The organism is Burkholderia anthina, from assembly GCF_001547525.1.
Taxonomy (GTDB): Bacteria; Pseudomonadota; Gammaproteobacteria; order Burkholderiales; family Burkholderiaceae; genus Burkholderia; species Burkholderia semiarida.
Window position 1 is genome coordinate 1482830 of the sequence record NZ_LNJP01000003.1, and the last position, 57522, is coordinate 1540351.

The 57522-nt window shown below is 65.7% G+C and carries 50 protein-coding genes and 1 pseudogene (2 of these 51 only partly in view); 32 read left to right on the forward strand and 19 right to left on the reverse strand.

What is annotated here, in order from left to right; genetic code table 11:
• The 4 genes from WS64_RS26700 to WS64_RS26715 all read left to right on the forward strand — a co-directional run.
• Positions 1–452: the 3' portion of a BON domain-containing protein gene (locus tag WS64_RS26700; protein WP_060968219.1), read on the forward strand. Its footprint begins 85 nt before the window's first position; only the last 452 of its 537 coding nucleotides appear in the window; its start codon lies beyond the left edge, outside the window; it ends in the stop codon at positions 450–452.
• A gap of 61 nt (positions 453–513) precedes the next feature.
• Complete coding sequence (locus tag WS64_RS26705) at positions 514–786, forward strand: hypothetical protein (RefSeq protein WP_059608900.1); 273 nt, start codon at positions 514–516, stop codon at positions 784–786.
• A gap of 102 nt (positions 787–888) precedes the next feature.
• Positions 889–1191 (forward strand): H-NS histone family protein, encoded by a 303-nt coding sequence (locus WS64_RS26710; RefSeq protein WP_060968220.1) that lies wholly within the window; start codon positions 889–891, stop codon positions 1189–1191.
• A 581-nt stretch (positions 1192–1772) separates the two neighbouring features.
• Positions 1773–4130: a GNAT family N-acetyltransferase gene (locus WS64_RS26715; RefSeq protein ID WP_060968221.1), complete on the forward strand. Its 2358-nt coding sequence runs from the start codon at positions 1773–1775 to the stop codon at positions 4128–4130.
• Positions 4131–4793: 663 nt separating this feature from the next.
• Here WS64_RS26715 and WS64_RS26720 read toward each other — a convergent pair.
• Positions 4794–5345: a hypothetical protein gene (locus WS64_RS26720; protein ID WP_059644337.1), complete on the reverse strand. Its 552-nt coding sequence runs from the start codon at positions 5343–5345 to the stop codon at positions 4794–4796.
• Between the two features lie 176 nt (positions 5346–5521).
• Complete coding sequence (locus WS64_RS26725; RefSeq protein WP_060968222.1) at positions 5522–6343, reverse strand: IclR family transcriptional regulator; 822 nt, start codon at positions 6341–6343, stop codon at positions 5522–5524.
• A gap of 659 nt (positions 6344–7002) precedes the next feature.
• Between WS64_RS26725 and WS64_RS26730 the strand changes: the two genes are divergently transcribed.
• Positions 7003–7851 (forward strand): ureidoglycolate lyase, encoded by an 849-nt coding sequence (locus WS64_RS26730; RefSeq protein ID WP_060968223.1) that lies wholly within the window; start codon positions 7003–7005, stop codon positions 7849–7851.
• A gap of 224 nt (positions 7852–8075) precedes the next feature.
• Here WS64_RS26730 and WS64_RS26735 read toward each other — a convergent pair whose 3' ends face one another.
• Positions 8076–8459, reverse strand: a complete 384-nt coding sequence (locus tag WS64_RS26735) for a VOC family protein (protein WP_060968224.1) — start codon at positions 8457–8459, stop codon at positions 8076–8078.
• A 251-nt stretch (positions 8460–8710) separates the two neighbouring features.
• Here WS64_RS26735 and WS64_RS26740 point away from each other — a divergent pair, with 251 nt between their 5' ends.
• Positions 8711–9364, forward strand: coding sequence for a CGNR zinc finger domain-containing protein (locus tag WS64_RS26740; RefSeq protein ID WP_060968225.1), 654 nt, complete (start codon positions 8711–8713; stop codon positions 9362–9364).
• A 24-nt stretch (positions 9365–9388) separates the two neighbouring features.
• Here the strand turns inward: WS64_RS26740 and prpR are convergent, their stop codons facing one another.
• Positions 9389–11371, reverse strand: a complete 1983-nt coding sequence (gene prpR, locus WS64_RS26745) for a propionate catabolism operon regulatory protein PrpR (protein WP_060968226.1) — start codon at positions 11369–11371, stop codon at positions 9389–9391.
• A 170-nt stretch (positions 11372–11541) separates the two neighbouring features.
• Between prpR and prpB the strand changes: the two genes are divergently transcribed.
• From prpB to WS64_RS33690, 7 genes are all read left to right on the forward strand, one after another.
• Positions 11542–12435, forward strand: coding sequence for a methylisocitrate lyase (gene prpB / locus WS64_RS26750; RefSeq protein WP_059581788.1), 894 nt, complete (start codon positions 11542–11544; stop codon positions 12433–12435).
• A 39-nt stretch (positions 12436–12474) separates the two neighbouring features.
• Positions 12475–13647: a bifunctional 2-methylcitrate synthase/citrate synthase gene (prpC, locus tag WS64_RS26755; RefSeq protein ID WP_059644323.1), complete on the forward strand. Its 1173-nt coding sequence runs from the start codon at positions 12475–12477 to the stop codon at positions 13645–13647.
• Positions 13648–13729: 82 nt separating this feature from the next.
• Positions 13730–16324: a Fe/S-dependent 2-methylisocitrate dehydratase AcnD gene (acnD, locus tag WS64_RS26760; RefSeq protein ID WP_060968227.1), complete on the forward strand. Its 2595-nt coding sequence runs from the start codon at positions 13730–13732 to the stop codon at positions 16322–16324.
• A gap of 22 nt (positions 16325–16346) precedes the next feature.
• The gene (gene prpF / locus WS64_RS26765; RefSeq protein WP_060968228.1) at positions 16347–17537 is read left to right on the forward strand and encodes a 2-methylaconitate cis-trans isomerase PrpF; all 1191 of its coding nucleotides are present in this window, start codon (positions 16347–16349) and stop codon (positions 17535–17537) included.
• A 195-nt stretch (positions 17538–17732) separates the two neighbouring features.
• Positions 17733–18785: a CaiB/BaiF CoA transferase family protein gene (locus WS64_RS26770; RefSeq protein WP_060968601.1), complete on the forward strand. Its 1053-nt coding sequence runs from the start codon at positions 17733–17735 to the stop codon at positions 18783–18785.
• A gap of 128 nt (positions 18786–18913) precedes the next feature.
• The gene (locus WS64_RS26775; RefSeq protein WP_060968229.1) at positions 18914–19162 is read left to right on the forward strand and encodes a type II toxin-antitoxin system Phd/YefM family antitoxin; all 249 of its coding nucleotides are present in this window, start codon (positions 18914–18916) and stop codon (positions 19160–19162) included.
• A gap of 48 nt (positions 19163–19210) precedes the next feature.
• Entirely contained in the window at positions 19211–19429 is a 219-nt protein-coding gene (locus WS64_RS33690) for a type II toxin-antitoxin system RelE family toxin (RefSeq protein ID WP_081103931.1), read from the forward strand.
• Positions 19430–19469: 40 nt separating this feature from the next.
• On the opposite strand, the gene WS64_RS26785 is transcribed toward WS64_RS33690, so the two are convergent.
• Entirely contained in the window at positions 19470–19913 is a 444-nt protein-coding gene (locus WS64_RS26785) for a PaaI family thioesterase (RefSeq protein WP_006480333.1), read from the reverse strand.
• A gap of 282 nt (positions 19914–20195) precedes the next feature.
• Here WS64_RS26785 and WS64_RS26790 point away from each other — a divergent pair, with 282 nt between their 5' ends.
• Positions 20196–21815, forward strand: coding sequence for a methyl-accepting chemotaxis protein (locus tag WS64_RS26790; protein ID WP_060968231.1), 1620 nt, complete (start codon positions 20196–20198; stop codon positions 21813–21815).
• Here WS64_RS26790 and WS64_RS26795 read toward each other — a convergent pair.
• The gene (locus WS64_RS26795; protein WP_060968232.1) at positions 21788–22897 is read right to left on the reverse strand and encodes an AGE family epimerase/isomerase; all 1110 of its coding nucleotides are present in this window, start codon (positions 22895–22897) and stop codon (positions 21788–21790) included. The two genes, WS64_RS26790 and WS64_RS26795, sit on opposite strands and share 28 nt — an antisense overlap.
• 116 nt (positions 22898–23013) lie before the next feature.
• Between WS64_RS26795 and WS64_RS26800 the strand changes: the two genes are divergently transcribed.
• Positions 23014–23712 carry an MgtC/SapB family protein gene (locus WS64_RS26800; RefSeq protein WP_060968233.1) on the forward strand — a complete coding sequence of 233 codons (699 nt, stop codon included), beginning with the start codon at positions 23014–23016 and terminating at the stop codon, positions 23710–23712.
• Between the two features lie 138 nt (positions 23713–23850).
• On the opposite strand, the gene WS64_RS26805 is transcribed toward WS64_RS26800, so the two are convergent.
• Positions 23851–24429: a YbhB/YbcL family Raf kinase inhibitor-like protein gene (locus WS64_RS26805; RefSeq protein WP_060968234.1), complete on the reverse strand. Its 579-nt coding sequence runs from the start codon at positions 24427–24429 to the stop codon at positions 23851–23853.
• Positions 24430–24717: 288 nt separating this feature from the next.
• On the opposite strand from WS64_RS26805, the gene WS64_RS33695 reads away from it, so the two are divergent.
• Together WS64_RS33695 and WS64_RS26815 are read left to right on the forward strand one after the other, a co-directional pair.
• On the forward strand, positions 24718–25626 hold the full coding sequence (locus WS64_RS33695) for a helix-turn-helix domain-containing protein (RefSeq protein ID WP_081103932.1): 909 nt from the start codon (positions 24718–24720) through the stop codon (positions 25624–25626).
• Positions 25627–25714: 88 nt separating this feature from the next.
• A complete protein-coding gene (locus WS64_RS26815) occupies positions 25715–27004 on the forward strand; it encodes an MFS transporter (protein ID WP_060968235.1) in 1290 nt (429 codons plus the stop codon).
• Between the two features lie 109 nt (positions 27005–27113).
• Here WS64_RS26815 and WS64_RS26820 read toward each other — a convergent pair whose 3' ends face one another.
• A complete protein-coding gene (locus tag WS64_RS26820; protein ID WP_081103933.1) occupies positions 27114–27797 on the reverse strand; it encodes a response regulator transcription factor in 684 nt (227 codons plus the stop codon).
• Positions 27798–27922: 125 nt separating this feature from the next.
• The gene (locus WS64_RS33700) at positions 27923–28291 is read right to left on the reverse strand and encodes an H-NS histone family protein (RefSeq protein ID WP_081103934.1); all 369 of its coding nucleotides are present in this window, start codon (positions 28289–28291) and stop codon (positions 27923–27925) included.
• A 611-nt stretch (positions 28292–28902) separates the two neighbouring features.
• Between WS64_RS33700 and WS64_RS35685 the strand changes: the two are divergent.
• Positions 28903–29592: pseudogene (locus WS64_RS35685) on the forward strand (ESPR-type extended signal peptide-containing protein); the annotation flags it as partial.
• Positions 29593–29597: 5 nt separating this feature from the next.
• On the opposite strand, the gene WS64_RS35690 reads toward WS64_RS35685, so the two are convergent.
• From WS64_RS35690 to WS64_RS35700, 3 genes are all read right to left on the reverse strand, one after another.
• The gene (locus tag WS64_RS35690; RefSeq protein ID WP_432206254.1) at positions 29598–29873 is read right to left on the reverse strand and encodes a hypothetical protein; all 276 of its coding nucleotides are present in this window, start codon (positions 29871–29873) and stop codon (positions 29598–29600) included.
• A gap of 81 nt (positions 29874–29954) precedes the next feature.
• Complete coding sequence (locus tag WS64_RS35695) at positions 29955–30335, reverse strand: hypothetical protein (protein WP_432206255.1); 381 nt, start codon at positions 30333–30335, stop codon at positions 29955–29957.
• 387 nt (positions 30336–30722) lie between these two features.
• Positions 30723–31067, reverse strand: coding sequence for a hypothetical protein (locus tag WS64_RS35700; RefSeq protein WP_432206256.1), 345 nt, complete (start codon positions 31065–31067; stop codon positions 30723–30725).
• 2113 nt (positions 31068–33180) lie between these two features.
• On the opposite strand from WS64_RS35700, the gene WS64_RS35705 reads away from it, so the two are divergent.
• The 9 genes from WS64_RS35705 to WS64_RS26875 all read left to right on the forward strand — a co-directional run bounded on the left by WS64_RS35705 (position 33181) and on the right by WS64_RS26875 (position 41840).
• Complete coding sequence (locus tag WS64_RS35705; protein WP_432206259.1) at positions 33181–33993, forward strand: YadA family autotransporter adhesin; 813 nt, start codon at positions 33181–33183, stop codon at positions 33991–33993.
• A gap of 144 nt (positions 33994–34137) precedes the next feature.
• Positions 34138–35289 carry a DUF2827 domain-containing protein gene (locus tag WS64_RS26845; RefSeq protein WP_060968237.1) on the forward strand — a complete coding sequence of 384 codons (1152 nt, stop codon included), beginning with the start codon at positions 34138–34140 and terminating at the stop codon, positions 35287–35289.
• Between the two features lie 204 nt (positions 35290–35493).
• Positions 35494–36609 (forward strand): EAL domain-containing protein, encoded by a 1116-nt coding sequence (locus WS64_RS26850; RefSeq protein WP_167351645.1) that lies wholly within the window; start codon positions 35494–35496, stop codon positions 36607–36609.
• A gap of 65 nt (positions 36610–36674) precedes the next feature.
• The gene (locus WS64_RS26855) at positions 36675–37823 is read left to right on the forward strand and encodes a DUF2827 domain-containing protein (protein WP_060968239.1); all 1149 of its coding nucleotides are present in this window, start codon (positions 36675–36677) and stop codon (positions 37821–37823) included.
• Between the two features lie 25 nt (positions 37824–37848).
• Entirely contained in the window at positions 37849–38316 is a 468-nt protein-coding gene (locus WS64_RS26860; RefSeq protein ID WP_060968240.1) for a DUF4019 domain-containing protein, read from the forward strand.
• 292 nt (positions 38317–38608) lie between these two features.
• Positions 38609–38977, forward strand: coding sequence for a hypothetical protein (locus tag WS64_RS26865; RefSeq protein WP_155720484.1), 369 nt, complete (start codon positions 38609–38611; stop codon positions 38975–38977).
• Positions 38978–39520: 543 nt separating this feature from the next.
• Positions 39521–40879, forward strand: a complete 1359-nt coding sequence (locus WS64_RS26870; RefSeq protein WP_060968242.1) for a hypothetical protein — start codon at positions 39521–39523, stop codon at positions 40877–40879.
• A gap of 174 nt (positions 40880–41053) precedes the next feature.
• A complete protein-coding gene (locus WS64_RS35015) occupies positions 41054–41209 on the forward strand; it encodes a hypothetical protein (RefSeq protein WP_167351646.1) in 156 nt (51 codons plus the stop codon).
• Positions 41210–41360: 151 nt separating this feature from the next.
• Positions 41361–41840 (forward strand): GNAT family N-acetyltransferase, encoded by a 480-nt coding sequence (locus tag WS64_RS26875; protein WP_059641383.1) that lies wholly within the window; start codon positions 41361–41363, stop codon positions 41838–41840.
• Between the two features lie 135 nt (positions 41841–41975).
• Here WS64_RS26875 and WS64_RS26880 read toward each other — a convergent pair whose 3' ends face one another.
• On the reverse strand, positions 41976–44777 hold the full coding sequence (locus WS64_RS26880) for a heavy metal translocating P-type ATPase (protein WP_081103938.1): 2802 nt from the start codon (positions 44775–44777) through the stop codon (positions 41976–41978).
• A gap of 469 nt (positions 44778–45246) precedes the next feature.
• On the opposite strand from WS64_RS26880, the gene WS64_RS26885 reads away from it, so the two are divergent.
• Both WS64_RS26885 and WS64_RS26890 read left to right on the forward strand, forming a co-directional pair.
• On the forward strand, positions 45247–46683 hold the full coding sequence (locus WS64_RS26885; RefSeq protein WP_060968243.1) for a DUF1254 domain-containing protein: 1437 nt from the start codon (positions 45247–45249) through the stop codon (positions 46681–46683).
• A 151-nt stretch (positions 46684–46834) separates the two neighbouring features.
• On the forward strand, positions 46835–50671 hold the full coding sequence (locus WS64_RS26890; RefSeq protein WP_060968244.1) for a DUF748 domain-containing protein: 3837 nt from the start codon (positions 46835–46837) through the stop codon (positions 50669–50671).
• A gap of 61 nt (positions 50672–50732) precedes the next feature.
• Here the strand turns inward: WS64_RS26890 and WS64_RS26895 are convergent, their stop codons facing one another.
• Complete coding sequence (locus WS64_RS26895; protein WP_059641394.1) at positions 50733–50954, reverse strand: hypothetical protein; 222 nt, start codon at positions 50952–50954, stop codon at positions 50733–50735.
• A 311-nt stretch (positions 50955–51265) separates the two neighbouring features.
• Here WS64_RS26895 and WS64_RS26900 point away from each other — a divergent pair, with 311 nt between their 5' ends.
• Positions 51266–51460: a YqaE/Pmp3 family membrane protein gene (locus WS64_RS26900; protein ID WP_059641396.1), complete on the forward strand. Its 195-nt coding sequence runs from the start codon at positions 51266–51268 to the stop codon at positions 51458–51460.
• A gap of 129 nt (positions 51461–51589) precedes the next feature.
• Here WS64_RS26900 and WS64_RS26905 read toward each other — a convergent pair whose 3' ends face one another.
• From WS64_RS26905 to WS64_RS26915, 3 genes are read right to left on the reverse strand one after another with little or no spacing between them, the layout of a single operon-like run.
• A complete protein-coding gene (locus WS64_RS26905; protein WP_050012191.1) occupies positions 51590–51769 on the reverse strand; it encodes a hypothetical protein in 180 nt (59 codons plus the stop codon).
• Positions 51741–52748 carry a cytochrome d ubiquinol oxidase subunit II gene (cydB, locus tag WS64_RS26910; RefSeq protein WP_060317393.1) on the reverse strand — a complete coding sequence of 336 codons (1008 nt, stop codon included), beginning with the start codon at positions 52746–52748 and terminating at the stop codon, positions 51741–51743. Before cydB ends, WS64_RS26905 begins: the two co-directional genes overlap by 29 nt.
• A 29-nt stretch (positions 52749–52777) precedes the next feature.
• Positions 52778–54199 (reverse strand): cytochrome ubiquinol oxidase subunit I, encoded by a 1422-nt coding sequence (locus WS64_RS26915; RefSeq protein WP_060968245.1) that lies wholly within the window; start codon positions 54197–54199, stop codon positions 52778–52780.
• A gap of 387 nt (positions 54200–54586) precedes the next feature.
• Here WS64_RS26915 and ltaE point away from each other — a divergent pair, with 387 nt between their 5' ends.
• A complete protein-coding gene (gene ltaE, locus WS64_RS26920) occupies positions 54587–55600 on the forward strand; it encodes a low-specificity L-threonine aldolase (protein ID WP_060968246.1) in 1014 nt (337 codons plus the stop codon).
• Positions 55601–55704: 104 nt separating this feature from the next.
• Here the strand turns inward: ltaE and WS64_RS26925 are convergent, their stop codons facing one another.
• Together WS64_RS26925 and WS64_RS26930 are read right to left on the reverse strand one after the other, a co-directional pair.
• Complete coding sequence (locus WS64_RS26925; protein WP_059581851.1) at positions 55705–55917, reverse strand: DUF1059 domain-containing protein; 213 nt, start codon at positions 55915–55917, stop codon at positions 55705–55707.
• Between the two features lie 160 nt (positions 55918–56077).
• Complete coding sequence (locus tag WS64_RS26930; protein WP_059641408.1) at positions 56078–56983, reverse strand: HTH-type transcriptional regulator ArgP; 906 nt, start codon at positions 56981–56983, stop codon at positions 56078–56080.
• 289 nt (positions 56984–57272) lie between these two features.
• On the opposite strand from WS64_RS26930, the gene WS64_RS26935 reads away from it, so the two are divergent.
• Positions 57273–57522, forward strand: the start of a protein-coding gene (locus tag WS64_RS26935; RefSeq protein WP_060011231.1) for a rhodanese-like domain-containing protein. It continues 821 nt past the right edge of the window; only the first 250 of its 1071 coding nucleotides appear in the window; it begins with the start codon at positions 57273–57275; its stop codon lies off the right edge, out of view.

Sequence of the window (57522 nt, forward strand, 5' to 3'; positions counted from 1 at the left end):
ACGCGCCCGACGTGCGGCGCAACTGGTACAACGATCCGTTCGTCGCGCTGTCGCGGGACGTGGCCGAATGCCCGTTGCCGCTCGGCCCGTGGATGACGCGCGCGGAGATGACGGACGATGCGCACTACCGCGCCGAACGCGGTACGACGTGCTGGCTCGCCCATCGCTGCACGAAGCCGAACTCGTACATGTATGACGCGTCGATCGCCGATGCGGCGAAGGCGCACTTTGCCGGCTCCGATCGTCTGCGCGGCACGAGCCTGTGGATCACCGTGCAGCGACGTTTCATCTACGTCGAAGGATGCGCGGATACGGCATTCGATCGCCAGGCGCTGCAACGCGAATTCGAGGCGCTTCCGGACGTCGAGCAGGTTTTCATTCGCATCACCGACGATCCGCGCAAGCGCTTGCCGTACAAGGCGCGCGGGCAACCCGACCGCACGCCGGACTGACGGCCGAACGGCTGCCCATGGCATACTCGCGACATTCAAAAAAAGGTTGACGGGAACAACAATGAAACACATGCTTGCGTCGGTCTGTCGGTGGCCTCGGGCGGCCGTGATGCTGGTTCTGGTTGCCGGGCTCGGCGGGTGCGGTGGCGGTGCTCCGCTGTTCACTTCGGACGGGCGTCCGACCACGCAGGTGCAATGCACCGGCAGCGACTGGAGCAATTGCACGGACAATGCCCGGGCCATGTGCAACGGAGATTTCGACGTGATCCAGCAATCGACGGATGACGCCGTGCGAAATCTTCTCTTCGCATGCAAGAAGAAAAGCGGTTATTGATCCCGAAATGACCGGCTGAGGAGACCACGATCGGGTGAAGCGCTTTTCTGTTTGCTTGAGTCACTTGTTTTTCACGAATAACACTCACGGAGTCCCATCCATATGGCGACCTACAGGCAATTGACCGCGCAGCTCGAACGGCTTCAGCAAAAGATCGACAAGGAACGTGAAAAGGCGATCGCCGACGCGATCGCGACGATCCGCGCGAAAATCGACGAATACGACATCACGCCGGAAGAGCTCGGTTTTCGCCCGGCAAGAGCGGCCGCCGCTGCCGCCGCGAAGCCCAAGCGCACCTTGCCGCCCAAGTACCTGAACCCGAAGACGGGCGAAACCTGGAGTGGCCGCGGGCGGGCGCCGGCATGGCTCGGCAAGAATCGCGGACGTTTCCTGATCAAGGACTGACTCCCGAAAATCCTCACCTTTCGCGTGTCGACCGACGGTGCGAATGGCCATGCGGCCTTCGCACCGTTTTGTTTTTGCGCGCGCGTCATGCGATTTTCCCCGACGGATTGAAGTGCGCCGCCGCGCAATTAACGGATACCGTTTTGCGAATTTGCCGCGATCCGACTGCATATCGCGGGGAATTCCCGTAAACAACCGCGTAATGGCGCAGCGCACGCGCATTGGCATTGGCCATTTTCGCGGTGCATGCATGACGCGGATTTTCATCACCGTTCGCGTGGTGGCGCGGTATGTCGTGCGATTCCCGAAGATACTCACCATGGCTCCTGTAAATCCTCACCTTTGAGAAAGCGGCTGCAGCGTCGTGCCGCGTTGCGTGCATCGTGCGAGCGGCGCTGCGATGCCGGGCCGCATGTGGTGCAGGCCCATGGTGCGGGCGTTGACGTCCGTCGAATAGTCGGCCGTTCGGCATATAGGCACTCGCGGGCGCTTCGCCTATGCTTGGAGTTCGCGTCGATCGGCGCATGGCCTGCCCGGCCGCATGCCGATCGTGTCGTCTTTCGTCACCGCAGGGAGCCGATGTGACCGTTCGCCATCTCGATGCGTTGTTCCAGCCCAAGTCCGTTGCGGTCGTCGGCGCGTCATCGCGCGCGGGCAGTATCGGCGCGATGGTGTGGTCGCGCGTGCTCGACGGCGCGTTCCAGGGGCCCGTGTGGCCGGTCAACCCGAAATATCGCGAGCTGGACGGGCATGCGGTCGTCTCCGATGTCGACCGGTTGCCCGCGCCGCCGTCGGTTGCCGTGATCTGCACACCGCCCGCGACCTGGGCCGGCATCGTGCGCAAGCTCGGCGAGCTCGGCACGCGCGTCGCGGTGATCGTCGGCGAGGCGCGCACCGATGCCGATCGCGCCGCGGTCGATCGTACGCTGAAGGCGGCGAAGCCGTTCGTGCTCCGTATCGTCGGGCCCGGCAGCCTGGGCGTGTTGTCGCCCGCGCGGCATGCGCATTTCGGCGCGCCTGCGTATACGGCGCGATCGGGCGGCGTCGCGTGGGTGTCGCAATCGAATGCGTTGACGAACGCGGTGCTTGGCTGGGCCGATGCGCGCGGCCTCGGCTTTTCGCATGTCGTCGCGCTCGGCAGCGAATCCGACGTCGATGCGGGCGACGTACTCGACTATCTGGCAAGCGACCCCGGCACGCGCGCGATCCTGCTCGAACTCGATACCGTGCGCGCGGCGCGCAAGTTCATGTCGGCCGCGCGCGCGGCCGCACGCAACAAGCCGGTGCTCGCGTTGCGCACCGGCCGGGCCGACCCCGGCGACGCGCTGTACACGGCGGCGTTCCAGCGCGCGGGCATGGTGCGTGTCGATGCGCTCGACGATCTGCTCGACGAAATCGAGACGCTCGGCGTTGGCCGTGTTACCGCGCGTGGGGCGGCGACGCTCGTGACGAGCGACGCGGGCGTGGCGAAACTCGCGGTCGATGCGGTGGCCGAGGTGCGTGACGTGCTGACAAACTGGTCGCCTGCGGCAACGTCGGCCGTCGCGGCCGCGCTGCCGCATCTCGCGGCACCCGGCAACCCGCTCACGTTGGGCGACGATGCGCGCCCCGAGCATTTTGCCGAGGCGATCAAGGCGCTCGCCCCGTTTCCGCAGACGGGCACGCTGTTCGTCGTTCATTCGACTTCGCACAGCGCGCCGGCCGATCGGGTCGCGCGCACGCTGATCGACTCGCGGCAATACGCGCATCGCGGCATCCTCGCGTGTTTCTTCGGCGCGGTCGACGCGGCGACGCGCGACGCGCTGCACGCGAACGGCATTCCGGTGCATACGACGCCGCAGCGGCTCGCACGCGCGTATGCGCGTCTCGTCGACTACAACCTCGGGCGCCAACTGCTGATGCAGACGCCGGAGGGCGCGCCGCTGCAGCCGGCCGAGTGCGTGGCATCGGCCCAGGCCGATGCGCGCCGCATGGTCGAAGCCGGTCAGCATGAACTGGCCGGCGAAGCCGCGCTGGCCTGGCTGTCCCGTTTCGGTCTGCAGGGCGAGCAGCCGGACGAACCGGCCGGGAAGAAGATCGTCGATATCACGGTCGACATGTACGACGATTCGAACTTCGGTCCGGTGTTTCGCTATGCCGTGCCGCCCGCGGACGGTGTATCGGCGCCGTTCGTCGTCTACGGCCTGCCGCCGCTGAACACCGTGCTCGCCCGCGCGGTGATGGAGCGTTCGCCGTATGCGCGCAGCACGCCCGTCGAACCGACGCTCGACGCGCTGACGGCCCTGTCGCAGGCCGTTTGCGACGTGCGTGAAGTCGTGGCGATGTCGGTCACGCTGCGCGTGCTGTCCGACCGCGCATGGGTAGTCGCGCCGCGCATCACGCTGGCTTCGGGGCGCAGCCGGCTCGCGATCATGCCGTATCCGCGGCACCTCGAGCAGACGCTCGAGTGGCACGGCGAGACGGTGACGATCCGCCCGATCCGTCCGGAGGACGAAGCCGCGCACAACGAACTGCTCGGTGCGATGACGCCGGAAGATCTGCGGATGCGTTTCTTCGGCGCGGTGCGCAGCTTCGATCATTCGCAGGTGGCGCGCATGACGCAGATCGACTACGACCGCGAGATGGCTTTCATCGTGTCGTTTACCGATGTGTCCGGGCGCGACCACACGCTCGCGGTGGTGCGCGCGGTCGCCGATCCCGACAACGAGACGGCGGAGTTCGCGATCGCGGTGCGGCCCGATCAGAAGGGCAAGGGGCTCGGCCGGCTGATGATGGCCCGCATCATCGACTACGCACGCTCGCGTGGCACCGCCTGGATGGTCGGCGAGGCGCTGCGCGAGAATTCGGCGATGATTTCGCTCGCGAAATCGTGCGGTTTCGAGGTGTCGACGACGGAGGAGCCCGGTGTCGTCGGTTTCAGGATGAAGTTGCAGCCGTAGGCGTCGGTCCGCGCCCCGACGCTGAAGGGTGAGCGCATGGCGTCGAGGCAGCAATGTCTTGCCATGCCGGAATTTCGATCAGGAATGCAAAGAAGTCAAAAAATCATCCCGGATGAAGCGCTTGCCAACGTGTCGAGCCTGTCGATCGCGGCGATATCGCGCGGCACGGATGAGGTCGGGAGATGCGCACCAGCGTGCTGCGATATTCGTCTTGCGCTGCCGTTTCAAGCGATGTGCTCGCAAATATTCGCGGCCATATGCCGACCTCGCGGATTCAAAGCCATCACGAAGGTGAGACAGGTGAGATTTTTCGGGAGCAGTGAGGGAGCTTTTCCGGGACAGCGTGGTGAGCCGATACGGGAGCATTCGGTGAGCTTTCCCGGGAACGGCCGGTGAGCACCTGCGGGAGGTGCCGGTGAGCCTTTCCGGGGCGCTTCGGTGAGCACTTGCGGGAGCAATCGGTGAGGATGTTCGGGAGGTGTCAGTCAGCGTCTCGGGGCGCCTTGGGTGAGGTTTTCCGGGAGGCGGTGGTGAGCGCTTGCGGGATGCCGAGGTGAGCTTTTTCGGGAGCATGCGAATGCACGGCTCCCGCGGGCGCGGCGCCGGCCAATACCGGCGTCATGCGCGGGTGCAGGCACGCAGGAAGCGTGCCCGCGATGACATTCACGCGGTGAGTTTCGACGCCGCGTCGTTCACCTGATCGCGCGAAATCGCGAGTTCCTCGAGGTGCGAATCGGCATAGACGGCGCCGGTTTCGCGCTCGAGGCGGGCGATCGTCAGCGCACAGCGCGCGGTGTCTTTCGGCATCGCGATGAAGCGCTTGACCGATTCGCCGGACGTGAACGCGTCGAAGAGTGCGCCGCGCACGTCGTCGGGAAGCGTCTTGGTCCACTGGTACGGCTTGCCGTTGAACGTGATCGACGGCGGCAGCGTGCGTTCCTTCTTGGTCGCCGTGATGAGCCCGTAGGTGCGGGCCGCGTCGCCGATCTGCTCCGGCGAGAAGAGTTCGTCAGGCGTGATGTCGAACTGCTCGATGTAGTTCTCGATCGCCTGCATCGCGGCGGCGCGATCGTCGCGCTTCTTCTGTGCGCGCGCGACGATATCGCGCAGCTCGTCCGCTTCCTCGGGCGTGATCGTGAAGCTTGCCTGCTTCTGCTGAAGTTCGGAGAAACGCTGGAATTCTTGATCGTTCAGAAGTTTGGCCATGACATCCATCGGACACGACGGCCGCGACAACCGGCCGCCGTAGTTTTTGAGAGGGCCGCTATTCTAGCGTAGCGCCGCGGGCGCCCGATGCGACATCGCGCATCGGCCGCCGCACGGGCGTCGCGCGCAACCGGAGCCGGCGCCGCTTCGCGTTGCCCGGTGCGCGTTGCCGGCTATCCCGCGTGTCAGCAGGTCTCGGTGCGGCACATCGACAGATGGGCGGCCGTGTCGCGCAGTGCGCCGACGACCACGTCGACGGACGGCGCCATATGCGCATCGATCCGGCGCATGTACGGGCAGGTCAGCACCGCGATTGCATGGCCGGCCGGCCCGAGGATCGGCACGGTCAGGTCGGTCACGCCGTACGCCTGGCGGCTGTCCTGGCGCAGATAGCCGGACTGCCGGATCGACTGGCACGCAGTCGCGAGCTCCTGTTCGTTCAGCGGCGCCTCGCCCTTGACCTTGCGGTGCTCGGCCAGCATGTGCGCGCGTTGCTCGGAGCCCTGGAACGCCAGCATCATGCGCCCCGACGCCGTATCGGCGAGCCCGACGCGCGAGCCGAGCCGGACCGACACGCCCCACGGGCCGGGCCCGTCCACCTGGGCGATCACGAGCAGGTTGCCGCGATCGTAGACGGACAGGTGGCACGACTGCTCCGCGGCATCGGCGAAGCGCTGCATCGGCGGCAGCGCCTCGGCGATCAGCCGGTTCATCGGCGGATGCCGGTGTGCAAGCGCGAACAGCTTGAGGCTGAGCGTGTAGCGATCGCCGCCGGTCGAACGCATCACGTAGCGGCGCGCGACGAGGCGTTCGAGCATCCGGTAGATTTCGCTCGCGTTACGGCCGAGTTCCTTCGTGATTTCGGTGCGGGTGAGTCCTTCCTTCTGCTCGGACAGGAGTTCGAGAATGTCGAGGCCCTTGTCGAGCGCGGGGGCGCGATAGCGTTCGATAGCGGCCATCGATTCCCGTGCGTCGCAGCCGGGAAGCGGGTCGTTGGTTGTCTGCATTGTCGGTGTGAGGTTGGGGGATTACTCGATCGATTGGCGACGCACGCTGGCCGGTTCTGCACGTGTAGAGGGCGGCCCCGCGGATGGCGATGAAAGCCATCCGTACGAGCTTAGCAATAAACATACAGTGTGCAATGCAGCGTCTTTTTACTGATCATTACCGGAAAAGAACGGATGGGCAAACGTTTCCGATGACAGGGCACCCCGAATAGCCAGTATTCACGCACCGATGGCCGGCGCCATTGCGAATGGCGGCCGAGCCACCGACGCCGGTGCAGCGCGTGCTGCGTCGCAGCGTCCGCGGGCGCACCAATAGTCAGTATCCGTCGCGCGTCATTTCACGGCGCGCGGCCGATGGTACAAAGGGTTGCGGGCCAGCGACGGCGCGGCCGCGCGTGCAGCCGGCCGCATGGGGCGGCACGCGTCGCGCGTGCCGGGCCGTCGTCGCCGATGCACGGACCGGCGGCTGCCCGTTCGATGCGCGCCGTCCTTGCGTATGGCGCCGCGATCGCTGCGCCCGCGCGACCCCCGCGCGTCGACGGCATGCCGCATGCGGCGCCGACGCGCGCAATCGACGATCGACCATCAGTCCGGTGCGCGGCTGCGGAAGGCCGCGCCGGCCGGTATGCTGTCCCATTCGACAACAGAGGTTAAGCACGATGAAACTGCTTCGCTATGGCCCGTCCGGCCAGGAAAAGCCCGGCATCCTCGACGCGGCCGGCCGGATTCGCGACCTGTCCGCACATGTACCGGATCTTGCCGGCGACGTGCTGTCCGACACCGGTCTCGCGCGGCTGCGGGCGATCGATCCGGCCACGCTGCCGCTCGTGTCCGGCGAGCCGCGCATCGGCGCGTGCGTCGGGCGCGTCGGCAAGTTCATCGGCATCGGCCTGAACTATGCCGATCACGCGGCCGAAGCCGGCATGCCGGTGCCGAAGGAGCCGGTCGTGTTCGGCAAATGGACGAGTTCGATCTGCGGCCCGAACGACGGCATCGATATCCCGAAGGACTCGGTGAAGACCGACTGGGAAGTCGAACTCGGCGTCGTGATCGGCGCGACATGCAAGGACGTCGACGAAGCGCGCGCGCTCGATTACGTCGCGGGTTACTGCGTCGTCAACGACGTGTCCGAGCGCGAATGGCAGATCGAACGCGGCGGCCAGTGGGACAAGGGCAAGGGTTTCGACACCTTCGGCCCGATCGGCCCGTGGCTCGTCACGCGCGACGAAGTGCCCGATCCGCAGCGCCTCGACCTGTGGCTCGACGTCGACGGCCATCGTTATCAGAACGGCAACACGCGCACGATGGTATTCACCGTCGCGCAACTGGTCGCCTATCTGTCGACCTGCATGACGCTGCAGCCGGGCGACGTGATCACGACCGGTACGCCGCCGGGCGTCGGCATGGGCGTCAAGCCGTCGCCGGTGTTCCTGAAGGCCGGCCAGACGGTGCGCCTCGGGATCGAAGGGCTCGGCGAGCAGTTGCAGCGCACACGCAACGCGCAATAAGCGCGTGCGCGGTGGGCGCTGGCCGGAGGGCGCAACCCGCCCGCGCATGCCGGTCACGCGCTTCGACATGTCGGCCCGGCCGCCGTCGGTGGCGGCCGCGAACCGAACGACGATGCAGCCAGCGCAAGCCCGTTATTGGCGTGAACAGGCCCTAAACCAACGGCCCGATTCCGCGCGATGCGGAATCGGGCCGTTGTCGCTCGTCGGCGTCCGCACGAAGCGGATCAAACGACGTTGTCCAGCTCGCAATGCGCTTCGAGCCGATATCCGTCGGGATCGACGACGAACGCCGCGTAATAGCCGGGGCCGTAGTGCTCGCGCTTGCCGGGCCCGCCGTTGTCCTTGCCGCCGTGCTCGAGCGCGGCGCGGTAGAACGAATCGACCTCGGCCGGCGACGCGGCCTTGAACGACAGGTGCATCCCCGACTCGGGATCGGCGGCGACAGGGCGAGCCGCGTGCTGCAACCACAGCTCGGGCTCGGTCGCGCCGTACCCGATGGCGCTGTCGTCGCTATACAGACGCTTGTAGCCGAGTGCGCCGAGCGCGTTGTCGTAGAAGGTGCGGCTGCGGTCGATGTGGGCAACGCCGAATGAAAGGTGATCGATCATCTGTGGCTCCTTGAACGGAAGGGGACGTCAGTGCGGCAAACCTGCTCAAAGGCACCATGCCAGCCGCTTGTACCGAAGCGCGCCGAGCGTGCTGTCGTCGTACGCGCGGCCGGCCGCGGTGTGGATAACGCTGAACGAAAGGCAATCGATCATCTGTGTCTCCTTGAATTGAAGGGGCGTCAGTGCAATCAATCTGTTTTTAACCACCATGCCGGTTATGTTAGAAATCGCTCGAGCGCTTGTCAACCGGCATGGTGGTTAGATACGATCGCGTCATGAACAAAATGCAACCTTCCGTCACGACGGACTGCCTGGTCCCGGCGCCGCCCGATACGCTGAGCGTCGATTTCGCGAACACGCTGTACTGGCGCGGCAGCGATCCGCCGACGGAAACCTTCGCCACGATGGACGACCTGCTGGTGTGGTGCCGCGAGCGGGCCGGCGTGCCGGCCTGCCTGACCGACGCATGCCGCGTGCCCGACAAGGAGAAAGACAAGAGCGACGCGCCGCCGATGCTTGCGCGGGCGCTCGCATTGCGCGAGGCGCTGTACCGGCTGTTTCTTGCACAGGCGGAGCAACGCGAGCCGCAGCCCGACGATCTCGCGCTGCTCGGCGGCTTTCTGGCGCAAGCGTCGCCGCGCGTTGCGCTGGCGCGCGTCGATGGCCGCTATGCGTGGCGGATCGATGCGTCGAGCGCGACGCTCGCGGGGTTGTTGAGCCCGGTGTTGTGGTCAGCGATCGACCTGCTCGGCGGCGCGCGGCTCGCGAAGGTCAAGCGCTGCGCGAACGATGCATGTCATTGGCTCTTCATCGACGACAGCAAGAACGGCAGCCGCCGCTGGTGCTCGATGTCGTCGTGCGGCAATCGCGCGAAGGCGTATCGCCACTATCACAAGGCCGAATGACGGCGCGGCCGGCGCCGCCCGAACCTATTTCGCCGACAACTTGCGCCACAGCGTCGTCTTGCTGATGCCGAGCATCGCGCAGGCGCGGTCGCGGTCGCCGCCGCACGCGTCGAGCACCGCGCGGATCTCGTCGGCTTCCGCGCGACGGCGGCGCGCCTGCAGGGTTTGCGCGTCGTCGGCGTCGGCCGCATCGGGCCGCGCGGCGAACAGCTCGGGCGCGATCACTTGCAGCGCGCCGGGTGCGAGCGCCGCGCACGGGGCGGCCGGATCGCTTTCGTCGACTTCCTCGGCCAGCTCGACCGCGATCCGCTCGACCACGTTCTGCAGTTCGCGCACGTTGCCCGGCCAGCGGTAGCGCGCGAGCGTCGCCTGCGTCGCGTCGAGCACGCGCAGCGCGTCGTCGGTGTCGCGCACGCGTTCGGCGAGACGCGGCTCGCGCCGCGCGGCCTGCACGAGCAGCGTGGCCGCGAGCGCGGGAATGTCGGCCGCGCGCTCGCGCAGCGGCGGCAGGCCGATGTTCAGGATGTTGAGCCGGTAATAGAGATCCGCGCGGAACGTGCCGGCCTCGACGGCCGCGAGCAGCGGCCGGTGCGTCGCGGCGATCACGCGCACGTCGATGCGGATCGGCTCGGTCGAGCCGAGGCGGATCACCTCGCGCTCCTGCAGCACGCGCAGCAGCCGGCTCTGCAACGACGGCGGCATCTCGCCGATCTCGTCGAGAAACAGCGTGCCGCGGTGCGCGGCCTCGAACAGGCCGGTCTTGCCGCCGCGCCGCGCGCCGGTGAACGCGCCCTCCTCATAGCCGAACAGCTCGCTCTCGAGCAGCGCTTCCGGAAACGCGCCGCAGTTGACCGCGACGAACGGGTAGCTACGCCGCGCGGACAGCGCATGCAGGCTCTGCGCGATCATTTCCTTGCCGGTGCCGCTTTCGCCGAGCACGAGCACGGTCGCGTCGGATTTCGCGTAGCGGCGCACGAGGTCGCGCACGCGCGTCATCGGCGCCGAGGCGCCGACCACGTCGTCGAGCGCATAGCGTGCGGCGAACTGCTGCGTGGTCGGTTGCGAGCGCAACGCGCGATCGAGCCGTTCGACCGCGCGCGATTCCTGGAACGTCAGCACGCTGCCCGACGTGACGCCGCGATCGACGAGCGGCCCGCGATGCACGACGTAGCGCACGCCGCGCACGGTCGCGAGCGCGTCGCCGTCCTCGCCGCGCAGCGTGCGCAGCTCGGGCCGCAGGTCGACGAGCGCGCGGCCGACGGCCGCCGCCGGTTCGACCCCGAGCGCCGACGCGAGCCGCTCGTTGATCGCCTCGACGCGGCCGTGCGCGTCGACCGCGACCACGCCGTCGCGCAGATGCTGCAGCAGCGTATCGAGCCGCTGGCGGCGGAATGCCTCGGCGTGCGTCGCGTACGCGACCTCGAGCGCCGTCTCGACGGCCTTGCGCACCGACGCATGCGAATACAGGAACACCGCGCCCATGCCGGCGCTGGCCGCGAGATCGGTGACGAGGCCGGGGCCGACGATCGTCTCGATGCCGCGGTCGCGCAGGTCGTGCACGCAGGCTTCCGCTTCCTGCGCGGACTGATATGACGCAAACTGCACGTCGAGGCCGTATGCGGCGACGAAGCGGCGCACTTCGGGCGGCGTTTCGCCGGCGCTGACGAGCGCGATCCGCGCGGCGTCGCGCCGCGCGCGGGCGAGCGCCTGCATCACGTCGAAGCCGGTCGGCGACACGACCACCACCGGCACCTGCGCGCGCGTTTTCAGGAAGCCGCCGTTCGAGCCGGCAGCCACGATCACGTCGGGCCGCGCGGTGCCGGCTTCCGCGATGGCGCTCAGCGCATCTTCATAGGCACGCGTGACGATGCGCACGTCGGCGCGTTCGTCGAATTCGCCGGCGATCTCGCGAAACAGCTCGCGCAGCCGGCTGATGCCCATCGCCCAGATGCGCGGGCGCACCGTGCGGTCGGCCGGGCCGACGGGCTTGGTCGAAGAGAGGTCCATGACGGTCGATTATGCGCGTGCGATTTCATTTTTGAAACACAAAATTGCCGAATTGAAATCGACGGCCGATGCAACGCCCACGGCCGTTGCTTAAGAATCAGTGGGTTAGCGGCATTCCGCAAGCTGGCCCGGTCCTTGCTGTTATCAGGCATTCCATCAGGAGGCCGTTCATGAGCAATACGCATCTTCAGAGCGCCGGCGCGAAGTTCCGCGCGGCAGTCGCGGCCGAGCAGCCGCTGCAGGTGGTCGGCGCGATCACCGCGTACGCGGCCAAGATGGCGCAGGCCGTCGGCTTCAAGGCCGTGTACCTGTCGGGCGGCGGCGTCGCAGCGAACTCGCTCGGCATCCCCGACCTCGGCATCAGCACGATGGAAGACGTACTGATCGACGCGACCCGGATCACCAACGCGACCGACCTGCCGCTGCTGGTCGACATCGACACGGGCTGGGGCGGCGCATTCAACATCGCGCGCACGGTCCGCTCGTTCATCAACGCCGGCGTCGCGGCCGTGCACCTCGAGGACCAGGTTGGCCAGAAGCGTTGCGGCCATCGCCCGGGCAAGGAAGTCGTGCCGACCGAGGAAATGGTCGATCGCGTGAAGGCCGCGGTCGATGCGCGTACCGACGACCAGTTCGTGATCATGGCGCGCACCGACGCGGCCGCCGCGGAAGGGATCGACTCGGCGATCGAGCGCGCGGTCGCGTACGTCGAGGCCGGCGCGGACATGATCTTCCCGGAAGCGATGAAGACGCTCGACGACTACCGCCGTTTCAAGGCCGCGGTGAAGGTGCCGATCCTCGCGAACCTGACCGAATTCGGCTCGACGCCGTTGTTCACGCTGGACGAGCTGCGCGAGGCGAACGTCGACATCGCGCTGTACTGCTGCGGCGCGTATCGCGCGATGAACAAGGCCGCGCTGAACTTCTACGAAACGCTGCGCCGCGACGGCACGCAGAAGGCGGTCGTGCCGACGATGCAGACGCGCGCCGAGCTGTACGACTTCCTCGGCTATCACGAATACGAACGCAAGCTCGACGAACTGTTCGCGCAGGGCAGGAAGTAACGCGGCCCGCACCCCCGATACCCATTGGAGAAGGAAAACATGAGCGAGACGAAAGACGCAGCAGCACCGGCCGCCGCAGGCGCATTCAAGCCCAAGAAGTCGGTGGCGCTGTCGGGCGTGACGGCCGGCAACACCGCGCTGTGCACGGTCGGCAAGACCGGCAACGATCTGCACTACCGCGGCTACGACATTCTCGACGTCGCCGAATCGTGCGAATTCGAGGAAATCGCGCACCTGCTCGTGCACGGCACGCTGCCGAACCTGACCGAACTGGCTGCGTACAAGACCAAGCTGCGCGCGCTGCGCGGCCTGCCGAGCGCACTGAAGGCCGCGCTCGAACAGATCCCGGCGTCGGCTCACCCGATGGACGTGATGCGCACCGGCGTATCGGTGCTCGGCACCGTGCTGCCCGAGAAGGACGACCACAACCTGCCGGGCGCGCGCGACATCGCCGATCGCCTGATGGCATCGCTCGGCTCGATGCTGCTGTACTGGTATCACTTCTCGCACAACGGCAAGCGCATCGAGACGGAAACCGACGACGACTCGATCGGCGGCCACTTCCTGCATCTGCTGCACGGCAAGGCGCCGTCGAAGTCGTGGGTCGAGGCGATGCACACGTCGCTGATCCTGTACGCGGAGCACGAATTCAACGCGTCGACGTTCACGGGCCGCGTGATCGCGGGCACGGGCTCGGACATCTACTCGGCGATCACCGGCGCGATCGGCGCGCTGCGCGGGCCGAAGCACGGCGGCGCGAACGAAGTCGCGTACGAGATCCAGAGCCGCTACAGCTCGCCGGACGACGCCGAAGCCGACATCCGCCGCCGCGTCGAGAACAAGGAAGTCGTGATCGGCTTCGGCCACCCCGTCTACACGATCTCCGATCCGCGCAACAAGGTGATCAAGGGCGTCGCGCACAAGCTGTCGAAGGAAGCGGGCGACCTGAAGCTGTACGACATCGCCGAGCGCCTCGAATCGGTGATGTGGGACGCGAAGAAGATGTTCCCGAACCTCGACTGGTTCAGCGCGGTGTCGTATCACATGATGGGCGTGCCGACCGCGATGTTCACGCCGCTGTTCGTGATCTCGCGCACGTCGGGCTGGAGCGCGCACATCATCGAGCAGCGCATCGACAACAAGATCATCCGCCCGAGCGCGAACTACACGGGCCCGGAAGACCTGCAGTTCGTGCCGATCGAGAAGCGCTGAAACGCCCGCCGCGCGCGCCGGCGCCCGTGATGCGGGCGGCCCGCGCGTGCGGCGCGTCATTCCCCGAATTCCGCCCCACATCATGAATACCGCCTACCGCAAACCCCTGCCCGGCACGTCGCTGGACTATTTCGACGCGCGTGCCGCGGTCGATACGATCGCGCCCGGCGCGTACGACACACTGCCGTACACGTCGCGCGTGCTCGCCGAAAACCTCGTGCGCCGCTGCGATCCGGCGATCCTCGCCGATTCGCTGAAGCAGATCGTCGAGCGCAAGCGCGAACGCGATTTCCCGTGGTTCCCGGCGCGCGTGGTGTGCCACGACATCCTCGGGCAGACCGCGCTCGTCGATCTCGCCGGCCTGCGCGACGCGATCGCGGACGGCGGCGGCGATCCGGCGAAGGTGAACCCTGTCGTGCCCGTGCAACTGATCGTCGACCACTCGCTCGCCGTCGAATGCGGCGGCTTCGATCCGGACGCGTTCGCGAAAAACCGCGCGATCGAGGATCGCCGCAACGAGGATCGCTTCCACTTCATCGAGTGGACGAAGAAGGCGTTCGAGAACGTCGACGTGATCCCGCCGGGCAACGGCATCATGCATCAGATCAACCTCGAGAAGATGTCGCCGGTGATCCAGGCGCAGGACGGCGTGGCGTTCCCGGACACCTGCGTCGGCACCGACAGCCACACGCCGCACGTCGATGCGCTCGGCGTGATCGCGATCGGCGTCGGCGGGCTCGAAGCCGAGAACGTGATGCTCGGCCGCGCGTCGTGGATGCGGCTGCCCGACATCGTCGGCGTCGAGCTGACCGGAAAGCGCCAGCCCGGCATCACCGCGACCGACGTCGTGCTCGCGCTGACCGAGTTCCTGCGCAAGGAGAAGGTGGTCGGCGCGTATCTGGAATTCCGCGGCGAAGGCGCCGCGAGCCTCACGCTCGGCGATCGCGCGACGATCTCCAACATGGCGCCCGAATATGGCGCGACGGCCGCGATGTTCTTTATCGACGGCCAGACGATCGACTACCTGCGCCTCACGGGCCGCAGCGACGAGCAGGTGAAGCTCGTCGAGACGTATGCGAAGACGGCGGGCCTGTGGGCCGATACGCTCGCGAACGCGCAATACGAGCGCACGCTGACGTTCGACCTGTCGAGCGTCGTGCGCAACATGGCCGGCCCGTCGAACCCGCACAAGCGGCTGCCGACCTCCGATCTCGCCGCGCGCGGCATTGCCGGCCAGTGGGAAGAGAAGCCGGGCGAGATGCCCGACGGCGCGGTGATCATCGCCGCGATCACGAGCTGCACGAACACCAGCAACCCGCGCAACGTGATCGCGGCGGCCTTGCTCGCGCGCAACGCGAACGCGAAGGGCCTCACGCGCAAGCCGTGGGTCAAGAGCTCGCTCGCGCCCGGGTCGAAGGCGGTCGAGCTGTATCTGCGGGAAGCGAACCTGCTGCCCGAACTCGAGAAGCTCGGCTTCGGCATCGTCGCGTTCGCGTGCACGACCTGCAACGGGATGTCGGGCGCGCTCGATCCGAAGATCCAGCAGGAGATCGTCGATCGCGATCTTTACGCGACCGCCGTGCTGTCCGGCAACCGCAACTTCGACGGCCGTATCCACCCGTATGCGAAGCAGGCGTTCCTCGCGTCGCCGCCGCTCGTCGTCGCGTACGCGATCGCCGGCACGATCCGCTTCGACATCGAGAAGGACGTGCTCGGCCACGACCGGGGCGGCCAGCCCGTCACGCTGAAGGACATCTGGCCGACCGACGAGGAGATCGATGCGATCGTCGCGTCGAGCGTGAAGCCCGAGCAGTTCCGCAAGGTCTACGAGCCGATGTTCGCGCGCAGCGCCGACGCCGGCGCGCGCGCGGCGCCGCTGTACGACTGGCGCGCGCAGAGCACGTACATCCGCCGCCCGCCGTACTGGGAAGGGGCGCTTGCCGGCGAGCGCACGCTGAAGGGCATGCGCCCGCTCGCGGTGCTCGGGGACAACATCACGACCGACCACCTGTCGCCGTCGAACGCGATCCTGCCGGACAGCGCGGCCGGCGAATACCTCGCGAAGATGGGCCTGCCGGAAGAAGACTTCAACTCGTACGCGACGCATCGCGGCGACCACCTGACCGCGCAGCGCGCGACCTTCGCGAACCCGACGCTCGTCAACGAGATGGCGGTGGTCGACGGCGTGGTGAAGAAGGGCTCGCTCGCGCGCGTCGAGCCGGACGGCAAGGTCATGCGGATGTGGGAAGCGATCGAGACGTACATGAATCGCAAGCAGCCGCTGATCGTGATCGCCGGCGCCGACTACGGCCAGGGCTCGTCGCGCGACTGGGCCGCGAAGGGCGTGCGGCTCGCGGGCGTCGAGGCGATCGCCGCCGAAGGCTTCGAGCGGATCCACCGCACGAACCTGATCGGGATGGGCGTGCTGCCGCTCGAGTTCAAGCCGGGCACGAACCGGACGACGCTCGGCATCGACGGCACGGAGACCTTCGACGTGATCGGCGAACGCACGCCGCGCGCCGACCTGACGCTGGTGATTCACCGCAGGAACGGCGAACGTGTCGAAGTGCCGATGACGTGCCGGCTCGATACGGCCGAGGAGGTGTCGATCTACGAAGCGGGCGGCGTGCTGCAGCGTTTCGCGCAGGACTTCCTCGAATCGTCGCAGGCCGCCTGACCGGCGCATTGGGAACACAGACATGGCTCACATTCCTCAAATCAGGATTCCCGCCACGTACATGCGCGGCGGCACCAGCAAGGGCGTGTTCTTCCGGCTGCAGGATCTGCCGGACGCCGCGCAGGCGCCGGGCGCCGCGCGCGACGCGCTACTGCTGCGCGTGATCGGCAGCCCCGATCCGTACGGCAAGCAGATCGACGGGATGGGTGGCGCGACGTCGTCCACCAGCAAGACGGTGATCGTGTCGAAGAGCACGCGGCCGGGCCACGACGTCGACTACCTGTTCGGTCAGGTCGCGATCGACCGTGCATTCGTCGACTGGACCGGCAACTGCGGCAACCTGTCGGCGGCCGTCGGCCCGTTCGCGATCGCCGGCGGGCTGGTCGACCCGGCGCGCGTGCCGCGCGACGGCGTCGCGACCGTGCGGATCTGGCAGGCGAACATCGGCAAGACGATCGTCGCGCACGTGCCGATCGTGAACGGCGCGGTGCAGGAGACGGGCGACTTCGAGCTGGACGGCGTCACGTTCCCGGCCGCCGAAGTGCAGCTCGAGTTCATGGACCCGGCCGCCGAGGAAGAAGGCGCGGGCGGCTCGATGTTCCCGACCGGCAACCTCGTAGACGATCTGGCCGTGCCGGGCATCGGCACGCTGAAGGCGACGATGATCAACGCGGGCATCCCGACGATCTTCGTCGAGGCGGAAGCGATCGGCTATACGGGCACCGAGTTGCAGGACGCGATCAACGGCGACGCGAAGGCGCTCGAGAAGTTCGAGACGATCCGCGCGCACGGCGCGTTGCGGATGGGCCTGATCGACACGCTCGACGAAATCGCGACGCGGCAGCACACGCCGAAGATCGCGTTCGTCGCGAAGCCGGCCGACTACGTCGCGTCGAGCGGCAAGCGCGTGAACGCGGGCGACGTCGACCTGCTGGTGCGCGCGATGTCGATGGGCAAGCTGCATCACGCGATGATGGGCACGGCGGCGGTCGCGATCGGCACGGCCGCGGCGATTCCCGGCACGCTCGTCAATCTCGCGGCGGGCGGCGGCGAACGCAACGCGGTGCGCTTCGGCCATCCTTCGGGCACGCTGCGCGTCGGCGCGCAAGCGCGGCGCGAGAACGGCGAGTGGACCGTCAAGAAGGCGATCATGAGCCGCAGCGCGCGCGTGCTGATGGAAGGCTGGGTGCGCGTGCCGGGGGATGCGTTCTGACGTATGACGGTTCGTGCGTGCGGCGTGGCGCAACTGAACCTCGGTCCGATCCCTGCGAAGCGATTCCGCTGCGCAGGGATTTTTTGTTTGATGCGTGCGTGGCGGAAGCCATTCGATGACCAAGGCATCGAACCGACGCGCTCGCGCAGGTCGACCGTGAATCACGGGACCTGCGTCAGTCGACAGGAGAATCGCATGTCATTGAACGCACCGCTTTCCGGAATCCACATCGTCGAATTCGAAGGTCTCGGCCCCGGCCCGCTCGCGGGCTGGATGCTCGCCGGCATGGGCGCGCGCATCACGCTTGTCGCGCGTCCGTCCGGCCGCACCAGCGCGCCGGACGCGCTGCGGGCCCGCGACGGCGACCTGCTGCGCGAAGGCAAGACGATCGTCGAACTCGACCTGAAGGCGCCGGCCGGGCGTGATGCCGCGCTCGACCTGATCGCGCAGGCCGATGCGTTGATCGAGGGGCTGCGGCCCGGCGTGATGGAGCGGCTCGGCCTCGGGCCCGACGCTTGCGCGCGCCGCCATCCGAAGTTGGTCTACGGGCGCATGACCGGCTGGGGCCAGGATGGACCGCTCGCGGCCGCGGCCGGGCACGACCTGAACTATGTCGCGCTGACGGGGCTGCTGTCGCTGTCCGCGCCGCGCGACGGCCGGCCGGGCGTGCCGCCGACGGTCGTCGGCGATGCGGGCGGCGCGCTCGGGCTTGCTTTCGGGATCGTCTGCGCATTGCTCGACGTGCGCGGCGGCGGGCCGGGCCGCGTGGTCGACGGCGCGATCGTCGACATCGTGTCGATGCTCGGGTCGCTGGCGCTGTGGGCACGCGCGAACGGGCAGCTCGACGGCGCGCAGCCGAGCCTGTTCCACGACGCGCCGTTCTACGACGTGTATCGCTGCGCGGACGGCGAATGCGTGACGATTGGCGCGCTCGAGCCGCCGTTCTATGCGCTGCTGGTCGAACGGCTCGGGCTGACCGACGTCGATCCCGCGTCGCAGTACGACCGGGCGCGCTGGCCCGCGCTGAAGGCGCGTTTCGCGGAGGTGTTCGCGCAGCGGCCGTCCGCGCACTGGCGCGCTTTGCTCGAAGGCACCGACGCGTGTTTCGCGCCGGTGCTGAGCGTGGCCGACGCGGCCGTGCATCCGCACAACGCGGCGCGCGGGATCTATCGGACGGATGAGCGCGGGAACGTGCGGGCGAAGGTGGCGCCGCGGTTTTTGCCGTTGGCGGGGGATGAAACCGACTAGGGCTGTCTTTCAGGAGGCTGCTTCCGTTCGTCGACGGCCGGGTGTCGAGCGCATCAGAGAGCCAAATTTTTGTGCCAAATTTCGTATCAAATTAAGTACAATCGGCGCTCGATTGGAGAAGAGCGGGTATGCCTCACACCATTCTGGCAAGCGTGACGGCTAGCGTCTCGGAGCTGAAGCGGAATCCGATGGGAACCGTTGCCGCGGGCGAGGGTTTTCCGGTCGCGATCCTGAATCACAACGAACCCGCGTTCTACTGCATTCCGGCGAAGACGTGGGAGGCGATGGTCGAACGCCTGGGAGACATCGAAGACAATGCGTTGGCCGATTCGCGCACCAAGGAGAAGGTCGTCAAGGTCAAGCTGAATGACCTTTGATCTCGCCTTTCTCGAACCTGCATTGAAGGGGAGAAGCTCGATCGCACCGTGCGCGATCAATTCAAGGCCAAGCTCGCCGAGCGGCTCGACCATCCCCGCATCCCGTCAGCCAAATTGCACGGCCACCCGGATCGCTACAAGATCAAACTGCCTGGTGTCGGCTATCGCCTCGTCTACGAAGTGCGCGACGCGGAAGTGATCGTCCTTGTGGTCGCGGTGGGCCGCCGAGAGCGTGATGCGGTTTATCTCGCTGCGATGAAACGCTAGCGCGACACGCGCCGCGGCATCCATGCCTGGACTCGGCAACTCACGCCGTTTCCACCGGCGCATCCGGCATCTTGCCGTCGCCGACCCGATTGATCGTGCCTTGCGCGATCGCGACGAGCCGCTCGTGATCGCCGTCGATGACGAACACGTGGCACTGGCAGGTCGCCTGGTGCCGGCCCGCGTACACGAGCTTCGCGCGGGCGACGAGCGTACCGTTCACGGCCGGCCGCAGGTAGTTGATCTTGTATTCGGCGGTGATCACGCGCGGGCCGAGCACGAGCGCGCCGGCGAAGGTCAGCGCGTTGTCCGCGAGATAGCTGATCACGCCGCCGTGCACGAAACCGTGCTGCTGCCGCAGTTCTTCGCGCACGGGCAGACACAGCGACACTTCGTTGTCGCCGATATGCATCAGCTCCGTGCCCAGCAGCATGCTGAACGGCTGCGCACGCAATGCGCCGCGCGCGTGGTCCGTGATGTCGGTCATCGAATTTCCTTCGAAATGAGTGCCCGCTTGCGCTGAACTCTAGGAAGGGGGTTCCGGATAAGCAAGGAAATTCGTCCGCATTTCGTGCAAATCCCGGTGCGATGCGACGCGATTATTGCGTCGAATACCGAAGATCTCCGCGTTTGCGGGCGATTCGACGCGAATGCGCGAGCGAAGCGCGCGATTGGCCCGCGTTTCCGGCCGTTCCGCCTAAAGTCCGACGAAGAAATGCCGCTAATGCCGGGGCATTGCCTCATCGTCCGCTTTCCAGGAATCCCCCCCATGTTCGGAAAAATCAAGCTCGCGTCGGGTCTGTTCGGCGTGTTGACCGTGTTCTGTCTCTTCCTGTTCGCGATCGAAGCGCTCGGTTTCTGGACGCTCGCGTCGACGCGCGGCGGCGTCGACGATCTGTCGAACGTCGCGATCGCGCAGGCCGACGCGGCCAGCCGGGCGACCGAGCAGCTGCTCGACGCGCGCATCAACCTGTCGCGCGCCGGCACGCGGATGGTGCGCGGCGGGCCGAAGCCCGAAGACATCATCCGCCACGCCGGCGCATCGCTCGCGGAAGCGGACAAGGCGTTCGCCGTGCTGACGGCCGCGCAGCCGGTCGACGAGACCAACCGCACGCGCGTCGCGGCGCTCACCGAGCGCTATCGCGCGCTGCGCGGCGCGTTGGGCGAACTCGTGCAGTTCCTCGACGCCGACAACATCCAGGCGTTCCTCGACCAGCCGACCCAGGGCTTCCAGGACGCGTACATCGCCGAGCTGCATCGCTTCACCGACTATGGCGGCACGTCGAGCCGCGCGGCGCTCGACACGATCGACGGCGGCATACTGTGGTTCAAGTCGGTCGGCATCGTGCTGCTGGTGGCGATGCTCGCGGCGAGCGCCGCGATCTACGCGGCCGCGCGGCGCGCGGTCGTCGCGCCGCTGGAGCAGGCCGGCCGCCATTTCGAGCGAATCGCGCAGGGCCGTCTCGACGAAGCCGTGCAGGCGGGCGGCGTATTCGAGATCGACCGGATGCTGCGCGGCCTCGCCGCGATGCAGACGAGCATCGCGGGCACCGTGCGCACGGTGCGCCACGCGTCCGACGCGATCCACCTCGGCGCGGGCGAGATCGCCGGCGGCAACGCCGACCTGTCGGCGCGCACGGGCACGCAGGCCGCGTCGCTCGAGGAAACCGCCGCGAGCATGGAGGAACTGACCGCGACCGTCCGGCAGAACACCGACAGCGCCCGCGCGGCGAGTGCGCTGGCCGACGCGGCGCTCGAAGCGACGAGCCACGGCGGCGGCGTGGTCGACAGCGTGATCGACCGGATGCGCGGCATCGCGCAGAGCTCGGGGCGGATCGCGGAGATCATCTCGGTGATCGACGGCATCGCGTTCCAGACCAACATCCTTGCGCTGAACGCGGCGGTCGAGGCCGCACGGGCCGGCGAACAGGGGCGCGGCTTCGCGGTGGTCGCGGGCGAAGTGCGCTCGCTCGCGCAGCGCAGCGCGCAATCGGCGAAGGAGATCAAGGCGCTGATCGAGGATTCGGTCGCGCAGATCAATGGCGGCGCGGAGCTCGTCGAGCGCGCCGGTGACGCGATGCGCACGGTGTCGGCGTCGATCACGCGGGTCGTGCAGACGATGTCGGAGATCACGGCGGCGTCGGTCGAGCAGAGCGTCGGGATCGAGCAGGTGAACCAGGCCGTCACGCAGATGGATCAGCTCACGCAGCAGAACGCGGCGCTGGTCGAGCAAGTCGCGGCGGCGGCCGCGTCGCTGAACGACCAGACCGCGCACCTGATGCAGGCGGTGTCGGTGTTCGAGCTGGGCGACGGGCGCGCCGCACGCGGCGATCGCGCGGCGCCGTCGCTTGCCGCGGCAGGTTACGAACCGGCCGGCAGCGCCGCGTAGGCGGTCGCGAGGTGGTAGGGCGTCGTCGACGGCATGTCCGCGCGCGACACCTGCCCGTCGGCCGTCTTGCACTCGAACCAGCCGCGCGGATGCAGGAAGCGCGCGGCGAACCGCTCGATCTGACGTGCGAGCGGCGCGGAGGCCGGCGTGCCGCCGTGCGTCGCGAGCGCGCGCAGGTATTCGGTCTGCGCCCAGATCCGCTGCGTGCCGTCGATGCACGCGCCTTGCGCGTCGAGCGCCGCACACACGCCGCCCGTCTGCGGATCGACGCCGTATTGCTCGGCGAACGCGAACGCGCGCGACAGCGCGGCGGGGAGCCCGCTCCGCGCGAGCCGCGCACCGGCCGCGTCGACCAGATAGAACCACTCGAACTGATGGCCGGGCTCGAAACGGTTGTCGGCCGCCCCGAGCGGCAGCTCGGCCACGCAGCCGGTCGCCGCATCGACGAACGTGCGTTCGACGGCCTGTGCGGTGCGCGCGAGCGCATCGTCGAACGCGGTGTCGCCGAACGCGTCGGCGGCCGCGAGCCACGCTTCGGTCAGGTGCATCAGCGGATTCTGCAGCGCGCCGCTGCCGGATGACGAGAAATCGGCGTGCCGTGCGGCATCGAGCAACGCGTCGCCGTGGCGCGGCGCGAAGCGGTCCTGGATCAGCGCGGCGGTCGCTTCGGCCACCGTGCGCGCGGCGGCGTCGCCCGACGCCGCATGCCACGCGGCGCACGCAAATACGATGAATGCGTGCGTATAGAGGTCCTTGGTCGTATCGAGCGGCGCGCCCTGCGCGTCGACGCTGTAGATCCAGCCGCCGTGGCGCGGGTCGCGAAAGTGCCGGCACAGCGCATCGAACAGCGTGGCCGCGTGCGCGGTGTCGCCGGCCTGCGCGAACACGAACAGTTGCCTTGCGCACGCCATTGCGCGATAACGGGTCACGGGCAGCGGCGCGTGGGTGGCCGGATCGACGGCCTCGAACGGCAGTTGCAATGCCGGGTCGAACCCTGAACCCCGCCAGATCGGCAAGACGACGTGCGCGAAATGGTGGCGCAGTTGGGCGGCCTGGGCGGAAGCGGAGTCGGAAACGGACATGGTGGGGTTTTGAGCGCTTGGATCGAAACGTGTCGGCGCGGCCCGGAGAATCGGCGCGGCCGGGGCCAAGGATAAAACATTCCGCGCGGCCGGCACCAAAAAAGGAGATAAATCGAATGCTCAGCAACCTGGAACTCGTGATGCGGCTCGTTCTCGCGGCGGCGCTCGGCAGCGTCATCGGCTTCGAGCGCGAGCGCCTGTCGTGGGCCGCCGGCCTGCGCACGCACATGCTGGTGTGCGTCGGCTCGACGCTGATCATGATCGTGTCGGCGTTCGGTTTCGCCGACGTGCTCGGCACCAGCGACCACATCGTGCTCGATCCGTCGCGGATCGCCGCGCAGGTCGTGTCGGGCATCGGCTTCCTCGGCGCGGGCTCGATCCTGCTGCGCGGCGAGATCGTACGCGGGCTGACGACGGCCGCGAGCCTGTGGTCGGTCGCCGCGATCGGGCTCGCCGTGGGTGGCGGGCTCTATGTCGCGGCGATTTCGGCGACGATCATCATTTTGATCATCCTGGCCGGCATCAAGCCGCTGGAGCGGCGTTATTTCACGGTGCGGCAGCGGCGCCAGCTCGCGTTGACGGTGGCGAGCGGCACGCTGACGTTCGATTCGCTGCACGCGGCGCTCGGCCCCGACAGTGCGCGCGTGAAGCAGTTCATCGTGCAGCGTGCCGACGACGCGGCCGAGCAGGACGAGGTGCGCATCGCGCTCGCGCGGGTGTCGGAAGGCGAATACAAGGCGATCTGCGACAAGCTGCGCGCGCTGCCGGGCGTCACGCGGTTCGACGGCGGGAATGGGTTGTCGGGTGACGAATAGCGGCCTATCGGCACGAATGCGCTGGACTGAGCTGTCGTCGGGCTGCGGCGTTGGTTGATGCCGCATGGTGTTACGTGGTGCCGTCGGGTGCGGCGGCAACCTCAACGTGGTGGAATGTCGTTGGCGTAATCGCAACCGTCAATCGGTAGTGGAGGCGCGATGATATCGGGCGACGTACTTTGCCTGAGCGATGATTTTCCCGTGCATCTGATAAGCGACGACCGCGGGACTTGCCGCCGGCGCCACGTCGATTTTTTCCACGTTCAGGGCGGACGCCGTCACGACATATCGATGCGACGCCCCCTGAGGCGGGCAGGGCCCACCGTATCTGGATTCGCCAAAATCCGTCAACGTTTCGACAGCGCCGCTCGGCATGAGCTTCGGATCGCCAGAAGCGCCTTTTTCGATCGACGACGCCGAAGGCGGAACATTGACGATCTCCCAGTGGGTCCAGCCGAGCCCCCCGGTCGGCGCATCGGGGTCGAAGATCGTCACGACGATGCTCTTCGTGCCGCGCGGAACGTGAGCCCACGAAATGCGCGGCGAAACGTTCTGACCGTGACAGCCGAAACCTCCGTACACGTGTTCGTTCGTAAAGTGCCCGCGATGGAGGCCATCGACCGTGATTGTGAACGGCTCCGCGCTGGCGGTCGCCGGGATGAACGCCAATGCCGTTGAGGTGAATAGCATCGCAGACAAAAAAATCCTCGGTCGCATGACGTTGCTCCGTTGAAGGGTGAGAGTTCAGTACAACGGTATCCACGGTATCTTGTGGCGATTCGCCCCGGAAGGCGCATTCGCGAACCACGGTGTTGCCTTGGCTGCAACGTCGACGCGTAGCTACTGTCAACGTTTCTCTCGACCTGTTGGCCCTGAGCCGTCGCGACAGCCGGATCATCCTCGCTTCCCTCGAGGCCGGGCCTTCGCACTGCGAATCGATACTCGCCTTTGTGGTCGAAACATGTTCCAATTATTACAACATTGCATGCCACTTTTGATCCGATCATGGACGCCAATCCGGCCACGCAGTTTCCGTGTTCCGACGCCTCTCCCTCAGAGGGTCGCATCCTGACAGCGCTACCAGATACATGGAAAAGCGCACCAGTGGCGTCACCGTGGGATGGGATTCAAGTGCATAACTATCAGATCCGCGAAGAGGGAGAAGTACGGGATTTGCGATTCGAATCGAACCTGCTTCTTTGCTTGTATCGAAAGCCCCACGAGCGGGTTGAAAGCCTCAATCGATTCGGCCGCTGGCAGCACGCCGATGCTTCAGATAGCAGTGTGGCGTATGGTCCGCCTAATGCGGCGTTGAATTATCGATGGGGCGTCAATCTCGAGCAAAGCCATCTCATTATCAATATCGATTGGCTTCAGGGTACCTCCGGCCGGATGCCGATCCCGCTCCATGGGTGGTTTGCGGGTATCCACGATCGCATACTGGTGCAACTCATTGACGAGATCGTGCGGGACGCGTCATCGGGCACGCCTACTGGCGTCGAACATGCCGAGTGGTTGGCGCTCTCGGCGCTTTACCGCTTCACGGCGCTGGCCCGAAATACCACATGGGAGTGCAACATGGGGCTCGCGGATGCGATTATGGACCGTGCATTGCAGTTCATTCACTCCGGTCTGGACTCAACGCTGCGAGTCCGGGAGATCGCCAGTGCCGCGGGCTTCGACTCAAATTTGTATGGTTTCATGCGCCTGTTCGGAAAATACACCGGTCTGCCACCACATCAATATGTGATGGAAGCTCGCCTCGAGCGTGCGAAGAATATGTTGCTTCGAGGGCAGGGGAGCGTAACCGACGTGGCGCTGGCATGCGGGTTCAACAATATGAGCCATTTCTCGACCGCTTTCAAACGCCGGTGGGCTGTGTCACCATCCCGGTTGATCAAGGAAAGCCGATGATGGTCACGGCGAGATATCGCGTCGGAATCTGGTCCCCCGTTGAGAACAACACACCTACCGCCCCGTAGGCCGTCTGTACGGAAAATTTATGAAACAGGCCTACAGGCTGCGCTGGTGGGTCGTGGCGTTTGGCTGCCTCGGTACCATCATCGATTATCTGTCCCGCAACGCGCTCGGGGTGATGGCGCCGGAACTCAAGTTCATTTTGAACATGAGTACGCAGCAATACGGATACGTGGTCGGTGCATTTCAGGCAGGTTATTTAGTCATGCAACCGATATGCGGGCTGGTCATAGACTTGATCGGCTTGCGGATTGGCGTTGCAGTATTCGTAGGAATTTCGTCATTTGCAGGTATCTTGCACGGCGTGGCCGGTGGATGGCTATCGCTGGCTGCACTGCGTGCGGTAAAAGGCGCCGCCGATGCTGTCGCGATTCCCGCCGGGATGAAAATCGTTGCCGAATGGTTTCCAGATCAGGAAAAATCGGTCGCGGTCGGGTATTTCAACGCTGGCACTTCACTCGGCTCACTTTTTGCACCGCTGGTCGTCGTATTTCTGTCTCGCAAGTATGGCTGGCAAAGCGCGTTCGCTATTACCGGCGCGCTGGGTTTCATATGGTCGGCGATTTGGTATTTTGTCTACCGCTCGCCAGGGCAGTACCGGGGGATGGGCAAGAAGAACCAGATAGAGCCTCCCGGTAAGCGAATGTCAGTCTGCACCGAGTGGCATGAAGGAATCCGGCGCATGTGGAAGGTGCTTGGAATGCGCCGTTTTTGGGCGATAGCCCAGGCGCGCTTCTTTGCCGAGCCCGTCTGGCAGACCCTGATTTTCTGGGTTCCGCTGTATCTGGCAACGGAACGGCACATGGACTTGAAGCAGATCGCGCTGTTTGCATGGCTACCCTTTCTTGCAGCCGACCTGGGTGGCCTTTTCGGCGGATACTTGTCGCCTTTCCTGATCAACCGCTTTCACGTGCGGCTAATCGGATCGCGCGTCGCCGGCGTAGTGCTCGGAGCCGTTCTGATGTTCGGGCCCGCGTGTATTGGCCTGGTCGCTACGCCGCTTCAAGCAATCGTTCTGTTCTGCATTGGTGGTTTTGCACATCAGATGATCTCCGTACTTCTCAATACGCTGTGCGCAGACGTCTTCGAACCGGATGAGGTAGGTACTGCAGCCGGACTGGCCGGTATGATGGCCTCGATTGGAGGTCTTGGATTTTCGTTGCTGTTGGGTTCGACTGCCGACCGGTTTGGATATGGGCTTTTCTTTGGAGCATTTGGAGCCTTCGATCTTATTGGGGCGACGATACTCTTCATCCTTTTGCGTGGCGTGACACGCCGGGCTCAGGTCGCCACGGAAGACAGGACCTTCCAATAGTTGCATCGATCGCAGAGTCCGGCGGCTCCGTCCGCCAACGAGCGCCGCATTCCGCCATGCACAGCCCGGAAAGTAGACGATGCAGCGGGCTGATGACTGGGCGTGCTGCTTACACCTTCTCGAGTCTATATCCGAAGGTGTATACCGACTGCAGCCGGAGGCCATGCTCCCCATTGAGTCGCAGCTTGTTTTTCACGCGATAGATATGGGTGTCAAGAGATCGCGAGGACGTGTCGCCTGCGTCTCCCCAGACAAACGTTATCAGGTGGTGGCGGGGAACGACCCGCCCGACATTTCTGAAAAGCGTGGCGGCGATCTCGAACTCCTTCCTTGTCATTTTAACCGGCTCGTTGTTGACGAAGATATTTCGACCGCCGCGTGGAACCAGGTAACTTCCGACCAAGACGGAGTCATCTGATTCTTCTGAGAAGTTCATGCGCCGCATTACAACATTTACTCTGGCGATAAAATCTTCTTTGCTTATCGGCGTGCGGATCCAGTCATCTGCTCCAGCGTTGAGTACATCCGCGGTGGAACAGTCTGACAATACGCCGGATAAAGCCAGGACGGGAATTTTCTTGCCGAGGTTATGCCGAACCCAGCGGACGAGGTCGAGCCCCGACATGACCGGCACAGTCAATTCGAAGATAACGAGGTCGAACATCGCTTGTTGAAGGGCGCGCACAGCGTGAGCGCCCTTCTTGACGACGACCACATCATTTACGCGTTGCTGACAGAGAAGGCGCGCGAGATCACCATATAATCCTCGCTCGTCCAAAAACAAAATCTTCATATATCGTTTGTGTGAAGCGAGTATTTCACCTTTGTGTGGTGGAAATCCGCCGATTTCGATTGGGGTGTGGTTCTGGTTCTGAGTTAAATCAAATGTGTTCGATGATCAAATGCGTTTCTGAGTTTCTAATCTTGTAACAAGTGATCGCGGCCCGTTTGAACGGGCGGCAGTGGCTCATCAGAGCTGAGGCTTCCCTGAGTCTCATCATGAGCGGGCGGGTTCAGCAAAAATTCTTTCCTGTTTTTCCCTTTAATCCAGTGCGGTTCGCGGCCGACCCCTGACCAAGTACATCCAGAGGCAGGATCGTAGTATTTGGCCCTTCTTTTTCGCTGGCGTTGATGTTCAGGGGGGAACACATCGCGTGCGGTCAAGTTGAACAATTTCACGCACATTCGAATCTCTGATATCACGGCATCAATCATTTTCAGTTTTTCGATCTCAAGTTCGTGATCAAGCCGTTTCTTCAAATCGAGGTAATTTTGATAGGTCTGCATTGACGTATCCTAAAAAAAGTGGAGGCAAATTATCTGCACGGCTGACGTTTCCTCAAGCAATGGCGAGAGGCGGCGGGGCATTCTTTAAATTCACCCGGACGCCGCCGCTATCAGTGCAGCCGGATATAGCCGATGCGCATACTCGCCCATTGATTACTCCGTGCGATCAGATGTCGGTTCATAGATGTCTGTCTTTCTGAAATATTGTCACGCTTCGCCGCGCCGTGCTTTTTGAATTTTTGCTGACCTCGTGGGTGTGAGAAAAATTTGAAAACATTAGACAGAACGGCTGTCGCTCGGGGAAAGGGCGGGGCTGGCGTGACGCACTGCCAGTCACTTTGGAGTGGTCGCTTGTTTCAATCGAGTGCCAATAAATTAGACGGTTGGCGATATTGGAATTGACGAATCTTTACACATATTCACCGTGTTGGTGCATTTTCGTGAAAATTGTTCAGCCCTGGGCCAGATGGTCAATTGGAAAATCGTCGCTAGCCGGTGAGTGGGTTTGGCATTTAGCTCGCCGTTGAAAGGTCGACATGTTTTCAATTTGTCAGATTTATACGGAAGAAGTCACTGCCGGAAGTCGCGGCTCGATATCGACGGGGATCTAAATGAACAAGAGTTACAGAACAATTTGGAACGAGGCGCTTGGCGCCTGGGTGGCCGCCTCTGAAAATGACTCAGCTCGCGGAAAGCCGAACAAAAGAAGCGTAGTTGCGCTGATGGTCCTTGCGCTGATTTCGTCCCCGCATACTGTTCTGGCGCAATATTCGGCGGGCCTCGGAGCGGCCGCTCAAACAGGTGCGATCGCAATTGGTGGCAATAATGGGGTAACCAATGCATCTACCGCTGGGGATATTGCAATTGGTTCAGCTGCCGCAGCGAACTCGGGTTCGAACGTACTTGGGACCATGGGACCCGCGATTGCCATCGGTTGGGCCACTACCGCGTCGAATCTATATGCGACAGCGCTTGGTGCGTTCGCGACCGCGAGCCAATCGCACGCCACGGCGATTGGCGGGCAGGCTGTTGCGACTGTTGACGGCGCCACGGCAATTGGTTTTGGGGCCACGGCTTCTGCGATAAACTCGGTGGCTTTAGGTAATGGGTCGATCGTCGATGCTTTGATTTCGGCACCGCTCGGGACAACGATTAACGGTGTCCAATATACTTTTGCCGGCAACGGTAACGGGGTAGTTAGCGTGGGTGCCCCTGGTTTCGACAGAACCATCACCAATGTCAATCCAGGGCAGATATCGGCAACTAGTACTGACGCGATTAACGGCTCGGAGCTTTATGCGACCAATCAAGCGATTACTGCTGTCGCTTCGAGCGTGACAAGCCTCTCTACTGCGGCTGCCGGTGCTGTATCCGCAAGCAGTTCAATTGCGTCACTCTCGACAGGGCTCAGTTCAACCAACAGTTCCGTCACGTCGCTGTCGACGTCAACCTCCACCGGAATCAGCACTGCGCAAAGCGGCGTGACCTCGTTGTCGACAAGTCTGAGTTCGACCAAAAGCTCATTGACCTCGCTGTCGACGTCGGCCTCGACGGGGATCAGTACCGCGCAAAGCGGTGTCACGTCGTTGTCGACGGGGCTGAGCTCGACGAATAGCTCGGTGGCCTCGCTTTCGACGTCGGCGTCGACCGGGATCAGTACGGCTCAAAGCGGAGTGACCTCGTTGTCGACGGGTCTGAGCGCGACGAATAGCTCGGTGACGTCGCTGTCGACGTCGGCTTCGACCGGGATCAGTACCGCGCAAAGCGGCGTCACGTCGTTATCGACGAGTCTGAGCGCGACGAATAGCTCGGTAGCCTCGCTGTCGACGTCGGCGTCGACCGGGATCAGTACGGCGCAAAGCGGCGTCACGTCGTTATCGACGGGGCTGAGCTCGACGAATAGCTCGGTGTCTTCGCTGTCGACGTCAACCTCCTCCGGAATCAGCACCGCGCAAAGCGGCGTGACGTCGTTGTCGACGAGTCTGAGCTCGACGAATAGCACGGTGACCTCGCTGTCGACGTCGGCGTCCACCGGGATCAGCACGGCTCAAAGCGGAGTGACCTCGTTGTCGACGGGTCTGAGCGCGACCAATAGCTCGATGACCTCGCTGTCGACGTCGGCGTCGACGGGGATCAGCACGGCTCAAAGCGGAGTGACCTCGTTGTCGACGGGTCTGAGCTCGACCAATAGCTCGGTAACCTCGCTGTCGACGTCGGCGTCGACGGGGATCAGCACGGCTCAAAGCGGCGTCACGTCGTTGTCGACGGGTCTGAGCACGACGAATAGCTCGGTGACGTCGCTGTCGACGTCGGCTTCGACGGGGATCAGCACGGCTCAAAGTGGCGTCACGTCGTTGTCGACGGGTCTGAGCACGACGAATAGCTCGGTGACGTCGCTGTCGACGTCGGCTTCGACGGGGATCAGCACAGCTCAAAGCGGAGTGACCTCGTTGTCGACGGGTCTGAGCTCGACCAATAGCTCGGTGACGTCGCTGTCGACGTCGGCATCGACGGGGATCAGCACGGCACAAAGTGGCGTGACGTCGTTGTCGACGGGTTTGAGCGCGATGAATAGTTCGGTGACGTCGCTGTCGACGTCGGCATCGACCGGGATCAGCACTGCGCAAAGTGGCGTGACGTCGTTGTCGACGGGTCTGAGCGCGACGAATAGCTCGGTAGCGTCGCTGTCGACGGGCGTAGCAAATTCTGTGCAGTATGACAACGCCGCGCATACGTCGGTGACGTTGGGTGGTGTCGGCGCGACTACGCCGGTCACATTGACTAACGTCGCCGCAGGCGTGAATCCAACCGACGCGGTGAACTACAGTCAGTTGAGTTCACTGTCGACATCAGCGTCAACGGGCCTTTCGTCGGCGACCAGCTCGATCACGTCGTTGTCGACGTCGACCTCGACGGGCATCAGCTCGTTGTCGACCGGGTTGAGCACGACCGACAGCACGGTGACATCGCTGTCGACGTCGACTTCGACGGGCATCAGCTCGTTGTCGACCGGCTTGAGCACGACCGACAGCACGGTGGCATCGCTGTCGACCTCCACGTCGACGGGCCTGTCGTCGGCCAACAGCTTGATCACGTCGCTGTCCACGTCGACTTCGACCGGCATCAGTTCGCTGTCGACTGGCCTGAGCTCGACCGATAGGACGGTGGCATCTCTGTCGACTTCCACGTCGACGGGCCTGTCGTCGGCCAATAGCTCGATCAGCTCGCTGTCGACATCGACCTCGACGGGCATCAGTTCGCTGTCGACTGGCCTGAGCTCGACCGATAGCACGGTGGCATCGCTGTCGACTTCCACGTCGACGGGCCTGTCGTCGGCCAACAGCTCGATCACGTCGCTGTCCACGTCGACCTCGACGGGTATCAACTCGCTGTCGACTGGCCTGAGCGCGACCGATAGCACGGTGACGTCGCTGTCGACCTCGACGTCGACGGGCATCAGTTCGCTGTCGACTGGCCTGAGTTCGACCGATAGCACCGTGTCGTCGCTGTCCACGTCGACCTCGACGGGCATCGGCTCACTGTCGACTGGCTTGAGCACGACCGATAGCACGGTGACGTCGTTGTCGACGTCGGCCTCGACGGGCATCAGCTCGTTGTCGACGGGCTTGAGCACGACCAACAGCACGGTGACGTCGTTGTCGACGTCGGCCTCGACGGGCATCAGCTCGTTGTCGACGGGATTGAGCACGACCGATAGCACGGTGGCATCGCTGTCGACCTCCACATCGACGGGCATCAGTTCGCTGTCGACCGGTCTGAGCTCGACCAATAGCACCGTGTCGTCGCTGTCCACGTCGACCTCGACGGGCATCGGCTCACTGTCGACTCGCTTGAGCACGACCGATAGCACGGTGACGTCGTTGTCGACGTCGGCCTCGACGGGCATCAGCTCGTTGTCGACGGGCTTGAGCACGACCAACAGCACGGTGACGTCGTTGTCGACGTCGGCCTCGACGGGCATCAGCTCGTTGTCGACGGGATTGAGCACGACCGATAGCACGGTGGCATCGCTGTCGACCTCCACATCGACGGGCATCAGTTCGCTGTCGACCGGTCTGAGCTCGACCAATAGCACCGTGTCGTCGCTGTCCACGTCGACCTCGACGGGCATCAGTTCGCTGTCGACGGGCTTGAGCACGACCAACAGCACGGTGACGTCGTTGTCGACGTCGGCCTCGACGGGCATCAGTTCGCTGTCGACGGGCTTGAGCACGACCGATAGTGCGGTGACGTCGCTGTCGACCTCGACCTCGACGGGTATCAGTTCGTTGTCGACTGGCCTGAGCACGACCGACAGCACGGTGACGTCGCTGTCGACCTCGACCTCGACGGGTATCAGTTCGTTGTCGACTGGCCTGAGCACGACCGACAGCACGGTGACGTCGCTGTCGACGTCGACCTCGACGGGTATCAACTCGTTGTCGACTGGCCTGAGCACGACCGACAGCACGGTGACGTCTCTGTCGACGTCGACCGCGACGGGAATCAACTCGCTGTCGACTGGCTTGAGCACGACCAACAGCACGGTGACGTCGTTGTCGACTTCGACGTCGACAACCGTCAACTCGCTTTCGACGGGCTTGAGCGCGACCAACAGCAATCTGGCATCGTTGTCGACGTCCACGTCGACGAGCATTGGCTCCCTGTCGACCGGCCTTAGCTCGACCGGGAGCAGCATCGCGTCGCTGTCGACGGGGCTGAGCACGACGAACAGCAACGTGGCGTCACTGTCGACATCCGCATCCACCGGAGTCAGCTCACTGTCGACGGGCCTGAGCGCGACCAACAGCAGCGTGGCATCGCTGTCGACATCAACATCAACCGGCCTCAGTTCGACAAACAGCAGTATTACCTCGTTGTCGACGGGCTTGAGCACGACAGACAGTAATGTGACTTCACTGTCGACCGGACTGTCCACAACCAATGACAGCCTGGCATCGCTTTCAACCGCGGTGGCTCCGCTCACGTCGATCAAGACCCAAACGACCGACGGTAGCACCGCCCTTGGCACCGGGGCAACCGCGGCGGCGAACTCGACGGCTGTTGGTCAAAATGCTTCCGCGTCTGGAACGAACTCGACCGCGGTGGGTGAAGGGGCGGTCGCGTCCGGGCAAAACTCGACTGCAGAGGGGCAAGGTGCGATCGCCTCCGGCGCTAACTCGAAGGCGGATGGTCAGGCTGCAGCCGCGACAGGAGCCAACTCGACTGCATTGGGCCAGGGATCGACTGCTTCGGGAGCCAATACGACTGCGGTAGGACAGGGCAGTGTTGCGAGCGCTTCGAATTCCGTGGCAATCGGTGCGGGTTCGGTAGCTTCGCAGCCCAACACGGTGTCGTTCGGATCGCCCGACCATGAGCGCCGGTTAACGAATGTGGCGCCTGGCATCAATGGAACGGATGCAGCGAACATGAACCAGTTGTGGGGTGTCCAGTCGACCGTCAATGAGGTAGCACGTCGTGCCTACTCCGGGATCGCCGCGGCGACCGCATTGACCATGATTCCCGAAGTCGACCCCGGTAAGACGATTGCGGTGGGGATTGGAGGGGGGAGTTACCAAGGGTACGCAGCGACTGCGCTCGGGGTATCCGTTCGCTTCAGCGACAACTTGAAAGCGAAGATCGGGGTTGGGATCAGCGGGAGCTCCAGCACTTATGGCGCTGGCGTCTCATATCAATGGTAAAGCGCTGATTTGAGCTCTGGGCGGATGCCGATCCTGTCGGCATTCGCCCGGAGATTTCCCTGTTCAACCGCTAATGATTTTGTCTCGTCAAGTTGGGCGTTTTATGGACAGCTTTCAACAACGCCACGCATTCCGGGTGGAACCATGAGGCACTCTACGCTCGGGCGCTCCCTCAACCACGATCGCAAAAGGCTGCGTCCAAGTGTCGGCATATCGCTGTTTGCGCGCGATGGCCAGTCGTTGTGGGAAAACGGCATTCACCAGAACATCGCGTATCTCGCGATGATGCTCAAGTGCTCGGACCGTGTCGGACCCGTCTATTTCCTGAACGGCGGCGACGCGAACGCGCTGCCGGCCGGCCTCGACCTCGACGGCCTCGACATCCCGCTCGTGAAACCCGTCGACGTCACGCATGAGCTCGACGTCGTGATCGAGATGGGCGCGCAATTGCCGGTCGAATGGCTCGGGCACGTGAAGGCGCTCGGCACGAAGCTTGTCGCGTGCTACGTCGGCCATATCTACAGCGGCCTGGCCGAAACGCCGATCTTCGACAAGCCTTCGGGACACATCTTCAACGGCACGCAGTTCGACGAAGTGTGGGTGCTCGAAAAGTCGCAAAAGATCGACGTGCCGCTGCTGCGCACGCTCACGCGCGCGCCGGTCCATACGATTCCGCATCTGTGGTCGCCGTACTTTCTCGATCGCCGTATCGCCGCGCTGGCGAGCGAAGGCATGACGTTCGGCTATCGGCCTGGTCGCCGCGCGTGGTATCTCGCGACGCTCGAACCGAACATCTCGGTCGTGAAGTCCTGCCATTACCCGATGCTTGTTTGCGACGAGTTCTACCGCGCGCATCCCGAGGCCGTGCAGCATCTGTTCGTCGTCAATTCGATACATATGAAGGCACATCCTACCTTCGTGCATTTCGCGAACAGCCTCGATCTCGTACGCCGGCATAAGGCGACGTTCGAACCGCGCACCGACCTGCCGGGCTTCATGGCGTGCCATGCGGATGCCGTCGTGTCGCACCATTGGGAAAATCCGCAGAACTACCTGTACTACGACGTGTTATATGGCGGCTATCCGCTGATCCACAATTCGACGATGCTCGGAGATGCCGGCTACTACTACCCCGACTTCGATTCCGTCGCGGGCAGCCAGGCGCTGCTCGAAGCGTGGCTGCATCACGACGAGCGGCTTGACGACTATCGCGCGAAAGCTGACCGGTTGCTGCGATCGGTCTCGATCGACAACCCCGCCAACCTGGATGCGTTCGTTGAGCGTCTGGCCGCATGAACCGGCCCATACGCGTGTCGGACGCCCATGTGCGTCCAGCGCCCGGCGAGGACGAGCGCTTCGTCGTCGGTGTATCGCCGTTCATGCATCGCACCGGCCCGTGGCTGCGGGGCGGCAGGGTTTTTCGCAGCCGCGGGTTTCTGTGCCGGTTTTCGCCAAGGTTCGCGGGACGCCACGTTTTTCGTCCGAGTGTATGACGACGACATGAGCTACTGCACGAAGGCGATGGTGCAATATGCCCTTGCACGGGATACAGGATCTTACGGGACGCCGGACCTGAGAACGGCCGCCGTAGTGCTGGCTGCGACAGCTTGCGATCGATTGATGCTGTGCGCTCAGCCGATCTTGAGCGTACAAGATGGTGAGCGGGTTTTGTATCACGAATGCCTGGTGCGACTTCGCGGCACCGACGATCAACCGATCACATATCCGTCGGCGTTTATTCCCAGTCTGGAACGGCTTGGACTCATGCGCTTCCTGGACCGCTATGTCATTGGCATGGCCATCGAGTTCCTGGAGTCGAACTTCAACATTCGATTGGGCGTCAATATTTCCGCGCAAAGTGCGAATGAGATCGGAGGATGGGCATCGGTTCTTCGGCTGCTTGAAGGCAGACCGGACATAGCGTCTCGTCTTGTGGTGGAGATTACCGAAACTACGCAGTTGTCACCCGTAACAGGTCGAGTATTTGTCGAGCACCTGCGGCGTATCGGCTGCAGTATCGCCCTGGACGATTTTGGCGACGGGTTCAGCGTGGAGAATCGCGCGGTGATTTCTTCGCCCGAAATCATCAAGATTTCTGGTCGAATGTTACCGACGGGCGAATACGACGCGATACATCTCGAGCAGTTCAAGAAATTGGTGACGAGTGCCCGAGACCAGGCATCGCAGGTGGTGGTGGAGGGGATAGAAAGCGCCGACGCATTGCGCACCGCCTCGCTGGCCGGGGCTCACTGGGTGCAAGGCTACTACACTGGCAAGCCGAGCCGGTTGAGAATGACAGAGCAGTCCGCAGGTGGGTCGGTAGGGCGCTCGATGCAGCAATTCGAGCGTATCGCCAATGCGGTGATCGATCCGCACATGGACGGAAAGATACACGGCGACGCGAGGCGTGCCTTTGCGGCCGGACTTGCAAGCGCGTTGTATGGCAGGCGTTCCGCTATCGCAACGAGTATGCGCAGTTACCTGACGGACGCGATGGAAAAACACGCGGAAACACACAATACGTCATCAATGCGACTGCTTCGGTGTTTTGCCATGCTCGGTCGAATCAATGGCCAGGAATTGGCACGCTCGATGAAATCGGGAGTCGACTTGTGAATGGTCGATATCGGAATTCTCAAGCGCCAAGCGCCCAGCGGTTCAACCTGGAGGAATAAACGGAAATGGCGACCACCAGACCAGTATCTCGCGCCCGCGAACGCCTCGTCGTCGGCGTGTCGCTGTTCGTACGCGGCGCCGGCCAGTCGCTATGGGAAAACGGCATTTTCCAGAACTGCCTGCTGCTGATCCTGCTGCTGCGCCAGTCGCCGCTCGTCGCGGATGCCGTGATGGTCAACGGCGGCGAACAGGTCGCCGATCCGCAGATGATGCTCGGCGAGTGGAACGTGCCGCTGCTGTCGATGGACGAAGCGCTCGAGCGCTGCGACGTGCTGATCGAGATGAGCGCGCAATTCGGCGCGGACTACCTGCGCGCGTTCCGCGAGCGCGGCGGCAAGGTCGTCACGATGCGGGTCGGCAACGACTACGTGATCGACATCGAACGCGCGATGTTCGACAAGCCGTCGGGCTTCCTGTTCTCGGGCGCGCCGTACGACGCGGTGTGGACGATTCCCGAATTCGAGCGCTCGTGTCTGCACTACTACCAGACGGGCTTGCGCGCACCGGTCACGATCGTCCCGCACATCTGGCATCCGATGCTGTTCGACAAGGCGCGCGCGACGCTCGGCGCCGGTTTGTCGTTCGGCTATCAGCCCGGCAAGCCCCGGTGGCGCGTGACGATGTTCGAGCCGAACATCTGCATGGTGAAGACCAGCATCATCCCGATGCTGATCACGGAGGAAGCCTACCGCGCGAAGCCGGCGTTCCTCGAATTCGTGCGCGTATGCAACACGCTGCACCTGAAGGAACATCCGACGTTCGTGCACTTCGCGAAAAGTCTCGACATCGTGAACCATGGCATCACGACGTTCGAAAGCCGCTACGCGGTGTACGAGTTCATGGCCGCGTACGGCGACGCGGTGGTGTCGCACACGTGGGAGAACGCGCAGAACTACCTGTATTACGAGCTGCTGTATGGCGACTATCCGCTGATCCACAACTCGCCGTTCCTCGGCAAGGCCGGGTATTTCTATCCAGACTTCGACTGCCAGGCGGGCGGCCGCGCGCTGCTGCAGGCGTTCGCCGAGCACGACGCGAATCTCGACGCGTACCGCGAGCAGTCGAGGCACGTGCTCGACTCGGTCAGCATCTACAACCCCGAGAACGTCGCGGCCTATACGGATGCAATCGCCGTTCTCTATCGCGACGCGTAATGCGCAGACCTTTCCGGACCCGACAATGAACGCACGCCCGACCCTTATCCGTGCAAAATGGCTGATTGGCTGCGCCGCCGCATCGATCGCGATCGGCGCACACGCGCAATCTTCCGGTGAATCGGCCGACACGCTGCTCCGCGATTCCGATGCGGTATTCAAGCAGCTCGATTCAGGCCTGTACGGCGCGGTATGGACCGACGCCGCACCCTTCCTCAAGGCGCGCATCAAGCAGGACCAGTTCACGGCGCAGATGCAGCAAGCACGCCAGTCGGTCGGCGCGGTCAGCCATCGCGGCTGGGCGCAGGTCACGCGCATCCGCTACGAGCACGCAAGCGGGATGCCCGACGGGCTCTACGCGAACGTCGATTACGCGACGACGCTGGCGAGCGGCGCCACCATGTTCGAGAAGCTGAGCTTCCGCCTCGAACCCGACGGCCGCTGGCACTTGACTGGCTACGTACCGCGAAGAGAGCAGAATTTTATCCAGTAGATCGTTGATCTTCGGGGACGGGTAGATCGCTTCCCATCTGTTCCGGCGATCGAACTCGCGAAGCATCACCCGCCACGTCGACCAGAAGCCGGGAACAACCTGGGTCGCTTGCTGCATGACGCCGGCCGCCTGAGCGAGGCCGTCGCGTGTCTGAGACGTGCGTTGACGCCCGATCCTGGCCGTGTGCCGACGATATTCAACCTGAACCCTGCTCCTGCTCGCGATGGGGCAGTACGAGGAGGGCTGCGGCTTTACGAGGCGCGCTACCGACTCTCGTCGCATTGGGGCGCTGATGCATCGAATCACGTTACGCCGGACCTGCCAGCGCCGCGGCGCGGGCGAGACGCTCGACGGGAAGTCGCTCATCGTCTGGCCGGAACAGGGGCTCGGCGATGTCGTGCAGTTCGCGCGGTATCTGCCGATGCTGAAGCGGCGCGGGCTGGCGACGCTGACGGTTAGTGTGCCCAGCTGCGCTGACGCGCCTGTTGCATCGGTCGACAGGGTCGATCGTTGCGTAACGCCCGGCGATGTGACTACATTGCCGGCGCACGATTATGCGTGTCGAATCATGAGCTTGCCGATGCTGTGCGAGACGACGGTCGACACGATCCCCGCGACGTTTCCGTATTTACACGTTCCGGCGCCGGTGGTCGAGCGGTAGCGCAGCAACGTGCCGGCCGCAGGCTTCAAGGCTGGGCCAGTGTGGGCTGGCGATCCCCGAGCCGGTCAAGCAAGTGCGCACGCGACGGACCGTCGGCGCTCGCGCTCGGCGACCGCGAGTGATCGTCGATACAACGGTAATGGAAAATACGTCGATATTTGCGACTAACCGAATGCTTTTTTGCCTGCCAGCTGGGATTGCCGATCGGCACGTTCGTCGCTTCAGCGATGGAGATTTCAGGGTACGTGCCGAGGCCTGCGTCGCTTGCCAGTCACACGGCGAGGCCCACTTGCAGCCCGATTTCGTTGGAGTGAGCAGCAGTCCAGTCACTTTGCCGTCGAAGACGGGTTTGCCGCTTGGTTTGAGCGCTTTGGCTTGTTTGTCGGTTAGCATCGGTTTTTGGCCCATCGCGTAGCCCATCGGGGATGACTGGACAGGCTGGATGGAGTCAGAGCAAATTGGATGGGCTGAAGACGCAAGTTATTGATTTGTTGAAGAACAATAGGATTTCACTGGATGTCCCTGGACGATAATCTGGCAGACGTGACCGAATCCGTTTCCACGCCTCGCTCCCGTTCCGCCCGTTCGTCGGCCCGTTCCCGCCCGCGCTCGGCCGCTGCCGCAGGCAGCACGTCCGCCGGGGCGACGGCGCGATCCGGCAGCGCAGCGGCCGGCGACGCGCCGCGCGACGAACGGACGCTCGACCTGTTCGGCGATCCGGTGCCCGAGCCCGGCGAGCGCATGCCGGTTGCGGCGCGCGATGAAGCGATCGTGGAAGCCGATGAGTCGGCCGACGCCGACGACGGGCGACAGGCCACGCTGGATGGATTCAGCCCGCCGGCGGATGCGGCTGCCGCGGGGCTCGGGGAAGCGGAAAGTGCTGCGGCGCCCGATGTGGCAACCGCGGTTGTTTCGACGCCTGAAGGCGGTTTGGCCGCGAACATCAACGGTACATCTGCAGAGGATCGTGCAACGGAGGCAGTGGTTTTGCCTGCCGGCGATCGCGTCGTCACGCAGGTCGACGTGCCGGTGATCGATGGCGCCGCGAAGGCCGAGACGACACTGCAAGCCGCCGATGGCGAGGCGGCGCAGGCGGCGGAATCGCAGGCGACAGACGGCGAAGTCGCGAAGCCTGCGGTCGAGGCGGCAGTCGTCAAATCCCGCGAAGGGAAATCTTCCGGTGATGCCGCGAAGGAACGCCGCGCGTCGTCGGGCGGCAAGCGCCGAGCGGCTACCGGGACCAACGAAGCGGCGGCAACGCAAACCGTAGCGGTTGCAACGAGCGTCGGCTCGAAGCCGGAAGGGCTTGAATCGAACCTGCCGCCGCTCGCCGCCGCGCCGGTCGAGCCGCAGACACCGGCACAACCGGCACGACCGCCCGAACCGGCCATCGCCGCGCATGCTCCGAAGCCCCGCGACACCACCGCGCAGCCGGACGCTTCGTCGCCGCCGGTCACGCAGCCCGTGGCCTCCGCCGCATCGTTCGTGACCAAGCCATCGTCGGAGCGTGCACAACCGGCCGCGCCGGCCTTCGATCCGGACACGCACCTGCGCCCGCTGACCGACCGGCTCGCCGCGCTGCAATCCGACGTGGATGGCCTGACGGGCGCGGCCGATCGCGAGATGCGCCGCGTCAACCGGCTGCTGCTCGCGCTGGCCGTCGTCGTGCTGGCCGCGCTCGTCGCGCTGGTGCTGCAAACGCGGCAGATCGCGCACCTGAAGCAGGACGTTGCCACCAAGCAGCAGCGGATCGATCGCCTCGCGGCGGATCTGTCGACGCAGCAGGCCACGCTGATGACGCTCGAGGAGCATCACGAAGCGCTCCTGTCGCAAGTCGACCGGCTTCAGCGCAACGCAAACCGCGAGGCGGCTGTGGCGAAACGGGTTCGCCGCGCGCGTTAATCCTTCCGACCCTATCCTGTAACCCCGACGGAGCAAGGGTCGCCGTTCCGCGACGGCGATCGGCTGTCGTCCACGTGCGGCAAACCGATGCACTCGCTGGCAGAGTTCAGGGAAAACCCTTAGAATGGAGCTCATCTAAGGGAAAACCCTAGCCACATCTGTCAGGAGTTTCACATGAGCTTCATCCTCGCCCTGCTGCAAAAGATCGACGACCTGTTCGTGTCCCCGCACCTGCCGCTCGACGCCGACTACTCGTACGCCGCGCGTCATGCGGAAGCCGAGCGCGTGCGCCGTGCGCACCTCGTGCCGATCGTCGTGTACCGTCGCTGATTCGCTGATTCGCTGATTCGCTGATTCGCTGATTCGCTGATTCGCTGATTCGGCGCGGCGCCCCTGCCTGCCCGTTTCCACCCCCGCGTCGCGCGCCGGTGCGAGTGTCCCGCTACACTGGAAGTTCGATTCCGTTCACGGCGACCGGGCCATGCTGCAGATGCGGCCGATGACGGCCGGCGAATTCCACGGGTACCGCACGCGAGCTATCGACGGCTACGCGCGCGATCTCGTTTCTTCCGGGCAAAATGCTGTCGAAGACGCGGCCGACCGTGCGCGCGCCTGTTTCGACATGCTGCTGCCGGACGGCCTGTTGACCGCCGGCCAGACCCTCGTCACGCTCATCGACGCCGCCACCGGCGACACGGTGGGCGACCTCTGGTACGCGATCGTGCCCGAAGGGCCGAACCGTACGCTGTTCATCTACGACCTCGACATCGTTCCGTCCCGGCGCCGCCAGGGCTGGGCCACGCGCGCGCTCGGAGCGCTCGACGCCGAGGCGCGCCGGTACGGCGTCACCGAGATCGGGCTGTCGGTGTTCAATCACAACGCGGCGGCGCGTGCGCTGTATCGCGCGTGTGGGTTCGTACCGATTACCACGACGTTGATCAAGCCGGTCGTGTCGGGCTGAATCCGTCGGCCCGGGTGCGTCCTCACATGCTGCCGGTTCGGCACGCCGCATAGCCGGCCAACACCGGCACGCTTCCTTATCCTTCCCGTTGGCCGAACGCCCCGTTCGGCCATCCGGCAATCACCGCCTGCCGCCTCAACGCGCGCGGCCTTTCCATCTCCGCAACAGCAACGCGTTGGTCACGACGCTGACGCTGGAAAACGCCATCGCCGCACCCGCGATCACCGGGTTCAGCAACCCGAGCGCGGCGAGCGGCACGCCGACCAGGTTGTACACGAACGCCCAGAACAGGTTCTGCTGGATCTTGCGATACGTGCGTTTGGAGATGTCGATCGCGTCGGCGACGAGCGCCGGGTCACCGCGCATCAGGGTGATGCCGGCCGTGTGCATCGCGACGTCGGTGCCGGTCGCCATCGCGATGCCGACGTCCGCCGCGGCCAGCGCGGGCGCGTCGTTGATGCCGTCGCCGACCATTGCGACGATCCCGCCGTGCGTGCGCTTCAGTTCCGCGACGACGCGCGCCTTGTCGTCGGGCAGCACCTGCGCGTGCACTTCGCCGATGCCGAGCGCCGCCGCGACGGCCGCCGCGCTGCCGCGGTTGTCGCCCGTCACGAGGGCGCTCGCGACGCCGCGCGCCGCCAGCGCTGCAATCGCGTCACGGGCGCCCGGCTTCACGGTGTCGCCGAATGCGATCAGCGCGAGCACCGCGCGCGGCGCATCGGCACGCATCAGCCACGAGATCGTGTTGCCGGCGCGTTCGAGTTCCGCGGCGCGCGCGTCGAGCGCCGGCGGCGCCGCGATGCCGAGTTCGTCGCGCCAGCGCGTGCTGCCGAGCGCGAGCCGCTGCCCGCCGACGTGTGCTTCCACGCCGCGCCCGGCCACCGCGCGCGCGTCGGTCGCGACGACCGACGCAGCCGCACCGCCATGTGTGGCCACCTCCGCCTCATGCGCGGAAACCACGGCTCGCGCGAGCGGATGGTCGCTCTGCCGCTGCACGGCCGCGGCGAGCGCGAGCGCTTCGTCGCGCGGCATGCCGACGGCGTCGAACGCCGTCACGGACGGTTTGCCTTCGGTCAGCGTGCCAGTCTTGTCGAACGCGATCACGGTCGTGCGCTGCGCGAGCTCGAGCGCCTGCGCGTCCTTGATCAGCACGCCGTGCCGGGCCGCGACGCCCGTGCCGGCCATGATCGCGGCGGGCGTCGCGAGACCGAGCGCGCACGGACACGCGATCACGAGCACCGCGACCGCGTTGAGGATCGCGGTTTCCATCCCGGCGCCGGCGAGCAGCCAGCCGATGAGCGTCAGCACCGCGATGCCGAGGATCGCAGGCACGAACACCTCGCTGACGCGATCGACGAGCCGCTGGATCGGCGCCTTCTCGGCCTGCGCGGATTCGACGAGGCGGATGATGCGCGCGAGCGTCGTTTCAGCACCGATCGCGGTGGTTTCGACGACGAGCGCGCCTTCGCCGTTGATCGAGCCCGCCGTGACGGCATCGCCGTCGTCCTTCGGCACGGGCAGGCTTTCGCCGGTGATCAGCGATTCGTCGATGTGCGATCGGCCCGACACGATCCGCCCGTCGACGGGCACGCGCTCGCCGGGCCGGATGCCGACGTGCGTGCCGACGCGCACTTGCGACAGCGGCACGTCGCGCTCGACCCCGTGCTCGACGACGCGCGCACGGTCGGGGCGCAGCGCGTTCAGCGCGCGGATCGCGTCGGTGGTCTGGCGCTTCGCGCGCGATTCGAGCCACTTGCCGAAGCGCACGAGCGTGACGATGACGGCCGACGCCTCGAAATACAGATGGCCGGGATGCGCGGGATCGCGCAGCAGCATCCACAGGCTCAGCCCGTACGCGGCCGACGTGCCGAGCGCGACGAGCAGGTCCATGTTGCCGGTGCGCGCCTTCACCGCATGCCAGGCCGCGCGGTAGAAGCGCGCGCCGAAGCCGAACTGCACGATCGATGCGAGCACGAGCTGGAGCCAGCCGGGCAGCATCAGGTCGATGCCGAACGGCGCGGCGAGCATCGGCGCGACGAGCGGCGCGCTCAGCACGGCGGCCGCGATCACGAGGTTGCGTTCGCGGATCGCTTCGCGGCGCTTGCGCGCGTCGGGGTCCTGCGCGGGGCCGGCCGGTCGTGCATCGGCGCCGGTCGATGCGCCGACGGGCGAGGCGGCGGGAAGCGATGCACGGTAGCCGGCCGTGGTGACTGCGGCGATCAACGTGGCGGCATCGAGTGCGCCGGCGCCGTGCACCGACGCGCGCTCGGTCGCGAGATTGACCGTCGCGCGCGCGACGCCCGGCACGGCGGCCAGCGCTTTTTCGACGCGGCCGGCGCAGGACGCGCAGGTCATGCCGCCGATGTCGAGTTCGACGTCGGCGGCAGCGGAGGTGACGACGGGCGTGGCGACGGCAGCCGGCGTCGCGCCGTAGCCGGCCTGTTTCACCGCTTCGACAAGCTGGGCGGTGGATACGTCGGCCGATGCGTCGACCGTCGCGCGTTCGGTCGCGAGGTTGACCGATGCGCGCGTGACGCCCGGCACCTTCGCGAGCGCCTTCTCGACGCGTGACACGCATGACGCGCAGGTCATGCCGTCGATGTCGAGTTCGATCGTCGCGGCGGCAGCCGGCGCAGGCGGTGGTGCCGCGTGTGACGCGTTCTCCGACGAAGGCGTGGCCGCGACCGTTTCGGTTACCGCTTCGCGCACGGTTGCGCGATAGCCGGCCTCGCCGATCGCGTCGACGAGCCGGCCGGGCTCGACCGCTTCCTGCGCGGTAACCGTCGCCGCATGCGCGTCGAGATCGACCGCCGCATCGACGACGCCCGGCACGGCGGCCAGCGCGCGCTGCACGCGGCCCGTGCAACCGCCGCAATGCATGCCGTCGACGCTCAGCTCGATCGTTTGCAGCGCCGCGGAGGCGAGTGGTTCAGTCATGTCGGATTCCCCAAAAGCGCGGTTCGTGCCGCGGATGGTTCCAGTATCAACATTCCCATGATGGTAAGGTCAAGTACCGGCGACGATGCGGCGCAAGCCGATGCACACAGGGTGTCACAACACGGAAAAAGCGATCGCCCGGCTTCCGGACGGACAGCCGGTGCGCGCTGAGGACCAAGCTTGGCGCTCGCGAGGCGTTTACGGGCAACTGGCTGAGGTTGCCGGCGTTGTTCCGGATTTTTGCTGAATCCCGTGAAACGTTTCAGATTTTTTGACGGTTCAACTAGCGTTTCACCCGTTATTCGGCATATTGGGGGATGCCCTTAGGCGCTATGATACCGGCCTGACATCAGCGCCCACCGTTACGAAACGTTGCGAAACGGTCATCCGGGCACGCTGGGGTGCCTTGTTCGGGTTCGTGAGACGAACAAGGCGTTGACTGAAAAGAACGATATTCGGCCAGTAATCGATGATTGAAAACCAGCGAGAATCAGTTTCCCTGCGACGCGCGTGCGCGTCGCTGGCGATGGCGGCATTGCTTGCAGGATGCGCGTCGCAACCGGACGCGATCCAGCGGAAAACCGGCTGGATGCGCGCGGAAGTCGCCGACTCCTATATCTATGCGTATCCGCTCGTGCTGATGGACGTCGCGAAGGAAGCGGCGACGGGCGGCGACGGTGCGCAACCGGGGCAGGCGCCGCTCAACACGCTGCGCCACGCGCAGGCGCTGCCGCCCGTCGGCGCGGTCAACCCGCCGCTGCCGGGCGTCGACACGCTCGACTCCACCGGCTGGCTCGACGTCGCCGCCGAACCCGTGATCGTCACGCTGCCCGACACGCGCGGCCGCTACTGGGACGCACGCGCGCTCGACATGTGGACCAACGTGCTGTGGTCGTCGTCGAGCGTCGCGGCGCGCGGCCCCCGTGGCGCCGGGCGATCGCAAACGATTGCCTTCGCCGCGAAGGACTGGCAGGGCACGTTGCCGAAGGGCGTGCTGCGCGTCGACGTGCCGTCCGCCAATGCGTGGCTCGAAGTGCGGCTGCAGACGAGCGGCGGGCGCGACCTGACCAACGTGAAGAAGCTGCAGCGCGCGATCCGCGTGGTGCCGCTGTCCGTCTACACCGGCGCCGAGCGCGGCGCGTCGGTGGCGGTCCATGCGGGTAGCGCGCCGTCCGAAGCGGTGGGCGGCGGCACGCCGGCCGAGCAGGTGGACGCGCTCGACCCGAAGGCGTTCTTCACGCGCTTCGCGCGGGCGCTGCAGGACAATCCGCCGCCGGCCGACGACGCGCACGCGCAGGAATCGCTCGCCGACATCGGCGTGACGGCCGGCTACCCGGTGCTGTGGACGGGCGACCGTCTCACGGCCGCGACGGCCGGCGTCGCCGAGGCGCGCGCGCGGCTCGCGACGCCGCCGTCGAACCTGCTGAACGCGAACGGCTGGACCTGGATCGGCGACACGGCCGGCAAGTACGGCCAGGACTACGCGCTGCGCGCGTACGCGGCCTACACGCAATTCGGTACCGCGACGCGCGACGACGAAACGCTCGCGATCACCCGCGTCGACAGCGACGGCCATGCGCTGAACGGCGCGAACCGCTACGTGCTGCATTTCGCGCCGGGCGCGCTGCCGCCCGTGCGCGCGTTCTGGACGCTCACGCCGTACACGACCAACGGCGCGCTGCCCGACGTCGGGTCGGCGCGCCGCTCGCTCGGCGATCGCGACCGGCTGCGCCGCAACCGTGACGGCTCGATCGACGTCGTCGTGTCGGCGTCGCCGGGCGGTACGCATGCGGCGAACTGGCTGCCGGCGCCGCGTACCGATTTCGCGCTCGCGTTGCGCCTGTACGCGCCGAAGCCGCAAGCGAGCGACGGGTCGTGGATGCCGCCCGCCATCGTCCGGAAATGACCGGTTGACCGCCGCCGTTGTTTGACCGGCGGGTGCGGCGGCGGCGCCCGACCGCCGTACCGTCACCTCCTGAGCCTATACTTTCGGGATAGCGTGCGCGGCCGCCCGGTTTTCCGGTGCGGCCCGGCATCCATTCCCGAGGCATTCAAGCATGGCAAGCGCAGACAAAGAAACCTTACCCTCGACCCTCCATGCCCTCGGCGGCGTTGCACGCTCGCGCCGGACCCGGCGTATCGGCATCGGCGTGCTGATCTTCGTCGTTTTATTCGGACTGCTCGGCTTCTTCGCGGCGCCGCCGCTGATCCGCCATGTCGCCGAACAGCAGTTGAGCAAGCAGCTCGACCGGCCGGCCACGATCCAGCGCATCGCACTCAACCCGTACACGCTGAACCTCGAAGCCGAAGGCATCCACCTCGGCGAGCGCGGCGGCCAGGGCGACCTCATCGACATCGGCAAGCTCGTCGTGAGGCCGTCGTGGTCGTCGCTGTTCCGCGGCGCGCCGATCGTCAACGAAATCCGGCTCGATTCGCCGCGCTTTCACGTCGTCCGCTACGACGCGCAGCGCTTCAACTTCACCGACCTGATCGAGAAGTTCTCGTCGCCGTCGCCGACGCCCGACAGCAAGCCGACGCAGTTCTCGGTGTCGAACATCCAGGTCAACGACGGCCGGATCGATTTCGACGATCGCCTGCTGAACGAAAAGCACGTCGTCGACAACTGGACGCTCGGCATCCCGTACATCGCGACGCTGGCCTCGAAGACGGACATCTTCGTCGAGCCGAAGCTGCGTGCGCGCTTCGACGGCAGCCCGATCTCGATCGACGGCAAGACCAAGCCGTTCGCGCAGTCGCGCGAATCGGAGATCGCGCTGAAGTTCGACCGGCTCGACGTGCCGAAGCTGATCTCGTACGTGCCGGCGAAGCTGCCGGTGGCCGTGACGAGCGGCCTGCTGAGCAGCAACCTCACGGTCAATTTCGTGATGAGCGGCGAGACGCCCGCGCTGCGCGTGTCGGGCACCGTCGACCTGAACGACGCGAAGGTGACCGACCGCGCGTCGGCGCCGCTGTTCGCCGCGCGCGGCGTGCACGTCGCGGCGGCCGGCCTCGAGCCGCTGCGCAACGCGATGCACTTCGACGAGATCCGGCTCGACCAGCCGGTGGTCGACCTGTCGCGCGACAAGCAGGGCGTGCTGAACGTCGAGAAGCTCGTCGCGCAGCCGGCCCCCGCGCCGAAGGCCGAAACCGGCAAGCCGGCCGCGTCGGCCGCCGCCGTTTCCGGTGCGTCCGCCGCGTCCGCCGCGTCCGGTGCCGCCGTCGCCGCCGCCAGCGGCGCGAAGGCCGAAGGCGGCGCCGCCGCGAAGGCAGCGCCGCCGCTCGACCTGACGATTCGCCATGTCGCGATCGACGGCGGCACGATCAACGTCGACGACCGCGTGCCGGCGACGCCGACCGCGATCTCGCTGACGAAGCTCGCCGCGACGCTCGACGGCTTCTCGCTGCAGGGCAAGACGCCCGCGAAATACACGCTGTCGACGTCGCTGTCGCGCGGCGGCGACGTGAAGGCCGAAGGCGCGTTCAACCTCGCGGCGAAGCAGGCCGACACGAAGCTGACGGTGGACGCGCTCGCGCTGCCCGCGCTGCAGCCGTACCTTGGCGAGGCGACGCGCGCGCGCGTGCTCGACGGCACGCTCGGCGCGACCGTCAACGCGAAGACCGACTGGGGCAAGACGCCGCTCGCTGCGGAAGTCGCCGACAGCACGGTCAGCCTGAAATCGTTGAAGATCGCCGCGCCGGACAACAAGGCGCCGGCCATCGTGCTGCCCGACGCAACCGCGAAGATCGCGAAGGTCGACGTCGCCGCGCGCACCGCGGAGATCGCCAGCGTCGACGCGAGCGGGCTCGCGCTCGACGTGAAGCGCCTGAAGGACGGCAAGATCGACCTCGCGGCGCTGGCCGAACCCGCGCAGGCGGCGGTGCCGCCGCGCACGGTCGCGCGCAAGGCACAGGCCGCCGCGCCGTCGTGGCACTACCGGATCGATGCGCTGAACGTGAAGGACGCTGCGGCGAACTTCACCGACCTGTCGACGCCGCGCCCGGTGAAGCTCGCAATCAAGCCGCTCGACCTGTCGGTGCAGAAGATCAGCGATGACCTGACGAAGCCGTTGCCCGTGCAACTGAAGGCGACGCTGAACCGCAAGGGCGCGCTGAACGTGACGGGCGACGTGACCGCGCAGCCGCTGAAGCTCGGCCTGAAGATCAACGGCAACCGCCTCGACGCGGCCGCGTTCGAGCCGTACTTCGGCAGCGCGCTGAACGCGACGATCGCCAGCGCGCTGCTCAACGCGCAGGGCAACCTGACGTTCGCGCAGGTGAAGGACACGCCGCGCGCGACCTATCGCGGGGACGTCGCGCTGGTCGACGTGCGGATGCTCGACAAGGCGACCTCCGACCCGTTCGCCGGCTGGCGCTCGCTCGCGCTGTCGAACCTGAAGGCGAACTACGACGAGAAGGGCACCGACGTCGACGCCGCGCGCGTGACGTTCTCGAACTTCTACGGCCGCGTGCTGCTCGACGCGCAGGGGCGGCTGAACCTGAAAGACGTGGTCGCGAAGGAGACGGGCCCCGCGCAGTCGCTCACGCGCGACGCGAGCAAGGGCGAACCGGTGCCGCTGTCGCCGGGGGTGACGCCGCCGGCCGCCGCGCAGGCCGCATCGGCCGCGGCCGCGCAGCAGGCGTCCGTGCCGGCCGCCGCGTCGGCGACGGTGGTCGTGAAGGCCGCGCCGCAGCCGCGGAACCCGGTGCGGATGCACTTCGGCGAACTGGTGCTGCAGAACGGCCGCGTCACGTATACGGACAACTTCATCAAGCCGAACTACACGGCGAACCTCGTCGCGATCAAGGGCACGGTCGGCGCGTTCGGCACGGATTCGACGACGTCCGCGCCGGTCGACGTCGCCGCGAACCTCGCGGGCAACGGGCCCATCTCGATCAAGGGCTCGGTGAATCCGCTGATCGAGAAGCCGGCGCTCGACCTCACGGCGACAGCGCACGACATCGAGCTGACCAATCTGACGCCGTATTCGGCGAAGTACGCGGGCTATCCGATCACGAAGGGCAAGCTCAACGTCGATCTGCACTACCAGCTCGCGAACGATCAGCTGTCGGCGAACAACCACATCTTCATCGACCAGTTGACGTTCGGCGACCACATCGAGAACGACACGGCGACGAAGCTGCCGGTGAAGCTCGCGATCTCGCTCTTGAAGAACACGCGCGGCCAGATCGACGTGAACCTGCCGGTGTCGGGTTCGCTGTCGAATCCGGAATTCAGCGTCGGCGGGCTGATCTGGCGCGCGGTGCTGAACCTGATCGCGAAGGCCGTCACGTCGCCGTTCACGCTGCTCGCGAATGCGTTCGGCGGGGGCGGCGGCGAGGATCTCGGCTACGTCGAGTTCGCGCCGGGTTCGTACGTGCTGACCGACGCGCAGGAGAAGAAGCTCGACACGGTCGTGAAGATGCTGACCGAGAAGCCGTCGATCCGCCTCGACCTGATCGGCCGCGTCGATCCGGCGCAGGACACGCCGGGGCTGCGCGACGCGTACGTCGAGCGGCTGGTGCGTCAGCAGAAGCTGAAGGACGTGATCGGCCAGGGCGAGAGCGTCGATCCGATGTCGGTGAAGGTCGACAAGGCCGAATACTCGAAATACCTGACGCGCGCGTACAAGGCCGCCGACTTCAAGAAGCCGCGCAACCTCGTCGGCCTGCAGAAGACGCTGCCCGATGCGGACATGAAGCAGGCGCTCGCCGATCACGCACCCGCCGACGACAACGCGCTGCGTGCGCTCGCGCAGCAGCGCGCCCAGGCCGTGCGCCAGTATCTCGACGGCAAGATCGATTCGAGCCGCATGTTCGTCGTCGCGCCGAAGCTCGACGCGAAGGGCATCTCGGACAAGGGCGCGACGACCCGCGTCGACTTCGGGCTGCAGTAAGCGTTATCGCCAGCCGTCATCCGCCGCCGCGCCCGCACCCGTCGGGCGCGGCGGCTTTTTTTCAGCGGCTGGCGATCGCCGGTTCGCGCTTGTCCAGCTCCTTCCTCGCGGCTAGCGGCAGACGTGCGTCGTCCCACTGCGTCAGCCATTCGACTTCCTTCGCGGTGAACACCTGTCCATAGTTGCGCAGCGCGTACTGCAGCGCGTCGACGACGTGATGGCGAATGATTTCGGGGGTACGTGCATCGTCCAGCACGAACCGGAGGGCTTCCAGGGTCGACATACTCGTGCTCCGGGTCAGGGAAAACCCTTTATTACACGCCAATAGTCGCGGGCCAAGCCGAAAAAAAATCCTGCCGCGCGGGGCCGGCGCACGCGAGGGCAGCGGATCGCGACCCCTTCATGGGCGGCGACGGGCATCGCGCTCGTCGCGGTGTCGCGCGTGTCGCGCAGGGGCTGGCCGGTTCGGCGTGGGCGAAGGCATCGGCACGGCGTTTCGCCCGGCGAACGTCGTGCGCGGGCTTGAAACGGGGCGCGCAACCCGCCATATTGGCCGGGTATCACCCGTTCAACGACGTACCGAAAGGATCGTTCATGCGCCTTCTGCTTGCCCTGCTGCTCCCGTGGTTCCAGTTCTTCACGATCGGTCGCCCGATCGCGGGGATCATCTGTCTCATCCTTCAAATCACGATCATCGGCTGGCTGCCGGCCGCGATCTGGTCCGTGTATGCGCTGAGCCAGTACAAGACCGATCGCAAGATCGAGGCCGCGTTGCGCGAGCGGCCGTAGGAGGGGGAGGGAAGCGGCGTCGCGTCACCGGCTGGCTGGCGGGATCCGTGGTTGCGAGCCTGCCGGAATCGGCCGTCAACGACAAAACGGCCGCCCCGACCCTCGTTCGACCCGGGCGGCCGCTGCGGCCTACTTCACCGCAAACAGCGTCAGGTTCATGAAGATCTTGAACGCATAGCCGAGCGTGACGGCGCCGATCACGCCGCCCGCCCACAGAACGACGAACCACATCCAGCCGCGCATCCGCGGCCGCGGCGCGCCGGGCTGGCCGGCAGTGGAATCAGTGGTGGTAGTAATGCTGGTCTTCATGGCGCACCTTGCCTCGGAATACCCAGTAACCCATCGTCGTGTAGGCGATGATGATCGGGAGGATAACCGCTGCGCCGACCAGCGTGAAGGTCTGGCTCGAACGCGGCGCCGCCGCTTCCCAGATCGTCATCGTCTGCGGAATCGCGTACGGGAACAGCGTGACGAGCAGGCCGACGTAGCCGAGCAGCACCAGCGCCAGCGCGAGCACGAACGGCGTCATGTCGTGCCGGCCGCGCACCGCGCGGCGCATCCACACCGCGCACGCGGCCACCAGGAACGGCACCGGCAGCAGACGCCAGAACAGCCCCGAATCGAACCAGCGCTGCGCGATGGCCGGGTCCTGCAGCGGCGTCCACAGGCTGACCACCGCGATGAAGCCGAGCAGCACGACGGTCAGCGGCCACACGACGCGATGCAGGCGGCGCTGCAGGTCGCCTTCGGTCTTCGCGACGAGCCAGCAGCAGCCGAGCAGCGCGTACGTGACGATCAGGCCGAGGCCCGTCAGCAGGCTGAACGGCGTGAGCCAGTCGAACGCGCCGCCGGCGTACACGCCGTCCTTCACGTCGATGCCCTGCAGGAACGCGCCGAGCGCGATGCCCTGGAACAGCGTCGCGCCGGCCGAGCCGCCGATGAACGCGAGATCCCACAGCTGCTTCGTGCGTCGCGCCTTCGCGCGGATCTCGAACGACACGCCGCGGAAGATCAGGCACACCAGCATGAAGATCAGCGGCAGATACAGCGCCGACAGCACCGTCGAATAGACGATCGGAAACACCGCGAACAGCCCGGCGCCGCCGAGCACGAGCCACGTCTCGTTGCCGTCCCATACGGGCGCGACGGTGTTCATCATCAGGTCGCGTTCCTTCTCGTCCGGGAAGAACGGGAAGACGATGCCGATGCCGAGGTCGAAGCCGTCGAGCACGACGTACATGAAGAGCCCCAATGCGATGATCGCGGCCCAGATTACGGTGACGTCCATAGGTTTTCTCGTATGCGAATGGGATGGGCTCAGACGGTCTCGATCAGCTCGTCGACGGCCGACATCGGGCGGCGCGCGGTGTGATCGGGGCGCGTATCGGGCAGGTCGTGTTTCGCGTCGTGCTTGACGTCGGGCAGCGCCGGGCCGGCCTTCATCAGCTTCAGCATGTAGTACACGCCGGTGCCGAACACGAGGAAGTACACGATCACGAACGTCATCATCGACAGGCTCACTTGCTGCACCGACAGCGGCGACACGGCCTGCGCGGTGCGCATCACGCCATAGACGACCCACGGCTGGCGGCCGGCTTCGGTCGTCACCCAGCCCGCGAGCAGCGACACGAACCCGGTCGGGCCCATCACGAGCGCGAAGCGCTGGAACCACTTCGATTCATACAGGCGGCCGCGGCGGCGCAGCAGCCACGCGAGCGCGGCGAGGCCGATCATCGCGAAGCCGAGGCCGACCATGATCCGGAAGCTCCAGAACACGACCGTCGAATTCGGGCGGTCTTGCGGCGGGAAATCCTTCAGCCCGCGGATCTCGCCGTCCCAGCTGTGCGTGAGGATCAGGCTGCCCAGGTGCGGCACCTTCACCGCGTAGCGGGTCGTTTCGGCCTTCATGTCCGGAATGCCGAACAGGTTGAGCGCGGTGCCGCCCTTTTCGGTTTCCCACAGCCCCTCGATCGCGGCGATCTTCGCGGGCTGATGCTTCAGCGTGTTGATGCCGTGCTGGTCGCCGATCACGGCCTGCAGCGGCGCGAGCACCAGCAGCAGCCACAGCGCCATCGAGAACATCTTCTTCACGCCCTTGTCGCGGCGGCCCTTCAGCAGGTGCCACGCGCCGGTCGCGGCCACCACCAGCGCGGCGACGATGAACGCGGCGATCGCCATGTGGAACAGGCGGTACGGGAACGACGGGTTGAAGATGATCGCGAACCAGTCGGTCGGCACGACGCGGCCGTCGACGATCTCGAAGCCCTGCGGCGTCTGCATCCAGCTGTTCGACGCGAGGATCCAGAACGTCGAGATCAGCGTGCCGATCGCGACCATCAGCGTCGCGCCGAAGTGCGCGCGCGGGCTCACGCGATTCCAGCCGAACAGCATGATGCCGAGGAAGCCGGCCTCGAGGAAGAACGCGGTCATGACCTCGTACATCAGCAGCGGCCCGGTGACGGCGCCGGCGAAGCTCGAGAAGCCCGACCAGTTGGTGCCGAACTGATAGCTCATCACGACGCCGGACACGACGCCCATCCCGAACGCGACCGCGAAGATCTTCGACCAGAACAGGCAGAGGGTTTTGTAGTACTGCTTGCCGGTCTTGAGCCAGCGGTATTCGAGCACGGCGATGAAGCTGGCGAGGCCGATGCTCAGTGCCGGGAAGACGATGTGAAAGGAGACGGTGAACGCGAATTGCAGGCGGGCCAGATCGAGGGCCGAAAATGCGGTGTCCATACCAGTTGACCGAGGCTTGACGATACCCGCCGGCGGGTGCCGACGGACCCCGGCGGACTGGCGTCGGGGTTGGCTGGAGTATGGGCCGCGATGTTGCACCGCGAAATGCGCCAACTCGTCGCAGATGTCCAGCCCGTCGCGCCCGGTTTTGCGGTAAATCCTTGATTCGTATCAAGAAGGCCGCTCGCCGCGCGTGCGGCCGCGGCGTGGCGGTCTGACGCACGTGCGTCAATATGGCGCGTCGCGTCATCGGAACGACGTCGCGCGTCCGGAATCGGCGCGCGCGGCGGCGGCCGGCAGGCGCCGCGCGAATTGCGTACACTCTCAGCTTCGTTTCGGCAGGGCCGGGCGCATCGGTTCCGGCTCGCGTTTACCCAGGGCACAGCGATGATCGATTTACGCAGCGATACCGTGACACGTCCGAGCCAGGCGATGCTGGCCGCAATGACCGCCGCCGAAACCGGCGACGACGTCTGGGGCGACGACCCGACCGTCCTGCGTCTGCAGGCGGTGACGGCCGAGCGGGCCGGCAAGGAAGCCGGCCTGTTCTTCCCGAGCGGCACGCAGAGCAACCTGGCCGCGCTGATGTCGCATTGCGAGCGCGGCGACGAGTACATCGTCGGCCAGCTCGCGCACACCTACAAGTACGAAGGCGGCGGCGCGGCCGTGCTCGGCAGCATCCAGCCGCAACCGATCGAGAACGCGCCGGACGGCACGCTGCCGCTCGCGAAGATCGCCGCGGCGATCAAGCCGCTCGACAATCACTTTGCGCGTACGCGCCTGCTCGCGCTCGAAAACACGATCGGCGGCCAGGTGTTGCCGGAAGGCTATGTGCAGGAAGCCGTCGCGTTCGCGCGCGGCCGCGGGTTGTCGACGCACCTCGACGGCGCGCGCGTGTGCAACGCGGCCGTCGCGTCGGGGCGCCCGATCGTCGAGCTGTGCGCGCCGTTCGACACCGTGTCGATCTGCTTCTCGAAAGGGCTCGGTGCGCCGGTCGGCTCGGTGCTGGTCGGCAGCCGTGCGCTGATCGAGCGCGCTCAGCGCTGGCGCAAGGTGCTGGGCGGCGGGATGCGGCAGTCGGGCATTCTCGCGGCGGCGTGCCTGTATGCGCTCGATCACAACGTCGAGCGGCTCGCGGACGATCATGCGAATGCCGCGCATCTCGCGGCCGGCCTCGCGCGCATCGATTCGGTGAAGGTGCTGTCGCATGCGACGAACATGGTGTTCGCGCAATTCCCCGAAGCCGATTGCGCGCCGCTCGAGGCGTGGCTCAAGGAACGCGGCATCCTCACGCAGATGCTGTATGCGTCCCGCTTCGTCACGCACTGCGACGTGTCGCGCGCGGACATCGACACGTTCATCGACGCGGTCGGCGCGTATTTCGCGCAGCGTCGCGCGTGAAGCGGAATGCGCCGGCCGGCGACGGGCCGGCGCGACGTGGCATGACGCAAAACCCCGAGGGACGACGCGGCATGTAGGGGGTCGATCGTTGCCGCGCGGGCGGATTACGCTTGCGACGGCGTGTCGACGGGCGGCGTGCCGTCGTGGAACAGCGATTTCAGTTGCGTGCGCAGTTCGGCGCTGTCGGTGTGCTGGTGTACCGAGACCGCATGTTGCACGGCGGCCTCGAGCAGTTCGTTGTCGGAGTCGGCGGAAATGGCGACCGAGCAATGCATCGCGCTGGGAAACTCGCGGCAATCGATATAGCGGCGGGACATGATGTTCTCCTCACACGAAAGGGAACGGCCGGACCTGGATGATCGGCCGCGCGGCGCGTTCGCGAGGCCGATGGAAAAAGTATAGGCGGCGCGGCCGACTTTTCTCGCCGCAGTGCGCACCGCGCCGGCCGTGTCGATCGCCCGCGCGCCCGCCGGCGCGTCACGGCAACGGCGCGAGCAGCCGGCGCGCCGCTTCGACCACCCGCGCGGACAGCGACGCCATCGTCGGCGACTGCACGGTCCACGCGTGCCAGTACAGCGTGACGTCGGTCGGATGCGCGGGCGCGAGATCGACGAGCCCCTGCGCATCGAGCGGCGCTGCGCCGATCAGCGGCTCCGGCACCATCGCGTAGCCGAGCCCGTGCCGTACCGCCGCGAAGTGCGAATGGGTGCCCGGCACGTAGTGGCATGGATACGCGCCTTCGGGCAGCCCGAACTTCTCCTTCAGAAACGACGATTGCAGCGTGTCGCGCCGCGAATACGCGACGACGGGCGCGTGGCGCGCACTCGTACGGTTCAGCCCGCGTGGAAACCAGCGCACCGCGAACGCGGCGGCCGCGAGCAGCCGGTAGCGCATCGTGCCGAGCGGCGTCGCGAGGCAGCCGCGCATCGGCTTCGGCTCGGTCGTCACGCAGCCGACCGCCATCCCGCTTTCGAGCAGCGCGAACGTGTGGTCCTGATCCTCGACGATCAGCTCGAACAGGATCCGCTCGCCCGCGAGCACCGACGTCAGCGCGGGCAGGAACCACGTGCCGAGGCTATCGGCGTTCAGCGCGATCGTCACGGAGATCGGCGATTCGCGCTCGGCCGCGAGCGTGCTCTGGAGGTCGGCCTGCAGCAGCGCGACGCGGCGCAGATGCTGCAGCACGCGCTGCCCGGCCACTGTCGGGCGGCACGGCCGCGTGCGCAGCACGAGCGGCGTGCCGAGGCTCGCTTCCAGCGCGCGGACCCGCTGCGTGACGGCGGATGCGGTCACGTGCAGGCGCACGGCCGCCTGCTCGAAGCTGCCGGTGTCGGCGACGGCCAGCAGCGCGGCGGCCTGCTTCGGATCGATCGTCATCGACATGTCGGGAGCAATTCCTGTGATCGGGGACGAGAACAGGCCGTAGTGTAAGGCAGCGTGCGTTGCCGTCCCGGCGCGGCACGTCGTTCGGCGGTGCGCGATTCGTCGTCGGAATCGGTTGCCGCGCATGGGGCGCGGCGGCGCGGGCATTTTGATCTACGCTGTATGAATGTGCGCGATGCCGCTCGCGCGGCGGCGATGTCGTCGTGCCGGCGCACGCGTCTGACGACGCCATGCAGTGTGCCGATCCGACTACACCTCACTGAAGAACACGCGACGGAGCAATAAAGCAATGATCTTCCGGCAACTTTTCGACCCGCAGTCGTCGACGTACACGTATCTGCTCGCCGACGGCGCATCGCGCGAGGCGCTGCTGATCGATCCCGTGTTCGAGCAGGTGCGCCGCGACGCGGCGCTGCTCGACGAACTCGGGCTGCGGCTCGTCGCGACCGTCGACACGCACGTGCACGCCGATCACGTGACCGGCGCGTGGCTGCTGAAGCAGCACACGGGCAGCGCGATCGCGATCTCGGCGGCGAGCG

Bases quoted from the DNA above. Each gene is read 5' to 3' on its own strand.
- WS64_RS26705 (WP_059608900.1), top strand. From the start codon at position 514: ATGAAACACATGCTTGCGTCGGTCTGTCGGTGGCCTCGGGCGGCCGTG.
- WS64_RS26710 (WP_060968220.1), top strand. From the start codon at position 889: ATGGCGACCTACAGGCAATTGACCGCGCAGCTCGAACGGCTTCAGCAA.
- WS64_RS26720 (WP_059644337.1), bottom strand. From the start codon at position 5,345: ATGGATGTCATGGCCAAACTTCTGAACGATCAAGAATTCCAGCGTTTC.
- WS64_RS26725 (WP_060968222.1), bottom strand. From the start codon at position 6,343: ATGCAGACAACCAACGACCCGCTTCCCGGCTGCGACGCACGGGAATCG.
- WS64_RS26730 (WP_060968223.1), top strand. From the start codon at position 7,003: ATGAAACTGCTTCGCTATGGCCCGTCCGGCCAGGAAAAGCCCGGCATC.
- WS64_RS26735 (WP_060968224.1), bottom strand. From the start codon at position 8,459: ATGATCGATCACCTTTCATTCGGCGTTGCCCACATCGACCGCAGCCGC.
- WS64_RS26740 (WP_060968225.1), top strand. From the start codon at position 8,711: ATGGTGGTTAGATACGATCGCGTCATGAACAAAATGCAACCTTCCGTC.
- prpR (WP_060968226.1), bottom strand. From the start codon at position 11,371: ATGGACCTCTCTTCGACCAAGCCCGTCGGCCCGGCCGACCGCACGGTG.
- prpB (WP_059581788.1), top strand. From the start codon at position 11,542: ATGAGCAATACGCATCTTCAGAGCGCCGGCGCGAAGTTCCGCGCGGCA.
- prpC (WP_059644323.1), top strand. From the start codon at position 12,475: ATGAGCGAGACGAAAGACGCAGCAGCACCGGCCGCCGCAGGCGCATTC.
- acnD (WP_060968227.1), top strand. From the start codon at position 13,730: ATGAATACCGCCTACCGCAAACCCCTGCCCGGCACGTCGCTGGACTAT.
- prpF (WP_060968228.1), top strand. From the start codon at position 16,347: ATGGCTCACATTCCTCAAATCAGGATTCCCGCCACGTACATGCGCGGC.
- WS64_RS26770 (WP_060968601.1), top strand. From the start codon at position 17,733: ATGTCATTGAACGCACCGCTTTCCGGAATCCACATCGTCGAATTCGAA.
- WS64_RS26775 (WP_060968229.1), top strand. From the start codon at position 18,914: ATGCCTCACACCATTCTGGCAAGCGTGACGGCTAGCGTCTCGGAGCTG.
- WS64_RS26785 (WP_006480333.1), bottom strand. From the start codon at position 19,913: ATGACCGACATCACGGACCACGCGCGCGGCGCATTGCGTGCGCAGCCG.
- WS64_RS26790 (WP_060968231.1), top strand. From the start codon at position 20,196: ATGTTCGGAAAAATCAAGCTCGCGTCGGGTCTGTTCGGCGTGTTGACC.
- WS64_RS26795 (WP_060968232.1), bottom strand. From the start codon at position 22,897: ATGTCCGTTTCCGACTCCGCTTCCGCCCAGGCCGCCCAACTGCGCCAC.
- WS64_RS26800 (WP_060968233.1), top strand. From the start codon at position 23,014: ATGCTCAGCAACCTGGAACTCGTGATGCGGCTCGTTCTCGCGGCGGCG.
- WS64_RS26805 (WP_060968234.1), bottom strand. From the start codon at position 24,429: ATGCGACCGAGGATTTTTTTGTCTGCGATGCTATTCACCTCAACGGCA.
- WS64_RS33695 (WP_081103932.1), top strand. From the start codon at position 24,718: ATGGACGCCAATCCGGCCACGCAGTTTCCGTGTTCCGACGCCTCTCCC.
- WS64_RS26815 (WP_060968235.1), top strand. From the start codon at position 25,715: ATGAAACAGGCCTACAGGCTGCGCTGGTGGGTCGTGGCGTTTGGCTGC.
- WS64_RS26820 (WP_081103933.1), bottom strand. From the start codon at position 27,797: ATGAAGATTTTGTTTTTGGACGAGCGAGGATTATATGGTGATCTCGCG.
- WS64_RS33700 (WP_081103934.1), bottom strand. From the start codon at position 28,291: ATGCAGACCTATCAAAATTACCTCGATTTGAAGAAACGGCTTGATCAC.
- WS64_RS26845 (WP_060968237.1), top strand. From the start codon at position 34,138: ATGAGGCACTCTACGCTCGGGCGCTCCCTCAACCACGATCGCAAAAGG.
- WS64_RS26850 (WP_167351645.1), top strand. From the start codon at position 35,494: ATGAGCTACTGCACGAAGGCGATGGTGCAATATGCCCTTGCACGGGAT.
- WS64_RS26855 (WP_060968239.1), top strand. From the start codon at position 36,675: ATGGCGACCACCAGACCAGTATCTCGCGCCCGCGAACGCCTCGTCGTC.
- WS64_RS26860 (WP_060968240.1), top strand. From the start codon at position 37,849: ATGAACGCACGCCCGACCCTTATCCGTGCAAAATGGCTGATTGGCTGC.
- WS64_RS26865 (WP_155720484.1), top strand. From the start codon at position 38,609: ATGCATCGAATCACGTTACGCCGGACCTGCCAGCGCCGCGGCGCGGGC.
- WS64_RS35015 (WP_167351646.1), top strand. From the start codon at position 41,054: ATGAGCTTCATCCTCGCCCTGCTGCAAAAGATCGACGACCTGTTCGTG.
- WS64_RS26875 (WP_059641383.1), top strand. From the start codon at position 41,361: ATGCTGCAGATGCGGCCGATGACGGCCGGCGAATTCCACGGGTACCGC.
- WS64_RS26880 (WP_081103938.1), bottom strand. From the start codon at position 44,777: ATGACTGAACCACTCGCCTCCGCGGCGCTGCAAACGATCGAGCTGAGC.
- WS64_RS26885 (WP_060968243.1), top strand. From the start codon at position 45,247: ATGATTGAAAACCAGCGAGAATCAGTTTCCCTGCGACGCGCGTGCGCG.
- WS64_RS26890 (WP_060968244.1), top strand. From the start codon at position 46,835: ATGGCAAGCGCAGACAAAGAAACCTTACCCTCGACCCTCCATGCCCTC.
- WS64_RS26895 (WP_059641394.1), bottom strand. From the start codon at position 50,954: ATGTCGACCCTGGAAGCCCTCCGGTTCGTGCTGGACGATGCACGTACC.
- WS64_RS26900 (WP_059641396.1), top strand. From the start codon at position 51,266: ATGCGCCTTCTGCTTGCCCTGCTGCTCCCGTGGTTCCAGTTCTTCACG.
- WS64_RS26905 (WP_050012191.1), bottom strand. From the start codon at position 51,769: ATGAAGACCAGCATTACTACCACCACTGATTCCACTGCCGGCCAGCCC.
- cydB (WP_060317393.1), bottom strand. From the start codon at position 52,748: ATGGACGTCACCGTAATCTGGGCCGCGATCATCGCATTGGGGCTCTTC.
- WS64_RS26915 (WP_060968245.1), bottom strand. From the start codon at position 54,199: ATGGACACCGCATTTTCGGCCCTCGATCTGGCCCGCCTGCAATTCGCG.
- ltaE (WP_060968246.1), top strand. From the start codon at position 54,587: ATGATCGATTTACGCAGCGATACCGTGACACGTCCGAGCCAGGCGATG.
- WS64_RS26925 (WP_059581851.1), bottom strand. From the start codon at position 55,917: ATGTCCCGCCGCTATATCGATTGCCGCGAGTTTCCCAGCGCGATGCAT.
- WS64_RS26930 (WP_059641408.1), bottom strand. From the start codon at position 56,983: ATGTCGATGACGATCGATCCGAAGCAGGCCGCCGCGCTGCTGGCCGTC.